The organism is Klebsiella sp. 10982, assembly GCF_048589245.1.
In the GTDB taxonomy this organism is placed as follows: domain Bacteria; phylum Pseudomonadota; class Gammaproteobacteria; order Enterobacterales; family Enterobacteriaceae; genus Klebsiella; species Klebsiella quasivariicola.
Window position 1 is genome coordinate 1 of record NZ_JBMAXV010000029.1, and the last position, 57,108, is coordinate 57,108.

At 55.8% G+C, this 57,108-nt stretch carries 55 protein-coding genes, 1 pseudogene and 1 other annotated feature (1 of these 57 only partly in view); of the genes and pseudogenes, 15 read left to right on the forward strand and 41 right to left on the reverse strand.

What is annotated here, in order from left to right; all coding sequences use genetic code 11:
• Positions 1 to 79: 79 nt before the first annotated feature.
• Complete coding sequence (gene dsdC, locus ACKLKD_RS19425; RefSeq protein WP_025711339.1) at positions 80 to 1,003, reverse strand: DNA-binding transcriptional regulator DsdC; 924 nt, start codon at positions 1,001 to 1,003, stop codon at positions 80 to 82.
• A 16-nt stretch (positions 1,004 to 1,019) separates the two neighbouring features.
• Positions 1,020 to 1,136: pseudogene (locus ACKLKD_RS19430) on the reverse strand (hypothetical protein); the annotation flags it as partial.
• Between the two features lie 91 nt (positions 1,137 to 1,227).
• Between ACKLKD_RS19430 and dsdX the strand changes: the two are divergent.
• Positions 1,228 to 2,565 (forward strand): D-serine transporter DsdX, encoded by a 1,338-nt coding sequence (dsdX, locus tag ACKLKD_RS19435; RefSeq protein WP_025711340.1) that lies wholly within the window; start codon positions 1,228 to 1,230, stop codon positions 2,563 to 2,565.
• A gap of 17 nt (positions 2,566 to 2,582) precedes the next feature.
• Positions 2,583 to 3,911, forward strand: a complete 1,329-nt coding sequence (dsdA, locus tag ACKLKD_RS19440; RefSeq protein ID WP_025711341.1) for a D-serine ammonia-lyase — start codon at positions 2,583 to 2,585, stop codon at positions 3,909 to 3,911.
• Between the two features lie 3 nt (positions 3,912 to 3,914).
• Here dsdA and ACKLKD_RS19445 read toward each other — a convergent pair whose 3' ends face one another.
• From ACKLKD_RS19445 to ACKLKD_RS19465, 5 genes are all read right to left on the reverse strand, one after another.
• Complete coding sequence (locus ACKLKD_RS19445; protein WP_042929089.1) at positions 3,915 to 4,337, reverse strand: hypothetical protein; 423 nt, start codon at positions 4,335 to 4,337, stop codon at positions 3,915 to 3,917.
• Positions 4,338 to 4,411: 74 nt separating this feature from the next.
• Positions 4,412 to 4,774 (reverse strand): DUF202 domain-containing protein, encoded by a 363-nt coding sequence (locus tag ACKLKD_RS19450; RefSeq protein WP_025711343.1) that lies wholly within the window; start codon positions 4,772 to 4,774, stop codon positions 4,412 to 4,414.
• Positions 4,764 to 5,111, reverse strand: coding sequence for a YidH family protein (locus ACKLKD_RS19455; protein WP_025711344.1), 348 nt, complete (start codon positions 5,109 to 5,111; stop codon positions 4,764 to 4,766). Before ACKLKD_RS19455 ends, ACKLKD_RS19450 begins: the two co-directional genes overlap by 11 nt.
• Positions 5,112 to 5,212: 101 nt before the next feature.
• Positions 5,213 to 6,535 (reverse strand): 6-phospho-alpha-glucosidase, encoded by a 1,323-nt coding sequence (locus tag ACKLKD_RS19460; RefSeq protein ID WP_025711345.1) that lies wholly within the window; start codon positions 6,533 to 6,535, stop codon positions 5,213 to 5,215.
• The gene (locus ACKLKD_RS19465) at positions 6,532 to 8,154 is read right to left on the reverse strand and encodes an alpha-glucoside-specific PTS transporter subunit IIBC (protein WP_008806753.1); all 1,623 of its coding nucleotides are present in this window, start codon (positions 8,152 to 8,154) and stop codon (positions 6,532 to 6,534) included. The genes ACKLKD_RS19460 and ACKLKD_RS19465 overlap by 4 nt, the downstream gene beginning before the upstream one ends.
• 297 nt (positions 8,155 to 8,451) lie before the next feature.
• Between ACKLKD_RS19465 and ACKLKD_RS19470 the strand changes: the two genes are divergently transcribed.
• The gene (locus ACKLKD_RS19470; RefSeq protein ID WP_025711346.1) at positions 8,452 to 9,198 is read left to right on the forward strand and encodes a GntR family transcriptional regulator; all 747 of its coding nucleotides are present in this window, start codon (positions 8,452 to 8,454) and stop codon (positions 9,196 to 9,198) included.
• Here the strand turns inward: ACKLKD_RS19470 and ACKLKD_RS19475 are convergent.
• The 4 genes from ACKLKD_RS19475 to ibpA form a co-directional block, all read right to left on the reverse strand.
• Positions 9,166 to 10,827: a putative transporter gene (locus tag ACKLKD_RS19475; RefSeq protein ID WP_025711347.1), complete on the reverse strand. Its 1,662-nt coding sequence runs from the start codon at positions 10,825 to 10,827 to the stop codon at positions 9,166 to 9,168. The genes ACKLKD_RS19470 and ACKLKD_RS19475 overlap by 33 nt on opposite strands.
• A gap of 101 nt (positions 10,828 to 10,928) precedes the next feature.
• Positions 10,929 to 11,753 (reverse strand): DNA damage-inducible protein D, encoded by an 825-nt coding sequence (gene dinD / locus ACKLKD_RS19480; RefSeq protein WP_080897968.1) that lies wholly within the window; start codon positions 11,751 to 11,753, stop codon positions 10,929 to 10,931.
• A 136-nt stretch (positions 11,754 to 11,889) separates the two neighbouring features.
• Positions 11,890 to 12,318 carry a small heat shock chaperone IbpB gene (ibpB, locus tag ACKLKD_RS19485; protein WP_004145074.1) on the reverse strand — a complete coding sequence of 143 codons (429 nt, stop codon included), beginning with the start codon at positions 12,316 to 12,318 and terminating at the stop codon, positions 11,890 to 11,892.
• A gap of 116 nt (positions 12,319 to 12,434) precedes the next feature.
• On the reverse strand, positions 12,435 to 12,848 hold the full coding sequence (ibpA, locus tag ACKLKD_RS19490) for a small heat shock chaperone IbpA (RefSeq protein ID WP_004151523.1): 414 nt from the start codon (positions 12,846 to 12,848) through the stop codon (positions 12,435 to 12,437).
• Positions 12,842 to 12,917: a sequence feature (ROSE (Repression Of Heat Shock gene Expression) occurs in the 5'-region of heat shock genes and acts as an RNA thermometer to modulate expression.), on the reverse strand. Its footprint overlaps the gene before it by 7 nt.
• A 245-nt stretch (positions 12,918 to 13,162) precedes the next feature.
• Between ibpA and ACKLKD_RS19495 the strand changes: the two genes are divergently transcribed.
• Complete coding sequence (locus ACKLKD_RS19495) at positions 13,163 to 13,495, forward strand: YceK/YidQ family lipoprotein (RefSeq protein WP_004151524.1); 333 nt, start codon at positions 13,163 to 13,165, stop codon at positions 13,493 to 13,495.
• Position 13,496: 1 nt separating this feature from the next.
• On the opposite strand, the gene ACKLKD_RS19500 is transcribed toward ACKLKD_RS19495, so the two are convergent.
• The 8 genes from ACKLKD_RS19500 to dnaA form a co-directional block, all read right to left on the reverse strand.
• On the reverse strand, positions 13,497 to 14,723 hold the full coding sequence (locus ACKLKD_RS19500; protein WP_025711349.1) for a DUF3748 domain-containing protein: 1,227 nt from the start codon (positions 14,721 to 14,723) through the stop codon (positions 13,497 to 13,499).
• A 77-nt stretch (positions 14,724 to 14,800) separates the two neighbouring features.
• Entirely contained in the window at positions 14,801 to 15,934 is a 1,134-nt protein-coding gene (locus ACKLKD_RS19505; protein WP_025711350.1) for a BamA/TamA family outer membrane protein, read from the reverse strand.
• Positions 15,931 to 17,013, reverse strand: coding sequence for a hypothetical protein (locus ACKLKD_RS19510; protein WP_025711351.1), 1,083 nt, complete (start codon positions 17,011 to 17,013; stop codon positions 15,931 to 15,933). Before ACKLKD_RS19510 ends, ACKLKD_RS19505 begins: the two co-directional genes overlap by 4 nt.
• 149 nt (positions 17,014 to 17,162) lie before the next feature.
• Positions 17,163 to 17,975, reverse strand: coding sequence for a sugar-phosphatase (yidA, locus tag ACKLKD_RS19515; RefSeq protein ID WP_023313767.1), 813 nt, complete (start codon positions 17,973 to 17,975; stop codon positions 17,163 to 17,165).
• A gap of 200 nt (positions 17,976 to 18,175) precedes the next feature.
• Positions 18,176 to 20,590 carry a DNA topoisomerase (ATP-hydrolyzing) subunit B gene (gene gyrB, locus ACKLKD_RS19520; protein ID WP_025711352.1) on the reverse strand — a complete coding sequence of 805 codons (2,415 nt, stop codon included), beginning with the start codon at positions 20,588 to 20,590 and terminating at the stop codon, positions 18,176 to 18,178.
• A 28-nt stretch (positions 20,591 to 20,618) separates the two neighbouring features.
• Positions 20,619 to 21,692, reverse strand: a complete 1,074-nt coding sequence (gene recF, locus ACKLKD_RS19525) for a DNA replication/repair protein RecF (protein ID WP_008806744.1) — start codon at positions 21,690 to 21,692, stop codon at positions 20,619 to 20,621.
• Between the two features lie 146 nt (positions 21,693 to 21,838).
• A complete protein-coding gene (gene dnaN / locus ACKLKD_RS19530) occupies positions 21,839 to 22,939 on the reverse strand; it encodes a DNA polymerase III subunit beta (protein ID WP_025711353.1) in 1,101 nt (366 codons plus the stop codon).
• A 4-nt stretch (positions 22,940 to 22,943) separates the two neighbouring features.
• Positions 22,944 to 24,347: a chromosomal replication initiator protein DnaA gene (dnaA, locus tag ACKLKD_RS19535; protein ID WP_025711354.1), complete on the reverse strand. Its 1,404-nt coding sequence runs from the start codon at positions 24,345 to 24,347 to the stop codon at positions 22,944 to 22,946.
• Positions 24,348 to 24,969: 622 nt separating this feature from the next.
• Between dnaA and rpmH the strand changes: the two genes are divergently transcribed.
• The 10 genes from rpmH (at position 24,970) to ACKLKD_RS19585 (ending at position 33,156) form a co-directional block, all read left to right on the forward strand.
• Positions 24,970 to 25,110 (forward strand): 50S ribosomal protein L34, encoded by a 141-nt coding sequence (rpmH, locus tag ACKLKD_RS19540; RefSeq protein ID WP_000831330.1) that lies wholly within the window; start codon positions 24,970 to 24,972, stop codon positions 25,108 to 25,110.
• A gap of 15 nt (positions 25,111 to 25,125) precedes the next feature.
• A complete protein-coding gene (gene rnpA / locus ACKLKD_RS19545; protein WP_004151535.1) occupies positions 25,126 to 25,485 on the forward strand; it encodes a ribonuclease P protein component in 360 nt (119 codons plus the stop codon).
• Complete coding sequence (gene yidD / locus ACKLKD_RS19550; protein ID WP_004151536.1) at positions 25,449 to 25,706, forward strand: membrane protein insertion efficiency factor YidD; 258 nt, start codon at positions 25,449 to 25,451, stop codon at positions 25,704 to 25,706. Before rnpA ends, yidD begins: the two co-directional genes overlap by 37 nt.
• Positions 25,707 to 25,708: 2 nt before the next feature.
• The gene (gene yidC / locus ACKLKD_RS19555; protein WP_012967005.1) at positions 25,709 to 27,355 is read left to right on the forward strand and encodes a membrane protein insertase YidC; all 1,647 of its coding nucleotides are present in this window, start codon (positions 25,709 to 25,711) and stop codon (positions 27,353 to 27,355) included.
• A gap of 195 nt (positions 27,356 to 27,550) precedes the next feature.
• A complete protein-coding gene (gene mnmE / locus ACKLKD_RS19560; RefSeq protein WP_080897971.1) occupies positions 27,551 to 28,915 on the forward strand; it encodes a tRNA uridine-5-carboxymethylaminomethyl(34) synthesis GTPase MnmE in 1,365 nt (454 codons plus the stop codon).
• 118 nt (positions 28,916 to 29,033) lie between these two features.
• On the forward strand, positions 29,034 to 29,453 hold the full coding sequence (locus ACKLKD_RS19565) for a GNAT family N-acetyltransferase (protein WP_012969248.1): 420 nt from the start codon (positions 29,034 to 29,036) through the stop codon (positions 29,451 to 29,453).
• A 99-nt stretch (positions 29,454 to 29,552) separates the two neighbouring features.
• Positions 29,553 to 30,731, forward strand: a complete 1,179-nt coding sequence (locus tag ACKLKD_RS19570) for an MFS transporter (protein WP_080897973.1) — start codon at positions 29,553 to 29,555, stop codon at positions 30,729 to 30,731.
• Complete coding sequence (gene yidZ, locus ACKLKD_RS19575) at positions 30,706 to 31,665, forward strand: HTH-type transcriptional regulator YidZ (protein ID WP_025711358.1); 960 nt, start codon at positions 30,706 to 30,708, stop codon at positions 31,663 to 31,665. Before ACKLKD_RS19570 ends, yidZ begins: the two co-directional genes overlap by 26 nt.
• 310 nt (positions 31,666 to 31,975) lie before the next feature.
• Positions 31,976 to 32,551, forward strand: coding sequence for a 4'-phosphopantetheinyl transferase family protein (locus ACKLKD_RS19580; RefSeq protein WP_165931894.1), 576 nt, complete (start codon positions 31,976 to 31,978; stop codon positions 32,549 to 32,551).
• Positions 32,552 to 32,589: 38 nt separating this feature from the next.
• Positions 32,590 to 33,156 (forward strand): NADPH-dependent FMN reductase, encoded by a 567-nt coding sequence (locus tag ACKLKD_RS19585; RefSeq protein WP_025711360.1) that lies wholly within the window; start codon positions 32,590 to 32,592, stop codon positions 33,154 to 33,156.
• A gap of 81 nt (positions 33,157 to 33,237) precedes the next feature.
• On the opposite strand, the gene ACKLKD_RS19590 is transcribed toward ACKLKD_RS19585, so the two are convergent.
• Complete coding sequence (locus ACKLKD_RS19590; protein ID WP_087805737.1) at positions 33,238 to 34,575, reverse strand: NCS2 family permease; 1,338 nt, start codon at positions 34,573 to 34,575, stop codon at positions 33,238 to 33,240.
• 169 nt (positions 34,576 to 34,744) lie between these two features.
• Here ACKLKD_RS19590 and yieH point away from each other — a divergent pair, with 169 nt between their 5' ends.
• Positions 34,745 to 35,410 (forward strand): 6-phosphogluconate phosphatase, encoded by a 666-nt coding sequence (gene yieH, locus ACKLKD_RS19595; protein WP_080897974.1) that lies wholly within the window; start codon positions 34,745 to 34,747, stop codon positions 35,408 to 35,410.
• A gap of 79 nt (positions 35,411 to 35,489) precedes the next feature.
• On the opposite strand, the gene ACKLKD_RS19600 is transcribed toward yieH, so the two are convergent.
• From ACKLKD_RS19600 to mnmG, 21 genes are all read right to left on the reverse strand, one after another.
• Positions 35,490 to 36,209 (reverse strand): glucosamine-6-phosphate deaminase, encoded by a 720-nt coding sequence (locus ACKLKD_RS19600; RefSeq protein WP_025711363.1) that lies wholly within the window; start codon positions 36,207 to 36,209, stop codon positions 35,490 to 35,492.
• A 49-nt stretch (positions 36,210 to 36,258) separates the two neighbouring features.
• Positions 36,259 to 37,425 carry an alpha/beta hydrolase-fold protein gene (locus ACKLKD_RS19605; RefSeq protein WP_025711364.1) on the reverse strand — a complete coding sequence of 389 codons (1,167 nt, stop codon included), beginning with the start codon at positions 37,423 to 37,425 and terminating at the stop codon, positions 36,259 to 36,261.
• Between the two features lie 38 nt (positions 37,426 to 37,463).
• Positions 37,464 to 39,098, reverse strand: a complete 1,635-nt coding sequence (locus ACKLKD_RS19610) for a carbohydrate porin (RefSeq protein ID WP_025711365.1) — start codon at positions 39,096 to 39,098, stop codon at positions 37,464 to 37,466.
• A gap of 483 nt (positions 39,099 to 39,581) precedes the next feature.
• Positions 39,582 to 40,307, reverse strand: coding sequence for a phosphate signaling complex protein PhoU (gene phoU, locus ACKLKD_RS19615; RefSeq protein ID WP_004145007.1), 726 nt, complete (start codon positions 40,305 to 40,307; stop codon positions 39,582 to 39,584).
• Positions 40,308 to 40,357: 50 nt separating this feature from the next.
• Positions 40,358 to 41,131 (reverse strand): phosphate ABC transporter ATP-binding protein PstB, encoded by a 774-nt coding sequence (gene pstB, locus ACKLKD_RS19620; protein WP_004145006.1) that lies wholly within the window; start codon positions 41,129 to 41,131, stop codon positions 40,358 to 40,360.
• A 46-nt stretch (positions 41,132 to 41,177) separates the two neighbouring features.
• On the reverse strand, positions 41,178 to 42,068 hold the full coding sequence (pstA, locus tag ACKLKD_RS19625; protein ID WP_025711366.1) for a phosphate ABC transporter permease PstA: 891 nt from the start codon (positions 42,066 to 42,068) through the stop codon (positions 41,178 to 41,180).
• Positions 42,068 to 43,027, reverse strand: a complete 960-nt coding sequence (gene pstC / locus ACKLKD_RS19630) for a phosphate ABC transporter permease PstC (RefSeq protein ID WP_004145004.1) — start codon at positions 43,025 to 43,027, stop codon at positions 42,068 to 42,070. Before pstC ends, pstA begins: the two co-directional genes overlap by 1 nt.
• A 128-nt stretch (positions 43,028 to 43,155) precedes the next feature.
• Entirely contained in the window at positions 43,156 to 44,196 is a 1,041-nt protein-coding gene (gene pstS, locus ACKLKD_RS19635) for a phosphate ABC transporter substrate-binding protein PstS (protein ID WP_025711367.1), read from the reverse strand.
• A gap of 337 nt (positions 44,197 to 44,533) precedes the next feature.
• Positions 44,534 to 46,363, reverse strand: a complete 1,830-nt coding sequence (gene glmS / locus ACKLKD_RS19640) for a glutamine--fructose-6-phosphate transaminase (isomerizing) (RefSeq protein ID WP_025711368.1) — start codon at positions 46,361 to 46,363, stop codon at positions 44,534 to 44,536.
• Between the two features lie 186 nt (positions 46,364 to 46,549).
• The gene (glmU, locus tag ACKLKD_RS19645; RefSeq protein ID WP_025711369.1) at positions 46,550 to 47,920 is read right to left on the reverse strand and encodes a bifunctional UDP-N-acetylglucosamine diphosphorylase/glucosamine-1-phosphate N-acetyltransferase GlmU; all 1,371 of its coding nucleotides are present in this window, start codon (positions 47,918 to 47,920) and stop codon (positions 46,550 to 46,552) included.
• Between the two features lie 700 nt (positions 47,921 to 48,620).
• Positions 48,621 to 49,040 (reverse strand): F0F1 ATP synthase subunit epsilon, encoded by a 420-nt coding sequence (locus ACKLKD_RS19650; RefSeq protein WP_001251971.1) that lies wholly within the window; start codon positions 49,038 to 49,040, stop codon positions 48,621 to 48,623.
• A 20-nt stretch (positions 49,041 to 49,060) separates the two neighbouring features.
• Positions 49,061 to 50,443 (reverse strand): F0F1 ATP synthase subunit beta, encoded by a 1,383-nt coding sequence (atpD, locus tag ACKLKD_RS19655; RefSeq protein WP_004144997.1) that lies wholly within the window; start codon positions 50,441 to 50,443, stop codon positions 49,061 to 49,063.
• 26 nt (positions 50,444 to 50,469) lie between these two features.
• Entirely contained in the window at positions 50,470 to 51,333 is an 864-nt protein-coding gene (gene atpG, locus ACKLKD_RS19660; RefSeq protein WP_004144996.1) for a F0F1 ATP synthase subunit gamma, read from the reverse strand.
• A 50-nt stretch (positions 51,334 to 51,383) separates the two neighbouring features.
• Positions 51,384 to 52,925 carry a F0F1 ATP synthase subunit alpha gene (gene atpA / locus ACKLKD_RS19665; protein WP_004144995.1) on the reverse strand — a complete coding sequence of 514 codons (1,542 nt, stop codon included), beginning with the start codon at positions 52,923 to 52,925 and terminating at the stop codon, positions 51,384 to 51,386.
• A 12-nt stretch (positions 52,926 to 52,937) separates the two neighbouring features.
• On the reverse strand, positions 52,938 to 53,471 hold the full coding sequence (atpH, locus tag ACKLKD_RS19670; RefSeq protein WP_025711371.1) for a F0F1 ATP synthase subunit delta: 534 nt from the start codon (positions 53,469 to 53,471) through the stop codon (positions 52,938 to 52,940).
• 14 nt (positions 53,472 to 53,485) lie between these two features.
• Positions 53,486 to 53,956, reverse strand: a complete 471-nt coding sequence (atpF, locus tag ACKLKD_RS19675) for a F0F1 ATP synthase subunit B (RefSeq protein ID WP_004107293.1) — start codon at positions 53,954 to 53,956, stop codon at positions 53,486 to 53,488.
• Between the two features lie 50 nt (positions 53,957 to 54,006).
• Positions 54,007 to 54,246 (reverse strand): F0F1 ATP synthase subunit C, encoded by a 240-nt coding sequence (atpE, locus tag ACKLKD_RS19680; RefSeq protein WP_000429386.1) that lies wholly within the window; start codon positions 54,244 to 54,246, stop codon positions 54,007 to 54,009.
• A gap of 48 nt (positions 54,247 to 54,294) precedes the next feature.
• On the reverse strand, positions 54,295 to 55,110 hold the full coding sequence (gene atpB / locus ACKLKD_RS19685; RefSeq protein ID WP_025711372.1) for a F0F1 ATP synthase subunit A: 816 nt from the start codon (positions 55,108 to 55,110) through the stop codon (positions 54,295 to 54,297).
• An 8-nt stretch (positions 55,111 to 55,118) separates the two neighbouring features.
• Positions 55,119 to 55,499 carry a F0F1 ATP synthase subunit I gene (gene atpI / locus ACKLKD_RS19690; RefSeq protein ID WP_025711373.1) on the reverse strand — a complete coding sequence of 127 codons (381 nt, stop codon included), beginning with the start codon at positions 55,497 to 55,499 and terminating at the stop codon, positions 55,119 to 55,121.
• Positions 55,500 to 56,115: 616 nt separating this feature from the next.
• Positions 56,116 to 56,739, reverse strand: coding sequence for a 16S rRNA (guanine(527)-N(7))-methyltransferase RsmG (gene rsmG, locus ACKLKD_RS19695; protein WP_025711374.1), 624 nt, complete (start codon positions 56,737 to 56,739; stop codon positions 56,116 to 56,118).
• A gap of 116 nt (positions 56,740 to 56,855) precedes the next feature.
• On the reverse strand, positions 56,856 to 57,108 hold the 3' end of the coding sequence (gene mnmG / locus ACKLKD_RS19700; protein ID WP_025711375.1) for a tRNA uridine-5-carboxymethylaminomethyl(34) synthesis enzyme MnmG. 1,637 nt of this gene lie beyond the right edge of the window; the window shows 253 of its 1,890 coding nt (coding positions 1,638-1,890); its start codon lies beyond the right edge, outside the window; its stop codon occupies positions 56,856 to 56,858.

Genomic DNA, 57,108 nt, shown 5'->3' on the forward strand with positions numbered 1-57,108 from the left:
CGGACGGGTCGTCTGTAGGCCCGCGCAAGCGCAGCGCCGCCGGGCGATTATCAGGCACTGAGCCGTTGCTCAGCTCTTTTCAGGTCAGGCTGTGCAGCCATTCGATAAAGGCGTCGATTTTCGGCCACTGACGGCCCGGCAAGGTCGTCACATAGTAGTGCTGGTGACACTTCAGCGTCATGTCGCCGAACGGCGCGATAAGCTCCCCGCTGTCTAACCGCTTCTGCACCAGCCGTTTGCGCCCCATCGCTACCCCCACATGATTCATTGCCGCAATCACCGCTAAATCAGAACGATCGAAGCCGATACCCGACGATTGCGGCAATTCAATCCCAAATTGCTGTGCCCAGCTGAACCATTCATCGGTGCCGGAATCGTTGCTCCATGCCTGGCGATCGTGAAGCAACGTACAGTGGCGCAGATTGCCTGGAGTGTGGTTTAAATGCTGCTGTTGCGCGTATTTTGGCGTACATACCGGCACGATCGCTTCATCCATCAGAAAATGGTGGCTCAGCTGCGACGACGGCGCATCATCGAAGTAGATTGCCAGATCGATACCTGTGCGCTGCAGGTTGACGTTATCGTTGCCGGTCAGCACGGTCAGCGAGATGGCCGGATAGCGGCGGCTAAAATCCCCCAGCGCGGGCACCAGCCAGCACTGGGCTATCGACGGGCGCGAATAAACCGTCAGGCTGCCGGAGAGTTCCTGGTTTTTGATGTCCAGAATCTCCTGATTGAGGCCATCCAGCGACGACTTCAGCGCCCAGTAAACGCGCTTCCCTTCACGCGTCAGCTCCACTTTGCGGTGCGAGCGGACAAAGAGCTGGATCCCCAGCTCTTCTTCCAGCTGATTAATCCGGTGACTGACGGCACTTGGGGTGAGCGCCAGCTCGTCTGCGGCCAGGGCGAACGACTCATGCCGCGCCGCCACTTCAAACGTCGACAGCCTGGAGAGCTGCCAGCCGTTGAGCAACCGGGTACCTAAGGTTTTTAGTGCATCCATAACGCGATCCTGGCGAGAAGAGGAGTCTGGATAATAAAAAAATAACGCCAGAACTTCCGCTAAAGGATGAATTAATTTGACTCACTGCAAGTTTAAAGGTCACTTTTAGAGCTAAATCACCTTCTTGATTCAATTTGGCTCATCTGAAAGGCCATTTATATCGTTTGTCAGCCCATGCCGGTTTTCTGTTCAATAACCACACGTTATTTACGGCGAGGTGGGGTATGGAATCGCAAATTTGGGTTGTGAGCACGCTGCTGATAAGCATCGTGTTAATCGTCTTAACGATCGTCAAACTGAAGTTTCATCCGTTTCTGGCGCTGCTGCTGGCGAGCTTTTTCGTCGGCGCGATGATGGGGATGGGCCCGCTGGAGATGGTCAACGCCATTGAGAGCGGCATCGGCGGCACGCTGGGCTTCCTCGCGGCGGTGATCGGTCTCGGCACCATTCTCGGTAAGATGATGGAGGTTTCCGGCGCGGCGGAGCGTATCGGCCTGACGCTGCAGCGCTGCCGCTGGCTGTCGGCGGACGTGATTATGGTGCTGGTCGGCCTGATCTGCGGCATTACGCTGTTTGTCGAAGTCGGCGTGGTGCTGCTGATCCCGCTGGCGTTCTCCATCGCTAAAAAAACCAATACCTCACTGCTGAAGCTGGCCATTCCGCTGTGTACGGCCCTGATGGCGGTGCATTGCGTGGTGCCGCCGCATCCGGCCGCGCTGTTCGTTGCCAACAAACTGGGCGCCGATATCGGGACGGTTATCGTCTATGGTCTGCTGGTCGGCCTGATCGCCTCGCTGGTCGGCGGCCCGCTGTTTCTCAGGCTGCTCGGCAACCGCCTGCCGTTTAAACCAGTGCCAGCGGAGTTTTCCAACCTCGAGGTTCGCGAAGAATCGACGCTGCCGTCGCTCGGCGCCACGCTGTTTACCGTGCTGTTACCGATTGGGCTGATGCTGGTGAAAACCGTCGCCGAACTGAATATGGCCAAAGGCGGCACGCTGTATACGGTGCTGGAATTTATCGGCAACCCGATCACCGCGATGTTTATTGCCGTTTTTGTCGCTTATTACATTCTCGGTATTCGTCGCCAGATGGGGATGGGCGTCCTGCTGACTCATACTGAAAACGGCTTCGGATCGATTGCTAATATTCTGCTGATTATTGGCGCGGGCGGCGCGTTCAACGCGATTTTGAAATCCAGCGGCCTGGCCGATAGCCTGGCGGTGATCCTCTCGAACCTTGATATGCACCCGATCCTGCTGGCCTGGCTGGTGGCGCTTATTCTGCATGCCGCCGTCGGCTCCGCTACCGTGGCGATGATGGGCGCCACCGCGATCGTTGCGCCGATGCTGCCGCTGTATCCTGGCGTAAGCCCGGAGATCATCGCCATTGCTATCGGTTCCGGCGCCATTGGCTGCACGATCGTCACCGATTCCCTGTTCTGGCTGGTGAAACAATACTGCGGCGCCAGCCTCAGCGAAACGTTCAAGTACTACACGACGGCGACATTTATCGCTTCACTACTTGCACTGGCCGCTACCTTCCTGCTTTCTTTCATTATCTGAGCGCAAAGAGACGTATGATGAAACACGCTGAATTGACCACCTTAACCGCGACCTTCCCGCTTGTGCAGGATCTGATCGCCCTGAAAGAAACCACCTGGTTTAACCCCGCCACCACCACCCTGGCGGAAGGGTTACCTTATGTCGGCCTGACCGCCGACGATGTGCAAGACGCCCATGCTCGCCTTCAGCGCTTTGCGCCTTATCTGGCGGAAGCCTTTCCGGAAACCGCCTCCACTGGCGGGATTATCGAATCGGACGTGGTTGCCATTCCGGCCATGAAGGCCTGCCTTGAGCAAAAATTCGGTCAGCCGATTAGCGGCGATTTGCTGCTGAAAAAAGACAGCCATCTGCCGATTTCGGGTTCCATTAAGGCGCGCGGCGGGATTTATGAAGTGCTGACCCATGCGGAAAAGCTGGCGCTGGAGGCCGGGCTGCTCACCACCGCGGATGATTATCGCAAATTGCTGACGCCGGAATTTAAACAGTTCTTCAGCCAGTACAGCATCGCCGTAGGCTCCACCGGCAACCTCGGGATGTCGATCGGCATCATGAGCGCGCGCATTGGTTTTAAGGTGACGGTGCATATGTCCGCCGATGCCAGGGCGTGGAAAAAAGCCAAACTGCGCAGCCACGGCGTAACGGTCGTTGAGTACGAAGAGGACTACGGCGTCGCCGTCGAACAGGGGCGTAAGGCGGCGGAGTCCGATCCAAACTGCTTTTTCATCGACGATGAAAACTCGCGCACGCTGTTCCTCGGCTATGCCGTGGCTGGCGAGCGCCTGAAGGCGCAGTTCGCGCAAGCCGGGCGCGTGGTCGATGCCGATCATCCGCTGTTCGTCTACCTGCCGTGCGGCGTGGGTGGCGGCCCCGGCGGGGTGGCATTTGGCCTGAAGCTGGCCTTCGGCGACCATGTTCACTGTCTGTTCGCCGAACCGACCCACTCGCCCTGCATGCTGCTCGGCGTCTATACCGGGCTCCACGACCAGATAGCGGTGCAGGATTTAGGCATTGATAACCTGACCGCCGCCGACGGCCTGGCGGTCGGCCGGGCGTCCGGGTTCGTTGGCCGGGCGATGGAGCGTCTGCTCGATGGCCTGTATACCCTTGATGATCAGACGATGTACGACATGCTGGGCTGGCTGGCGACAGCGGAAAACATTCGCCTTGAACCTTCCGCGCTGGCCGGAATGGCCGGGCCGCAGCGGGTATGCGCCAGCCAGGCGTATCATCAACGGCAGGGTCTGAATGAACAACAGCTGCAGCAGGCCACCCATCTGGTGTGGGCGACCGGCGGCGGCATGGTACCGGAAGAGGAGATGGCGCAGTATCTGGCGAAGGGGCGCTAACCTTCAGCGCAGCAGCGGCATCAGCGCCTCGGGCGGCCGCTGCTGTCGGCGTAAGTCCCGCATTACTCGCATATAAGGCCCGCTAAGATCGTAGAACTGCCGGTAACCCGCGCACAGCGGGTCTTCCTGTTCGCCGCAGCGGCACAGGCGCAGCCACGGGCAGCCGTAGCAGGTGCTGTTGGCCGCCGGCGCGCCCGGCGGCGCCATCTTCTCACCACACCAGGCGCTCAGCGTCTCGCTAAACAGCAAAATACTGATGCGTCCGATATCTTCCCGCACCCAGCGGTGAAAAACGGTGCAGAGAAACTCGCCCCAGAGCGCGGCATCGCCCGCCGTCAGCTGCGGAATAAAATGGATAGCCGTTAGCCCCTGTTGACGCAGTTGCTCGTAGAGCGCCTGCGGCTGGCGGCAATGAGCGGCCTCCACAACCACAGCCTGATAGGGAGTGTCATGTTGCTGGCCGGGGGCATGAGTGAGAGGCAAATTCGCCGGACATCCTGTCATGACATATCCCTGATGAAGAAAACGATCTGTTGAAGGTGGGTAACAGCAAACAGGAATGCCAGGGAAAGTACTGCGAGAGCGATCAAAAATTTGTCACGAACCGCCCGCGGCTGTAAAAAATCGCTGTCATCGACGTCCATCAAATGACGGCGGCGGGTATAGCGCCAGAGGATCACCGCCACCACGGCCAGCACGCCGACAGACAGCCAGAACGGCAGACCGGCGCGGTGCCAGCTGTGCTTAATCGCCAGCGCCATCAGCGCACCATAGCCCAGAAGGGTGCGAAACCAGGCCAGTGAGGTGCGCTCTGGCTGTAGTCCCGGGTCGCCTTTGCGCCGTGCCCGGCGTTTATCCGCCATACAGAACCAGCAGCATCACCGCCACCACCACCATCAGCAGCAGGATGCTAATCACCAGCAGCGTGCGGGTATAGGGAAGGTCCTGCTTGAGGCGCATCGCTTTCTCGTTGTTCAGCCAGCGCAAATAGCCATAGATAGCCATGCCGCCGGCAAAGAGACACAGCAGCAGGGCAAGCATTTCACGGATCAGCGGCGTGGCAAAGTCCGGCGCTAACTGGTCAAGGCCGACGCCGGCGGCCAGAAAGCCAAGCGCCGTGCGGATCCATGCCAGAAAGGTGCGTTCGTTAGCCAGCGAAAAGCGGTAGTCCGGCGCTTCGCCGAGGCGGGAAATTTTCATTACGGTTCCTTGTTCATCGCGCAGGCAGGCTTCAGCATAGCGTAAATCAGGAACCGGGGAGAAGCACCGGCACCCCACGGGGCGCCGGTTAACCGTGGGGATTAATGCAGCTCCGGCCAGTAATCTTTGTTGGCCGCTATCAGGTCGTCGAGAATAGCTTTCGCCACCGAAGCGCTCGGTACGGTTTTCGACAGGGTAATCGCCTGCCACAGTTTGTGGTAAGAGCGTTGTTCCCAGGCATCGACCACCAGTTTTTCCACTGCCACCTGCTGGCTCATCATCCCTTTCTGGAAGTGCGGGATGTCGCCGACCGTCAGCGGCTCCGGCCCGTTGTGGCCGACCAGGCACGGAATTTCCACCATCGCGTCGGCGTCAAAGTTATGGATCGCCCCATTGTTCGGCACAATCAGCAGCATCCTTTCCTGCGTGTTAAAGGCGATGGCCGTCGCCAGATCGACGATATACGACGCATGCTCGTCAATCTCCAGATCGCCGGCGGTAGATTTCCCGGCGGCAATAATTGCCCGGCAGGCGCTAAAGACGTTTTTCTCCCGATGATCCATCACCTCATTGGCGCGGGTGCGTTCCGGGTTGGAGTGGGCCACCACGTAGTCCGGGAACAGGTAATATTTCAGGTAAGTATTCGGCATGGTCTGCGGATCCAGCGCCTGCACATCTTTCGCTTTGGCGAAGGTATCGTTCCAGCTAGCTTCGGTGTGCGGATCGTTAGAGGGTGGCACATAGCCATATTTCGCCACATATTCGCGCAGTTTCGGCATCAAATCGTTGCCGTCGAGGTCCTCAATCGAGGTCCACCAGCCGAAGTGGTTAAGCCCGTAATAGCGCACGCGCATCTGTTTGCGATCTTTGAGGCCGACAATCTGCGCCATCCGCCCTTCAATGCCGATCGGCATATCGCAGATGTTGAGGATTTTGGCGTTCGGCCGCAGACGCCGGGTGGCTTCCGCCACAATCGCCGCCGGGTTGGAGTAGTTGAGCATCCAGGCGTTCGGCGAGTATTTTTCCATATAATCCACCAGCTCCAGCACGCCTCCGATAGAGCGCATACCGTAGGCGATCCCCCCCGGTCCACAGGTCTCCTGGCCCAGCACGCCGTGGCGCAGCGGGATTTTCTCATCCTGTTCACGCATCGGATATTTACCGACGCGGATATGCGCCATGACGAAATCAACATCGGTAAACGCCGCCTGCGGATCGGTGGTATAGCTGAATTGAATATCCGGCGCCTGCTCTTTGAGGATCACTTTGCACGCCTCGGCGATGGTCTCCTGCCGCGCGCCGTCGTTGTCGTAAAATTTCAGCGACCGCAGCGGAAAACGATCCTGGTTTGCCAGCAGCATCAGAACAATGCCCGGGGTGAAGGTGCTGCCGCCGCCTGCGATAACAACTGAGAATTTTTTCATGATACTGCCTCCGTCATGGTGGTATGTTCGGTCGAAAGAGAATCTTTCATCAGGTTTTCCAGCTGGTCGCGCACCTGGGGAACGTGCAGGCCGACGATGACCTGAATCCCGTTGCCGCGGCGTACTACCCCGTGGGCGCCCAGCGCTTTAAAGACGTCGTCACTTTGCGTTTTCGCCATATCGACCAGCGCGATGCGCAGTCGGGTGGCGCAGTTGTTAATGCTTTCAATGTTGTCGGCGCCGCCGAGGGCCTGCAGGAAGCCAGCGGCCTGACCCAGCCGGGTCTCTGGCGCGGCGGCGGCCGTGGTTTTACCTCGTGCCGCCTGGTAATCGGCCTTGCTGTAGAGCTTGATTTCGCTCTCTTCCCGACCAGGCGTCTTCAGGTTCAGACGCAGGATCAAGGTGCGGAAGACCACGAAGTACAGGGCGGTGAAACAGAGGCCGATGCCTATCTGAATGAACATCATCGAGGCGTGGTGATGGAACATCGGGATCCAGTTTTGCGGCAGGAACTGGTCGAGCAGACCGCCGCCGAAATTGCCTACCACCCCGCAGATGTACATCACCGTCGCCATGGTCGCCGCCAGCACCGCGTGAACGGCGAACAGCAGCGGCGAGATGAACAGGAAGGTGAACTCCAGCGGCTCGGTGATCCCGACCAGCATCGCGGTCAGCGTGGCGGGGATCAGCAGGCCGGCGACCTTGACGCGGTTTTCCGGCGCGGCAGTGAAGTAGAGCGCCAGCGCAATCCCCACCGAACCAAACACTTTCGAGTTACCGTGCAGGGCAAAGCCGCCCTCCGGGAACAACGTCTTCAGCGGTTCTGTACTCTGACTGAACGCCTGCAGATGCTCCGCCCAGTAGACCTGCAGACCGCCCTCCACCACCGCCGGGCCAAAGATGAACGGGCCATAGACAAAGTGGTGCAGGCCTGTGGGGATCAGGATGCGCTCAAGGAAGATGTAGACCCACACCCCAAGCGCCCCGGCTGAGCGCAGGAAGGCCTGCAGCGACTCAATCCCCAGCTGTACCTTCGGCCAGCCGAGCAGCGTCAGCCAGGCGCAGGGGATCATCGCGAGGAAGGCGACAATGACCACAAAGGATGAGCCCTGGAAGATGCCGAGGAATACCGGCAGGGGTTTATCGAAATAGCGATTGTGCAGAGCCGTCACCAGGCCGGAGATGACGATGGCCCCGATAATGCTGGTGTCGAGGGTTTTGATCCCGGCAATCATCGTCAGGCCGCTGCCGGCCGTGGGTTCAACGGAAAAGTCGACGCCAAAGAAGTGGCCCCAGGTCATCCCCATGGCATTGATAAAGTAGTTCCAGGTGAGGAAGCTCACCAGCACCGCCAGACAGGCCCGGCCCTGGGCCTGTTTCGCCAGGCCGATCGGCAGGCCGACGGCGAAAATCAGCGGCATATTACGAAAGACGGTCCAGCCGCCCTCTTCAATGATGTGAACGATCTGGGCAAACAGGCTGTCGGGTGCGGTCAGCGCTTCGCCGACGAACATCGGGTTGCGCAGCATGATGGCGATACCGACCACGATCCCGGCAAAAGGAAACAATAAAACCGGGGTAAACATGGCGCCGCCAAAGCGTTGTATTTGACTGAGCATTTGAAAATCCTCATGTAACAACTCGTAGGGTGAGTGGCCTTCTTTTTCTTGTTACCGGCCTCACTCGAGAATAGGAATTTGCCCGTCCGACAACATGCCGCGCCGTTGCGATTCGTGATCGCTTTCATGGTTTTAATTTGGTCAAAGTTGTCTACTTCTTTAATAAAAATTAGACATCGATAAGTCAGTCAGTGGAATTAACTAAATAAATGAGTACTAATCATTTGTAATAAAACTATTTTTTTAACAAATCATGAAGAAAACAGCGTTTCCCTTTCCTGCGTAAGAGGACTACTGGTGATCTACAAATCTATTGCTGACCGTCTGCGGCTGCGGCTGAATTCCGCCGACTTCGCCATCGGCAGCCCGCTGCCGGGAGAGAAAAAACTGGCCGAGGAATTCGGGGTGGCGCGCATGACCATCCGCAAAGCCATCAATCTGCTGGTGGACTGGGGACTGGTGGTTCGTCGCCACGGCGCCGGGACCTACGTGGCGCGCAAAGATGTCCACCACGAAACCAGTAATCTCACCGGCCTGGCGGAAGTGTTGCGCAAGCAGGGTAAAGAGGTGGTGAGTCAGGTGCTGGCCTTTGAGGTGATGCCCGCCCCGCCGGCCATCGCCAGCCTGCTGCGGATTAAAATTGATGAACGGATCTACTTCTCACGGCGGGTGCGCTACGTCGATGGCAAGCCGCTGATGCTGGAGGATAGCTATATGCCAGTGAAGCTGTTCCGCAACCTGTCGCTGAGCCATCTGGAGGGGTCGAAATTTGATTATATTGAGAAGGAGTGCGGGATCATCATCAGCGGGAACTATGAAACGCTGACGCCGGTACTGGCGGACAGGCAGCTGGCGCGCTCAATGAACGTCCCTGAACAGACGCCGCTGCTGCGTATTACCTCCCTTTCCTACAGCGACAGCGGCGAGTTTCTTAATTATTCCGTCATGTTCCGCAACGCCAGCGAGTATCAGGTGGATTACCACCTGCGCCGCGTCCAGGCGCAAAGCCCGCTAGCTCAGCCCCCAGAACAGCACGGCGAGTAGCTGCGGGGTGATAATCCGCAGGAACATCACCAGCGGATAGACGGTGGCGTAAGAGAGCGCCGCCGCGCCGCTGGTGGCGTGCAGATTGTTGGCGAAGGCCAGCGCCGGCGGGTCAGTCATGGAGCCGGCCAGCATGCCGCACAGCGTCAGATAGTTCATCTTCGCCAGCACGCGCGCGAGAATGCCTACCGTCAGCAGCGGGATGGCGGTGATAAAGATGCCGTAAGCAATCCAGCTCAGGCCGTCGCCTTCGGTCAGGGTGGCGACAAAGTCGCCCCCCGATTTTAGCCCGACCACCGCCAGAAACAGCACGATCCCCAGCTCGCGCAGCGCCAGGTTAGCGCTCGGCGGCATAAACCAGTACAGCTTGCCGATGCTGCCGATGCGCCCGAGGATCAGCGCCATAATCAGTGGCCCACCAGCCAGCCCCAGCTTCAACGCGGCGGGGAAGCCGGGAATAAATAACGGAATAGAGCCCAGCAGTACTCCGAGGCCGATGCCGATAAACACCGGCAGCATCTGGACCTGCTGCAGCTTCTGCTGGGCGTTACCCAGCTCGGCGGCCACAGCGTCAATCGCCTCCTGGCGGCCGACCAGGTTAAGGATGTCACCAAACTGCAGGCTGGCGCTGCTGCTGGCCACCAGCTCGACGCCAGCGCGATTAAGCCGGGAGATCACCACGTCATAGCGCTGTTTGACGTGCAGATCGCGTATTTTCTTCCCCAGCACTTTCTCGTTAGTCACCACCACCCGCTCGACTTTCAGATCGGTGCCGCGCGTCGACAGCGAGGTCGCCACCTCCTGGCCAATCACCAGCTGCGCATTGTGCAGATCCTCAGGTCGCCCCACCAGGTGCAGCAGGTCGCCAGCCTGGATAAGGGTGCCCGGCGCAGGCACCATCAACAGCTCACCGCGCTTCAGCCGCGAACAGACGATGTTGTCGCTGTTGAGCATCGGCACATCCTGAATCGCCATCTGATTGAGATTGGGGTTCTCCACCCGCACGTTGATGGTGTGCAAATGAGCGTGGCCGTTGCCGCTGCTCTCCTCAAACCGCTGGGCCTCTTTCTCCACATTGATGCGGAAGAACAGGCGCACCAGCCACATGGTCAGCAGAATGCCGCAGATGCCGAACGGATAGGCCATCGCGTAGCTCATCCCCATCTGATCGACCACATCGAAGGGCACCCCAAGATCGCGCAGAATTTGCTGCCCGGCCCCCAGCGCCGGCGTGTTGGTCACCGCGCCGGAAAAGATGCCGAGCACCACCGGGAGAGGAATATTGAACAGTTTATGTAGCACCGCGGTCACCAGACCGCCGAGGATAACGATAAGGATAGCGAACAGATTGAGCCGCAGGCCTGAGACCCGCAGCGAGGCGAAAAAGCCCGGTCCCACCTGGATACCGATGGTGTAGACAAACAGGATCAAACCGAATTCCTGAATAAAATGCAGCATCGGGCTGCTAAGGGCGACGCCCGCCTGATCGACAAAGTGGCCGACAATAATCCCGCCAAACAGGACACCGCCAATGCCAAAGCCGACGCCGCGGATTTTGACATTGCCGATCCACAGCCCAACCACCGCCACCAGCGCCAGCACGCTGACCGTCAATGCTATCTCACTCATGGTACCGTCCCTGTGAATAACATTATTAACTACAGGGATTATGACCACTGCCAGACGGGTTGTATGCCGCCTGGCGCACAATAATCATGGAGTAAGATACGCTACTCAGGCGCGTTCTTATTTTTCGCTGCGATAGTGAGTTGCTGAATACTTTTCTCCGGGGAAGGAAGCGCTTCAGGCATAGTGCCACCCAGATCTTTAATAGTCTGGCGTACTTTTTGCCCTACGTCATAATGCGTTTTGTTGGCGAGTTGCTTCGAATCAACCGCGTCCCGACGTAGTTTTTCTTCCGTTTGGGTAGCACGAAACAGGTTGGCCGCGAGCTCAGTCGATCCCATATAGTCGAGTATTTTTTGGCTTTTCTTTAGGCCCTTACGCTCATGGATTGCTTTTTGGTCAAGACCACCATAGAGATCTTTATAGCCATGGTTTTGAAAGACAGCAAAATCAAGAGTCGTCTCAACACCGGCACGTTGGGCCGTTTCAACCAGATGTTTATTATGCTCTTTGAGTTCATTGCGCAGGAACAGTCGCTTTTCATCCTCTTGTAGAGACTTAAATATTTGATCATCTTGCAATTCCTGGCGCCGGGTTTGCAAGGCAAAGTACGTTTGCCCCGCAGCAATCACCGGTTTCGACGGATCGCCATTTTGCACTACCAGATAGCAGGCGTAGCGTGAGAGGTGGAAATCTTCAAGATTCCTGCTGGCGCCAGAACCTAATTCGACCATTTTGTTGGTTTCAACAAAATGGTCTGCCGAGGGATGACCACTCGCCTCACATGAAATTATCGCTTTTGCAATGACCTTATAAAAATTCCGCCACTCTTTATAGTCAAGCAGGGGACCAAGGTTGCGGGCAGACCAATACTCCCGCCCCGCCTCATCGCTCTTTCTAATCGCTTCAAATGGCTGCTGTTCGTTCATAACGTATCCTTGTTTGAGTGAGTCCCAAAGTATGATTGTTTTTTAAACTGAAACACCCGTTGCAGCAAGTAAGTTTATTGCGCTCTCGCGCACAAAAAAGCCCCGAAAATCGGGGCCTTATAAGTTATTCGCTTAATTAACTATTTAACGCTGGTCGTTCGCTGATGGCGATACGCTGCGGGGCAATCTGCTCAGGCTCATTGCGGGTCAGATCGATATGCAGCAGGCCGTTGGTGAAGGTCGCGCCAGAGACCTCCATGTTGTCGGCAAGGGTAAAGCTCAGGCTGAAGGCCTGGCTCACCAGCCCCTGGTGCAGCCATGTGGTCTCTTTTTCCGGCTGCTGCGGCGTGCCTTTCACCACCAGGCGGGTACCTTCCAGCTGAATATCCAGATCTTCCTGACGGAAACCGGCCAGCGCAAGGGTAATGCGGTAGTGGTTATCGTCGCTTTTTTCGATGTTATAAGGCGGGAAGCTCTGGCTTTCACCGGCGGTTTGCAGGGCGCTGGCCAGTTTGTCAAAACCGATCCATTGACGCAGCAGGGGGGATAAATCGTAGTTACGCATAGTGTTTTCTCCTTCTATGAAGCGAGTGAATATCTGCGAATAGCGTGGATTCGCATCTGCTCCCTGACGGCGAGCAAGTTTTTACATCAGGCCGCGTGGCGGCCTGAAACGGATAATTAGTTAATTTCGATACGGCGCGGCTTGTTCGCTTCCGGGATGACACGTTCCAGATCGATGTACAGCAGGCCGTTCACCAGGTTGGCGCCGCGGACGTGAATATTTTCCGCCAGCTGGAATTTGCGCTCGAAGTTGCGCTCGGCGATCCCCTGATACAGGTAGGTCCGCTCTTTCTGCTCGGCGGCGTGGGCGCCTTTGACGATCAGCAGATTGTCCTGGGCCGTGATCTCCAGCTCGCTTTCAGCAAAGCCGGCCACCGCGATGGCGATGCGATAGTGGTTTTCGTCTACCAGCTCGACGTTATACGGAGGGTAGCCACCGTTGCTCTGGCTTTGATTGTTTTCCAGCAGGTTGAACAGACGGTCGAAACCAATGGCTGAACGATAAAGCGGGGAGAGATCGAAGTTACGCATAATAAATAGCTCCTGAAAATCAGCGAGAATCAAATGACCTTCCATCGTGGACAGGCCGCGGTAATCCGGAATACCCCTCAGGCGTATTCTCAGTGGGTTACACCTATAAAATGGGTTTCTCCCTCTGATTTTCAAGGGATTGAGGGCGAATTTTTTTGCAGTTTGCCAATGATTGCTTAGACTGGGGGGAGGAGCACAAAAAGCAAAGTGCGATGCCCGCCACAATGCGGCGCAATAACGCTATGCATTCACGGGATGGCCCGATATAACCGCTGAAAGGTTATCTCAACGCCCGAAACGACGATGGAAAAATAATGAAAAGCAGACGACTGTTAAAGCTGGTCCTGTTCAGCGGGATAATAAGCCTGAGCGGTTGCTCCAGCGTAATGTCACATACCGGTGGCAAAGAGGGAACCTATCCGGGTACACGTTCCAGCGCGCAAACGCTGGGAGACAGCGACACCAACTGGGGTGTCAAATCGCTGGTGGCGCTGGATATGCCATTCACCGCCGTCATGGATACCCTGCTGCTGCCGTGGGATATGTTCCGCACCGACAGCTCTATCAAATCGCGGGTCGAAAAGAGCGAGAAAGCCACGCTGGCGACCAACTCGGTGATCCCACCAGCGCCGATGCCTGCCCAGTAAGTTATCGTCCGGTCTGCGTGACCCATAGCTGGCGATAACCATCTACCTCTTCCATCCAGGCAATCTGTTTACCGTCTGGCGAAAAGACGATCGCGTCTGCCGAAGGCGCATGGGCATGCGCGTCGGTTAAAAAGGTGATATCCCCCGTGCCGGCATGGCAGCAGGCAATCCGATCCTCCAGCACAAAGCCCAGCCACTCTCCCGACGGATGCCAGTTAAACGCCGACTGGATACCCGACGCGTGATACGTCAACTGCCGCGGTTCGCCCCCCTGCGGTGAAATCAGCCACAGCTGCACCACCCCGGCGTCGTCGCGCATCAGAAAGGCTATCGCCGTCGCCTGCGGATTGGCGCGCACCCAGTGGCGCGGGACGTTCACCAGCCCCGGGTAGCGGCGACGGTGGGTGAAGGTCAAACGACGCTGACAGACGCCCGCCGGCGGCGCCGGCATCGTGGTTGCCGTGCCCGCAAGCGGCTCCCCGCCGGGCTGCTTCCAGCCGGCTTCATCCTGCGGCAGCTCGACCATAAACAGCTCCGGGACTTTGTCGCCGTTTTCCGCCAGGGTATCGCCAATAAACGCCAGCGCATGGTTCCCGACCCAGCCCTCTTCATAGGCGCGATTAATCTCGTCGCTCCCCGGAACAGGCGTCGGCGTCGTGCGGCTCACCAGCACGCACCAGTGGCTGCCGCCGTATTCGCGCGGATGGTGGCCTGGCGGCGTCACCGGCCCATAGGGCGCCGCCACGCCGACGTTGCGCAGATCCAGCGCCGGATCGCGCGCGTGCAGCACGTGGTCGTTATAGGTAAAACTGACGAACTGACCGTTGGGACTATAGACGTGAACGTGGCTGCCGCCGCGCAGCGCGCCGGGGGTGTAAGGGGCGGTAATGTCCATGGCGTCCAGATTCTCGACGCCCCCCTGAAAGGCCACCACTCCGCGGCGATGATGAAAATCATACTGCCACTGCGCATCCGGCCGCTCGGGGCCGTGAATGAACACATAGCGCTCCTCGGTCGGATGCACGGTCACCACGCCAACGCTGGCCCCTTCAGTGGCGCGATAGACGATCTCCACCGCACCGCTGTGGACGTTCACCCGTTCGATAGTCTCGCCGGTGAACGACGCGCCGGACGGGCGGACATCGAACACCAGCCACTGGCTGTCGGGGGTCCAGGTACGGGTATTGGTGAGCTGGTGGTTGCGGGGAGCAAAGGTAACTTGTTTCATGGCGTGCTGACCGGGCCGATATAAGAGTGGCGTTAGCATACCGCAATCCGCGCAAGGTTGAATGCCCGGCAAGGTGCTTAAAATGCCTCCCCGACCTGAAAGTAAAAGCCGCTGCTGCCCTTACCGATGCCATAGTCGAGGCGAATATTCACCCGAGGTTTGAACTCGAAACGGTAGCCAACGCCGCCGGTGGGCAGCCAGCGGCCATTGTTCAACGACGACAGCGACGGCCCCATGGTTCCCGCCCCTGCCCAGGCCACAATCCCATGCCGCCAGGTGAGCTGCCGACGATATTCCAGCTGGCCGCTGACGACGTTTTTATCGCGATAGCGCCCCTCATAGTAACCGCGCATCCGCTCATCGCTGCCCAACAGGGGCATCATGCTCCACGGCACCTCGCCCTGGGTGAAGGCGCCATCGGCCTCCCAGGCGAGCACGCTTTTCTCGCTCAGGGCATGATAATGACTATAGTGCAGCTGAAATTCGTCAAAGCGGGTATCGCTGCCTAATCCGGGCGCATAATGGGTGTAGCGGACGTTAGCATACTGACCCCGACGCGGGTTGGGGACAAAGTCGCGATCGTCCCAGTTCAGGGCAACGCTGGCGCCCGAACTGAATACCGACGGCCCCTGTGAGGTGCTTTCTATTTTCGGTAAATCGTCGTGGTCCATCTCATCGGCGTTCTGCGCCGCCAGCGACCATCCCGCGCCCAGATAGACATTGTCGAACAGTTGCCGGTAGATTGTCGGGCGCAGAGTCAGCACCTGGGCGGTATACTTCTCTTTTTCATTGTCTTTATCCCCGGCGTGAAAACCCTGCCCCCAGTAATAAGTGGGCGTATTGGCCATCGACCCTTCGACAAAAACGCGCCACAGGTCGTTGTCGAAAAAGGCGTAGTTTTTCACGCTGAGGCCGAAGGCGCCGGTGGAGCTGGCGTAGCCGCTCAGCGTCAGGGTCGAGTTCTGGCTGGTGGTATCTTGCGGATCGGGGCGATACATGCCGACGACAGCGGTGCCGATGCCCAGCCCCAGCTCCGGCGTATAGAACGGACCGGGCATCACGCCCCAGTCGATCCCTTTGCTGGCGTCGAACTTATCGCTGGCGCCGAGATGCTGCAGCCAACCGTCGATTTTCTCGCGGCTGAGCATTTCGGCCTGGCTGCAGATCGGGCTGGTCATCAGCAGCAGAAAAGTGATAAACAGTCGGCTCAAAAGCGATACTCACCGGCGATAAAGAAGCTGTTACGTTCGGCAAAGCCAAACTCGGTAGTAATATTGAAGTTCTGCGTCATCTCATACTGCGCGCCCACCAGCACGTTCCACGGCGACTGGAGATGCTGTTTCACATCAAAGCGACCGTTATTATCCTGGTTGGCCAGATTGACCATATTCTGCAGCATCGGCGACGGCATCGAGAGATCGTTAAGGCTGCCCTTAAACTCCTGCTGCACATCCTGATACATGCTGCCGACCCACAGGTTCAGCTTTCCGGCGGGGAGATGCAGCGCATCGACCGATGGCGTAGTGAAACGATAGCCTACGCGCGGCGAAAAGGTAAACGCGTCGATGCTACCGTCGAGGATATCAAAACGCGTCTGGGTGTAGTTGGCGTCGAACACCGTAAACCAGTTGCCGACGCCACCCACCAGGGTGGTGCCCATCCCGTAGGTGGTACCCTTAAAATCGAGGCGAAAGTCGAGATCCTGCATCCCCGGCAGAGGGACCACTTTACCATTCGGCCCCTTCAGGCCGACGGCAATCTGCGAAATTGAATGTCCTTCGGTGTGCCCGACCAGACCATAAACGTTCATAAACGGCAGCAGCCAGGCATCCAGCTTGAGCGTTTCGGTTTTACTGCTTTCCCGCGTATTACCGACGCCAATCTGGAAAGCGTTATCCAGCGAGACGGGCCCATTAGCGAAAATATTATTCACCGCACGTTTACAGGCGAAGCTCTTACCGCAATCGATATTGCGACCATCCAGCGACAGCCCGGTGAAGTTAATGCTGTCGACATTAATATTCTGCCGCATATCCATATAGTTAATACTAACGCCAAACGGCAGCGGCAGTACGTAGCCGCGCTTTCTGGCCTCATCGCCTAGCAAAGGGAGTAGCGAGGACGATTCTGTCGCCGCAGGCTGGCGACTTTCTGGCGCCGGCAGATCCGCAGGCTCTGCGCCGTGATAGGCATACGCCGGTTCGAGCGGCGCCGTTGGTTCCGCGGCCGCGCAAATCTGAACAGAGGCGAATGGCAGCGTAACCAACATCAAACGGTGGTATATATTCATGAAAAGTATGATGTTAGTTCTGAGTTGCTAAAAAGAGGGCGGGTAGCTTATAGAATCCCCTGCGAGGATTGAGGGATTTAAATGCGGATTAACATCTGTTCATGAAAAAAGAGAAGACAGACCCGGCGAACGCCGGGCCTGAAGGAAGCTTACGCTAAAACGTATTTTTCAATGGCGAAGGCGACGCCATCTTCAAGGTTAGATTTGGTGATGAAGTTCGCCGCTTCTTTGACCGCAGGAATGGCGTTATCCATTGCCACGCCGACGCCGGCAAATTCAATCATCGCGATATCATTTTCCTGATCGCCAATCGCCATAATCTCTTCTGGCTTGATGCCGAGCGCATCGGCCAGCGATTTCACGCCAGTGCCTTTATTGACGCGTTTATCCAGAATTTCGAGGAAGTAAGGCGCACTTTTCAGCACGGTGTACTTCTCTTTCACTTCCGCCGGAATACGGGCGATGGCCTGGTCAAGGATTGCCGGCTCATCGATCATCATCACTTTCAACAGCTGGATCTCAGGGTCCATTTTCTCCGCTTCGCAGAACACCAGCGGAATGGTTGCCACGTAGGATTCGTGGACGGTGTAGTAGCTGATATCGCGGTTCGCGGTATACAGCGTATTGCGATCCAGCGCGTGGAAATGGGAGCCGACCTCGCGGGAGAGCTGCTCAAGGAAGCGATAGTCGTCATAGCTCAGCGCGGTTTGCGCGACGGTGCTACCGTCCCCGGCTTTCTGCACCAACGCGCCATTGTAGGTAATGCAGTAGTCCCCCGGCTGCTCCATATGCAGTTCTTTCAGATAGCTATGGACGCCCGCGTAAGGGCGACCGGTGGTCAGCACCACATTGACGCCGCGCTCGCGCGCCGCAGCGATGGCGGCTTTCACCGCCGGAGAAATGGTATGGTCTGGCAGCAGCAGCGTGCCGTCCATATCGATTGCAATCAGTTTAATAGTCATAGGATCCCCGGGTAAGATGAGTCTCCCCTCATGCTAACGCGATTCCGCTCAAAAAACAGTAAAAGTGTCGGCCCGAAAGGGGGATGGAACCGCGGCAGAGGATTCCCCTTTTAGCGGCAAAAAAAAGCCCGATCGCGCGATGCGACCGGGCTTACTCATCCTGTTGTCCCGGTAAAACTCGTTACCGGGAAACATGCGGCTTAAATATCGATATTCGCCGCTTTCAGGGCGTTCTCTTCGATAAAGGCGCGACGCGGCTCAACGGCATCGCCCATCAGGGTGGTGAACAGCTGGTCAGCGGCAATGGCATCCTTAACGGTCACGCGCAGCATGCGGCGGCTGTCCGGATCCATGGTGGTTTCCCAGAGCTGATCCGGGTTCATCTCGCCCAGACCTTTATAACGCTGGATGGAGAGACCGCGACGGGACTCTTTCACCAGCCAGTCGAGGGCTTGCTCGAAGCTGGCTACCGGCTGACGGCGTTCGCCGCGCTCGATGTAGGCATCTTCTTCCATCAGACCGCGCAGTTTCTCACCCAGGGTGCAGATACGGCGATATTCCGGCCCTACGATGAACTCATTATCCAGCGGATAGTCGGTATCCACCCCGTGGGTACGGACGCGAATAACCGGTTCAAAATGCTGCAGCTCTTTGTTCTCGTGGAGATCAAATTTCCACTGGCTGCCGTGCTGTTCTTTCTCGTTCAGCTCGGAGACCAGGGTGTTCACCCAGCGGGTCACCTTCTGCTCGTCCGCCAGATCGGCCTCGGTCAGGGTCGGCTGATAGATAAGCTCTTTCAGCAGCGCTTTCGGGAAGCGGCGCTCCATACGGCCAATCATTTTCTGGGTGGCATTGAACTCGGCAACCAGTTTTTCCAGCGGTTCGCCCGCCAGCGCTGGCGCACTGGCGTTGGTGTGCAGGGTCGCACCGTCGAGCGCGATGGAGATCTGATACTGATCCATCGCTTCATCGTCTTTAATGTACTGTTCCTGCTTGCCTTTCTTCACTTTGTACAGCGGCGGCTGGGCAATATAGACGTGCCCGCGCTCGACGATTTCCGGCATCTGGCGGTAGAAGAAGGTCAACAGCAGGGTACGAATGTGCGAGCCGTCGACGTCCGCATCGGTCATGATGATGATGCTGTGATAGCGCAGCTTGTCCGGGTTGTATTCATCGCGACCAATGCCGCAGCCCAGGGCGGTGATCAGCGTCGCCACTTCCTGGGAAGAGAGCATTTTATCGAAGCGGGCTTTCTCAACGTTGAGGATTTTACCCTTCAGCGGCAGGATCGCCTGGTTCTTACGGTTACGACCCTGCTTCGCAGAGCCGCCCGCGGAGTCCCCTTCCACGAGGTACAGTTCAGACAGCGCCGGATCGCGTTCCTGGCAATCCGCCAGTTTGCCCGGCAGGCCTGCCAGATCCAGCGCGCCTTTACGGCGAGTCATCTCACGGGCGCGACGTGCGGCCTCACGGGCGCGCGCGGCGTCAATAATTTTGCCGACCACGATTTTGGCATCGGACGGGTTTTCCAGCAGGTATTCGCTCAGCAGTTCGTTCATCTGCTGCTCCACCGCCGATTTCACCTCGGAGGAGACCAACTTGTCTTTGGTCTGTGAGGAGAATTTCGGATCCGGCACTTTCACCGATACCACAGCGATCAGGCCTTCACGGGCATCGTCGCCGGTGGCGCTGACTTTCGCTTTTTTGCTGTAACCCTCTTTATCCATGTAGGCGTTGAGGGTACGAGTCATCGCCGCGCGGAAGCCAGCGAGGTGAGTACCACCGTCACGCTGCGGGATGTTGTTGGTAAAGCAGTAGATGTTTTCCTGGAAGCCGTCGTTCCACTGCAGCGCCACTTCCACGCCGATACCGTCTTTTTCGGTGGAGAAATAGAAAATATTCGGGTGGATCGGCGTTTTGTTCTTGTTGAGATACTCAACGAACGCCTTGATGCCGCCTTCGTAGTGGAAATGGTCCTCTTTACCGTCGCGCTTATCGCGCAGGCGGATAGAGACCCCGGAGTTCAGGAACGACAGCTCGCGCAGGCGTTTCGCCAGAATGTCATACTCGAATTCGGTGACGTTGGTGAAGGTTTCCAGGCTTGGCCAGAAACGCACCATGGTGCCGGTTTTGTCGGTCTCGCCGGTCACCGCCAGCGGCGCCTGCGGTACACCGTGTTCGTACATCTGCTTGTGCACTTTGTTATCGCGCTGGATAACCAGCTCCAGCTTCTGCGACAGGGCGTTAACCACCGAGACGCCTACGCCGTGCAGACCGCCGGACACTTTATAGGAGTTATCATCGAATTTACCGCCGGCGTGCAGGACGGTCATGATAACTTCCGCTGCGGAGACGCCCTCTTCCGGGTGAATGCCGGTTGGGATGCCGCGGCCGTCATCCTGTACGGAGACGGAGTTATCGCTGTGGATGGTGACAACGATATCTTTGCAGTAACCCGCGAGCGCTTCGTCGATAGCGTTATCCACAACCTCGAATACCATGTGGTGCAGACCGGTGCCGTCATCCGTGTCGCCGATATACATACCCGGGCGCTTACGCACCGCATCCAGCCCTTTCAGGACTTTGATACTGGAGGAGTCATAAGAATTCGACATCAACGTTTCTCGCTCATTTAATCTTGGGTTAATCCGTTATTTTACCTTTTTCCACGCGGAACATCTTCGAATTTTTGTCCGACATGTCCATAACGTGTTCAGCGCTGATGGCGCTGACGAAAACCTGTGACTGCGTCGCTTTCAGGCGGCTGGATAACAGACCGCGGCGGGCATCATCAAGTTCCGAGGCAAAATCATCTATCAGGTACAGGCAGCGCCGCCCGCTGACGCGGGTGAGGAACTCTCCCTGCGCCAGACGCAGGGCGCACATCAGCAGCTTAAGCTGCCCGCGCGACAAGGTATCTTCCACCGGCGCCCCGTCAGCGCGAATGCGGAAATCCGCTTTATGCGGGCCGTGGGCGGTGTAGGTTAACATTCTGTCGCGTTCGAAATTCCGCTCCAGCACCTCGGCGTAGTCCGTTTCTTTTTCCCAGCCGCGCTGGAAAGAGAAGGTGAGGGTGAATTCCGGTAAAAATTGCTGACAGGTATCCGCCATGTCTTCGACAATAGCGGCGCTGTATTCGGCACGCCAGCGGCTGATCTGCTCCGCCAGCGGGATTAATTCCAGATCCCACGGCCGCAGCTGGGCATAGCGGCTCACCTGGCGTAGCGCGGCGTTGCGCTGCTTGACCAGGCGCTTCAGGTTGCTCCAGGCGGTGAAGAATCCGGCTTCGTTGTGAAAACATCCCCAATCGAGGAATGCTCTTCTGTATTTGGGGCCGCCGTTGAGTAAAGTAAACCCCTCCGGCGTAATCAGCTGCATCGGCATCAGGTGCGCCAGCTCCGCCACTTTGTGGCCGTCGGTGCCGTCGATGCGCACCTTGCTGTCGCCCTGTTTGTCTTTGGTCAGGCCGATGGCGGTTTCCCGCTCTTCGCCCTGCAGGCGGCCGTGCAGGACAAAAGCCTCCTGCTCGTGGCGGATCACCCGGCCAATTTGCAAACTACGAAACGCCCGGCCGTGACCGAGCGTATAGATAGCTTCCAGCACGCTGGTTTTGCCGCTGCCGTTCGCGCCAACCAGGAAGTTAAAGCCGGGAGATAAAGCGAGATCCGCGCTTTCAATATTGCGGAAGTCTTTGATGAGCAAGCGCGTCAGTGACATATCAGCGTTCTTTGGGCCAGGGCGTTATCGGCGCAGCCAGTTTCAACGCGGACTGCGCGCAGACCCTGGAGCGTACACGAAGTACGTGACAGGGGCGAGCACAGCCCAGGTTGAAAATGGCAAGTAAGATAGCCCGATATTTTCCACTACAATCTCATAGGCATGACGACATAGGCTGCGGATTGCGAAGCCGCATCCTCAATCTGCACGCTCGACACCGAATCCGTCAGCAGAATACGTACATTCTCGCACTTCAGCGCATTCAGCACATCCAGCACATAGCTAACGTTGAAGCCAATCTCCATCTCCGTTCCGGCGTAGGTCACATCCAGAATCTCTTCCGCCTCTTCCTGTTCCGGGTTATTGGCGGTGATTTTCAGCTGGTTTTCACTGACATACAGCCGCACGCCGCGGAATTTCTCGTTGGAAAGAATCGCCGCGCGGGCAAAAGCCTGCTTGAGAATATCGCAGCCCGCCTCGAGGTGTTTATCCGGGTTTTTCGGCAATACGCGGCGATAATCCGGGAAACGGCCATCAACCAGCTTAGAGGTGAAGATAAAATCGCCAACGTGGGCGCGGATATTGTTGCTGCCGATCTGCACGCGCAGCGGGGTATCGCCGCCGTCGAGCATCCGCATCAGCTCAATCACCCCTTTACGCGGCACGATCACCGAATGGTTCGGCAGCGATGCTTCCAGCGGCATCGCGCAGACCGCCAGGCGGTGGCCGTCGGTGGCGACGGTGCGCAGTTCGCTGCCTTCGGTTTCGAACAGCATACCGTTTAAGTAGTAACGAACATCCTGGTGCGCCATCGAGAACTGGGTCGCTTCGATCAGGCGCTTCATCGTCGCCTGCGGCAGGGTAAATTCCACCTCGCTCTGCCAGTCGTCAAGATTCGGGAAATCGGCAGCGGGCAGGGTCGACAGCGAGAAGCGGCTGCGGCCGGAACGCACCAGCATCCGATCGCCTTCCAGCTGAACCGCGATCTCCGCCCCTTCCGGCAGTCCGCGGCAGATATCAAAGAATTTCCGTGCCGGAACGGTCGTGGCACCCGCTTCGTGCGGCTGAACCAGCGCCACGCGCGCCACCATCTCCATTTCAAGATCGGTACCGGTCAGCGACAGTGTGCCGTCCGCGACCTGAAGCAGCAGGTTACCGAGAATGGGCAGCGTCGGACGACCACCTAACGGACCGCTCACCTGTTGCAGCGGTTTTAATAAATGTTCACGTTCTACGGTAAATTTCATAGCGTCACGAGGATAATGTTCTGATTAAATTGGAAAAATCTTCTTTAATGTCGTGGCTTTCTTCACGCAACTGCTCAATCTTGCGGCAGGCGTGCAGCACGGTGGTATGGTCGCGGCCGCCAAACGCATCGCCGATTTCCGGCAGGCTGTGGTTGGTCAGCTCTTTGGCCAGCGCCATCGCCATCTGGCGAGGACGCGCCACCGAACGGGAGCGGCGCTTGGACAGCAGATCCGCTACCTTAATCTTGTAGTACTCCGCCACCGTCTTTTGAATATTGTCGATGGTGACCAGTTTTTCCTGCAGCGCCAGCAGATCGCGCAGCGCTTCGCGCACGAAATCAATCGTGATCGCCCGGCCGGTAAAGTTGGCGTTAGCGATAACACGGTTCAGCGCCCCCTCCAGTTCACGCACGTTCGAACGCAGACGCTTGGCGATAAAGAACGCCACTTCGCCCGGCAGGCGAATGTCGTTTTCATCGGCTTTTTTCATCAGGATCGCAACGCGGGTTTCCAGCTCCGGCGGCTCGATCGCCACCGTCAGCCCCCAGCCGAAGCGGGATTTTAGACGATCCTCAACGCCGTTGATCTCTTTTGGATAACGATCCGACGTCAGGATGATCTGCTGATTACCTTCCAGCAAGGCATTGAAGGTGTGGAAAAACTCCTCCTGGGATCGTTCTTTATTAGCGAAGAACTGAATGTCATCGATCAACAGGGCGTCAACAGAGCGGTAGTAGCGTTTAAACTCTTCTATGGCGTTGTTCTGCAGCGCTTTGACCATGTCCTGGACGAAACGCTCGGAGTGCATATAGACCACTTTGGCGTTCGGCTTACGCGCCACAATGCCGTTACCCACGGCGTGCAACAGGTGGGTTTTCCCCAGACCGGTGCCGCCATAAAGGAACAGCGGGTTGTAGGCGCCGCCCGGGTTATCCGCCACCTGACGCGCCGCCGCGCGGGCCAGCTGGTTAGATTTACCTTCGACGAAGTTATCAAACGTGTGTTTCACGTTAACGTTAGAGCGGTAGGTCGGCTCCGCTGGCGCCGGGACATTATCCCAGCCTGGGCGCACGATCGTCGGCGCCGTGCGCGCGGTCTGTACCTGCGCCGCCGGGATGGTCGCCGCAGCCGGGCTTACCGCCCCTTTCTGCAGCGAGCTGGCAGGCTTAGCGCCCACCTCAAAACGCAGCTGCGGGGCATCAGCACCGCAAAAATCATTGAGGAGTCCATTGATATTATTGAGGTATTTGTCCCTTACCCAGTCGAGCACAAAACGGTTTGGCGCATACAGTGCCAGCGTGTTATCGCTCAGTTCCGCCTGCAATGGGCGGATCCACATGCTGAATTCTGTGGCTGGTAACTCATCCTGCAATCGGGCAAGACACTGCTGCCAAAGCGAAAGTGACACGGCGGACTCCACTCGAACATAAAATCGATATCAAAGAAAAACTGAAACAATCGTGATTGTTGGCACACGTCGACAAGACCCTGCATTAGCCGAAAAAGCCCCTGCACAAAAGGGGTGACGTGCGAACCGCTATCTGCGGTTATAACCCGCTGCGGATCCGGGGATCGCGATCGGGACCGGGGATCATAGCCTAAACTGAGAAAGAGATCTTGTGTTTCTCAACAGATTCTTCCCGATTTATCCACAGGAAGGATCGAAACCGGGTAAGTGTAATCGATCCTGGAAGGAGTGAAGCACGATTTCCGCCGCATATTGGAAAAATTAATGAGCTATGCCGCTTTTGGGCGGAAACGATCTAATAAAGATCCTTGCGGATCCTTGCGCTTTACTGGCCAGGCCGTATAATCCCCCACCCGGCGCGTAATGCCCGTTTTCGTCACGCGTCTCAGCTTATTTTTTGTGCGACGAGGTGCGAGAAATAAGGAAAGAGAATTGACTCCGGAGTGTACAATTATTACAATCCGGCCTCTTTAATCACCCACGCTGAGGCGTAAGTCGTTCGAAGTTCGTTCGGGTCTACGCAAAAGTCAGTGAATTTATTCAAGTTTAGGTAGAAATCGCCATGAAACGCACTTTTCAACCGTCTGTACTGAAGCGCAACCGTTCTCACGGCTTCCGTGCTCGTATGGCTACTAAAAATGGTCGTCAGGTTCTGGCACGTCGTCGTGCTAAAGGCCGCGCTCGTCTGACCGTTTCCAAGTAATAAAGCTAACCCTGCGTGGTTAAGCTCGCATTTCCCAGGGAGTTACGCTTGTTAACTCCCAGTCATTTCACTTTCGTCTTCCAGCAGCCACAACGGGCTGGCACGCCGCAAATCACCATCCTCGGCCGCCTGAATTCGCTGGGGCATCCCCGCATCGGTCTCACCGTCGCCAAGAAAAACGTGAAACGCGCACATGAACGCAATCGGATTAAACGTCTGACGCGTGAAAGTTTTCGTTTGCGTCAGCATGAACTCCCGCCAATGGATTTCGTGGTGGTGGCGAAAAGAGGGGTTGCCGACCTCGATAACCGTGCTCTCTCGGAAGCGTTGGAAAAATTATGGCGCCGCCATTGTCGCCTGGCTCGCGGGTCCTGATCGGCCTGATTCGAGTTTATCAGCGCCTGATTAGTCCGCTACTCGGGCCGCACTGTCGTTTCACCCCAACCTGTTCTCAATACGGAATTGAGGCCTTACGCAGGTTTGGAGTGATAAAAGGCAGTTGGTTGACGATGAAACGCGTATTAAAATGCCACCCTTTACACCCTGGTGGTGACGATCCCGTCCCGCCTGGACCATTTGATACCAGAGAACACTAACGATGGATTCGCAACGCAATCTTCTTATCATCGCTTTGTTGTTCGTGTCTTTCATGATCTGGCAAGCCTGGGAGCAGGACAAAAATCCGCAGCCCCAGCAGCAGACCACGCAGACTACGACCACAGCAGCGGGTAGCGCCGCCGACCAGGGCGTACCGGCCAGTGGCCAGGGGAAACTGATTACGGTTAAAACCGATGTGCTTGAGCTGACTATCAACACCAACGGTGGCGATATTGAGCAGGCGCTGCTTCTGGCGTATCCAAAAACGCTGAAATCGACCGAACCGTTCCAGTTACTGGAAACCACACCGCAGTTTGTCTACCAGGCACAGAGCGGCTTAACCGGCCGTGACGGTCCTGATAACCCGGCAAATGGCCCGCGTCCGCTGTACAACGTCGATAAAGAGGCGTTTGTGCTGGCCGATGGCCAGGATGAAATCGTCATTCCGCTGACCTACACCGACAAAGCCGGCAACGTCTTCACCAAAACCTTCACCCTAAAACGCGGTGGCTATGCGGTGAACGTGGGTTATAGCGTACAGAACGCCAGCGAGAAGCCTCTGGAAGTTTCGACCTTTGGTCAGCTGAAGCAGACCGCTGCGCTGCCGACCAGTCGCGATACCCAGACCGGCGGCCTGTCCACGATGCATACTTTCCGTGGCGCAGCGTTCTCGACTTCAGATACGAAATACGAAAAATATAAATTCGATACCATTCTGGACAACGAAAACCTGAACGTCAGCACCAAGAACGGTTGGGTTGCCATGCTGCAGCAGTACTTCACCACCGCGTGGGTGCCGCAGAATAATGGAACGAATAACTTCTACACCGCTAACCTCGGCAACGGCATTGTGGCTATTGGCTACAAATCGCAGCCGGTACTGGTGCAGCCTGGTCAAACCGACAAACTGCAGAGCGTGCTGTGGGTCGGCCCGGCTATTCAGGACAAAATGGCTGCCGTTGCGCCGCACCTGGATCTGACCGTCGACTACGGCTGGCTGTGGTTCATCTCCCAACCGCTGTTTAAGCTGCTGAAATTCATCCACAGCTTCCTCGGCAACTGGGGCTTCTCGATCATCGTTATCACCTTTATCGTTCGTGGCATCATGTACCCGCTGACCAAAGCGCAGTACACCTCCATGGCGAAGATGCGTATGCTGCAGCCGAAGATTCAGGCCATGCGTGAGCGTCTGGGCGACGATAAACAACGTCAAAGCCAGGAAATGATGGCGCTGTATAAAGCGGAAAAAGTGAACCCACTGGGTGGCTGCTTCCCGCTGATTATTCAGATGCCGATCTTCCTTGCGCTGTACTACATGCTGAGCGCCTCGGTTGAACTGCGTCATGCGCCGTTTATCCTGTGGATCCACGACCTGTCTGCGCAAGACCCGTACTACATCCTGCCGATCATCATGGGCGCGACCATGTTCTTCATCCAGAAGATGTCGCCGACCACCGTGACCGACCCGATGCAGCAGAAGATCATGACCTTTATGCCGGTCATCTTCACGGTGTTCTTCCTGTGGTTCCCGTCTGGCCTGGTGGTGTACTACATCGTCAGCAACCTGGTAACCATTATTCAGCAGCAGCTGATTTACCGTGGTCTGGAGAAGCGTGGCCTGCATAGCCGCGAGAAGAAAAAATCCTGATACTCTTCATTCTTCAAGCCGCAGATGCGTTGGCTTCATTAGTTCGCCCCAGTCACTTACTACAGTAAGCTCCTGGGGCCTCACTAACTTGCCGCCTTTCTGCAACTTGAATTATTTCGAGTATCTACGGTAGCGTTAATGCCAGAGAAGGCGGTCAATGGACCGCCTTTTTTTACATCTACATAGAGAGTCACCATGAGCCATAACGACACTATCGTCGCCCAGGCCACCCCTCCGGGACGCGGGGGTGTGGGTATCCTGCGTATCTCCGGCCTCAAAGCGCGCGACGTCGCGCAGGCGGTACTCGGCAAGCTGCCGAAGCCGCGCTATGCCGACTACCTGCCGTTCAACGACGTTGACGGTACCCCTCTGGATCAGGGGATTGCGCTGTGGTTCCCCGGGCCGAACTCCTTTACCGGGGAAGATGTCCTTGAACTGCAGGGCCACGGCGGTCCGGTCATTCTCGATCTGCTGCTCAAACGTATTCTGACCCTGCCGGGCCTGCGCATCGCCAGACCGGGTGAGTTCTCCGAGCGCGCGTTCCTCAACGACAAGCTCGACCTGGCGCAGGCCGAAGCCATCGCCGACCTTATCGACGCCAGCTCAGAGCAGGCGGCGCGCTCGGCGCTGAACTCGCTGCAGGGGGCGTTCTCCGCGCGGGTGAACCATCTTGTGGAAGCGCTCACTCACCTGCGCATCTACGTGGAAGCGGCCATTGACTTCCCGGATGAAGAAATTGATTTCCTCTCCGACGGCAAAATTGAAGCCCAGCTGAACGAGGTGATGGCCGATCTCGACGCCGTCCGCGCGGAAGCTCGTCAGGGCAGTCTGCTGCGCGAAGGGATGAAGGTGGTGATCGCCGGGCGGCCGAATGCCGGTAAATCGAGCCTGCTGAACGCCCTGGCGGGCCGCGAAGCGGCGATCGTTACCGATATCGCCGGCACCACCCGCGACGTGCTGCGCGAGCATATTCATATTGACGGTATGCCGCTGCATATCATCGATACCGCGGGCCTGCGCGATGCTAATGACGAAGTGGAGCGTATCGGCATTGAACGCGCCTGGCAGGAGATCGAGCAGGCTGACCGGGTGCTGTTTATGGTCGACGGCACCACCACCAGCGCCGTTGACCCGGCGGAGATCTGGCCGGACTTTATTGAGCGCCTGCCCGCTAAACTGCCGATTACCGTGGTGCGCAATAAAGCCGACGTCACTGGCGAAGCGCTGGGTATCAGCGAAGTCAATGGCCACTCACTGATCCGCCTGTCGGCACGTACCGGTGAAGGGGTCGAGGTGCTGCGTAACCATCTCAAGCAGAGCATGGGCTTCGATACCAATATGGAAGGCGGCTTCCTCGCCCGTCGTCGCCATCTGCAGGCGCTGGAAGAGGCGGCGAATCATCTGCAGCAGGGCAAAGCCCAGCTGCTGGGCGCCTGGGCCGGAGAGCTGCTGGCGGAAGAGCTGCGCCTTGCGCAGCAGGCGCTGAGCGAGATCACCGGAGAGTTCACCTCCGATGACCTGCTGGGCCGCATCTTCTCCAGCTTCTGTATCGGCAAGTAACCGTCAGTCCGTAAACGTTCACTCACCCGCATTAACGCCGCGTTAATGCGGGTTTTTTCTTGCCCTTTGCGGCGCAACGTTCTCTACTTTTATCTTCCCCCAGCCGCGAGACTAAAACATGACCGTTGAATATACCGTGATCGAGAAGGTGCCCTCCGCCGAAGCGTTTTGCCACCTGCGAGTGGCCGCCGGCATGTCACCGCGCCCTCTGGAAGGCGCCAGAGCCGGACTGCCGCACAGCTGTTACGGCGTACATATCCTCTGGCAGGAGACGCCGATCGCCATGGGGCGTATCGTCGGCGATGGCGCTATCAACTTCGACATTGTCGATGTCGCCGTCGATCCGGCTCACCAGGGAAAAGGCCTTGGCCGGCTGGTGATGGAGAAACTGATCGCCTGGCTGGACGCTAACGCCTTTGACGGGGCCTACGTCACACTGGTGGCGGATGTTCCCGAGCTATACGCGAAATTCGGCTTTGAAAGCGTTCGGCCGGAAAGCGAAGGGATGGCCCGCGTCTGGCGAACCCGGAGTCGTTAACTCGCGTTTCCTGCCAGGAAAAGAGCGTTGTCCAAATGGCAACTCGTCTTGCGGGGCGTTCCTCACTATGCTGAACGCCATTCACATCGCGAGGATCCCATGACACGCTTTCTTCTTTGCAGCTTTGCCCTGGTTCTGCTCTATCCCTCTGGCATCGATATGTATCTGGTCGGCCTGCCGCGTATTGCGCAGGACCTGGGAGCCAGCGAGGCGCAATTGCATATCGCCTTTTCGGTCTATCTGGCTGGCATGGCCTCCGCGATGCTGTTTGCTGGCCGCATCGCCGACCGCTCCGGACGCAAGCCTGTCGCCATTGTGGGCGCGGCGATCTTTATTATCGCCTCCCTGCTCTGCGCGCAGGCGCACACCAGCAGCCACTTCCTCACCGGACGCTTTATCCAGGGGATCGGCGCCGGCAGCTGCTACGTGGTGGCTTTCGCTATCCTGCGCGATACGCTGGACGATCGTCGCCGCGCCAAGGTGCTGTCGTTGCTCAACGGCATTACCTGCATTATCCCCGTCCTGGCGCCGGTGCTTGGTCACCTGATTATGCTGAAATATCCGTGGCAGAGTCTGTTCTACACCATGACCGGCATGGGCATCATGGTCGGTTTGCTGTCGGTCTTTATCCTGCGCGAGACGCGCCCGACGGCGCATCCGCAGACGGTCATGCAGCAGCATGGCGTCAGTGAGTCGCTGCTGAACCGCTTTTTTCTCAGCCGCATTCTTATCACCACCCTCAGCGTGACAGCGATCCTGACCTACGTGAACGTCTCTCCGGTACTGATGATGGAAGAGATGGGGTTCGACCGGGGAACTTACTCAATGGCGATGGCCCTGATGGCGATGATCAGCATGGCAGTCTCCTTCTCGACGCCGTTCGCCCTGTCGCTGTTTAACCCCCGCACCTTAATGCTGACCTCGCAGGTGCTGTTCCTGGCGGCCGGCGTGACGCTGAGCCTCGCCACTCGCCAGGCTGTTACCCTGGCCGGGCTGGGAATGATTTGCGCCGGCTTTTCCGTCGGCTTCGGCGTCGCGATGAGCCAGGCGCTGGGGCCCTTCACGCTGCGCGCGGGCGTCGCCAGCTCGGTTCTCGGCATCGCGCAGGTGTGCGGTTCATCGCTGTGGATTTGGCTCGCCGCCATCATCGGACTCAGCGCGATGAATATGCTGATCGGGATACTCATTGCCTGTAGCATAGTGAGCCTTGTTTTATTACTGGTCGTCACCCCGCCGCGGGTAGCGCAATACAATGAAGAAGCCGCTGTCGAGTCTTGATCTTAATTTACTCCTCTGCCTGCAACTCCTGACCCAGGAGCTCAGCGTTACCCGTACGGCGAAGCGGATGAACGTTTCGCCGTCAGCGGTGAGCAAGTCGCTGGCCAAACTGCGCGCCTGGTTCGACGATCCGCTGTTTGTGAAAACCCCGCGGGGTCTGGCGCCTACGCCGCTGGTCAGCAGCATGGAGCAGGATCTGGCGGACTGGATGCAGATGGGCAACCAGATCCTCGATAAACCACACCACACCATGCCCAGCGGCCTCAAATTCGAGCTGGCGGCGGAAACGCCGCTGCTGATGATCCTGTTTAACACCCTCTCCCAGCGCATCTATCAGCGTTATCCTCAGGCATTGATTCGTTTGCGCAACTGGGACTACGACTCCCTGGACGCCATCATTCGCGGCGAGGTGGATATCGGCTTCTGCGGGCGTGAAAGCCATCCGCAGTCGCGGGAGCTGCTGAGCCTGCTGCCGTGGTATATCGATTTTGATGTGCTGTTCACCGATCTGCCGCAGGTCTGGCTGCGCGCCGATCATCCGGCGCTCAAAGAGGAGTGGGATCTGGCGGCATTCTTACGCTATCCGCATATCACCATCTGCTGGGAACAGCGCGATACCTGGGCGCTGGACGATGTCCTGCAGGAGCTGGGGCATAAGCGTAACGTAGCGCTGACCGTGCCGGGGTTTGAGCAATCGCTCTTTATGGCCGCTCAGCCGCAACACACCATGCTGGCCACCGCGCCGCGCTACTGCCAGCACTATAATCAGCAGCACCAGCTGCCGCTGGTTTCCCGGCCGCTCCCCCTGGAGACGCAGCATCTGGAAAAGCTGCGCGTTCCCTTCACCCTGCTATGGCATAAGCGCAACAGCTACAACCCGAAACTCGTCTGGCTGAGAGATACGCTAAAAGTACTCTATTCCGGTACGCTGTAAGCCTTGATTTAGGCCGATTCCCCCCTATTGCGCAAGAATTTGTAAAATTCAAACAAATTCCCTTTTCAAGGGGGGATTTCGGCATTAAAACCTGTTAATACCAGGCGATAATAGCGCCCACTTTCTTTACCCATGTCCATTACTCACGGAGCGACGTATGGCAACGCATTTTGCAAGAGGGATTCTCAGTACCGGAGAGCCGCTATCGACACGTTTGTCAGCGGCCTGTCATCAATCCGCACGTCTTCTCCCGACATATCGCCAGGCTCGCTTTCGCGCTTCGCGCTCGCTGCTCGCCGAGCTGCTGTTTATGCTATATGGCATCAGTGAGCTGCCTGAAATCATCAGTGAAGCGAATGGCCGACCGGTTTTTAGCGATCGCCATCTTCCCCGCTTCTCTATCTCTTATACTGGTAATATCGTTGGCGTCGCGCTGACCACCGAGGGAGATTGCGGCCTCGACATGGAACTACAGCGCACTGTCCGCAGCCACGACGCCGACAGACAAAATTTCAGTAACAACGAGAATCTGTGGATTAACATTCAACACGATCCGGACGAAGCGCGCACCCAGCTGGTTGCGCTACGCCGCAGCGTGCTGAAACTGACAGGAGAAGCACCGGCGCAACTACAACTGCTGCCGGGCTCTGGCCGCCTGCGTACCGCCGGCAGCCAGCCGATAGAAGCCATCTGTGATGCTGAATCACTTCTCGTCTGGTCGATTGCCGCTACCCCGAATATTGGCCCGCTGAAGGTCTGGGAATATGACGGTAAGGGGGGCGACTGGTGCAGCCTGCCGGATGCCCAGCGGCGCGCGCGCGAGCCCTCGGCGCGCCTGATGCGCTTTACCAGTTTACCCACGGAAAAAACCCTATCCCTCAATTGACCGGTCTCACCGGCATATCATGATAAAAAGGAGCAATCATGTCAGATACTTTGAAAGTGGTTACGTTACTCGGCAGCCTGCGTAAAGGGTCGTTTAATGGAATGGTCGCGCGTACCCTGCCAGGCATCGCGCCTGCGGGTATGGAAATCGCGGCGCTGCCGTCGATCGGTGATATTCCGCTTTACGATGCCGATATGCAGGAGGAAGAAGGATTCCCACAGCGCGTACAGGAGATTGCGCAACAGATCCGTGAGGCGGATGGCGTGGTAATTGTGACTCCCGAATATAACTATTCCGTGCCTGGCGGCCTGAAAAACGCCATCGACTGGCTGTCACGCCTGCCCGAGCAGCCGCTGGCCGGCAAACCGGTTCTGATTCAAACCAGCTCAATGGGCGCCATTGGCGGCGCACGCTGCCAGTATCATCTGCGCCAGATCCTGGTGTTCATGGATGCGATGGTGATGAATAAACCGGAATTTATGGGCGGCGTGATCCAGAACAAAGTGGATCCGCAGTTGGGTGAAGTGGTCGATCAGAGTACTGTCGACCATCTGCGCGGCCAGCTGACCGCCTTTGGAGACTATATTCAGCGCGTGAAAGCGTAAAGATCAAAACTGGCTGGTTCCCTCTCCCACAGGAAGAGGAAACCAGAACTAAAGCCCTTTTCTCAGAAAAGGGCCTGCTGCTTATTTCGCATCAATAAAGACAATTTTCAGCACAAACAGCAGCGAGACGATAATCACGCACGGACTGAGCTCGCGCAGACGGCCGGTGCCGATCTTCATCACGCAGTAGGAAATAAAGCCCAGGGCGATACCTTCGGTGATCGAGAAGCTAAACGGCATCATCACCGCGGTGATGAACGCTGGTACCGCCTCGGTCAGATCGTTCCACTTCACCCGCGCGAGGCTGGAAGTCATCAGCACGCCGACGTAAATCAGCGCACCCGCGGCGGCATAACCAGGAACCATCCCCGCCAGCGGCGACAGGAAGATTACCAGCAGGAACAGGATACCGACGACAACGGCAGTCAGGCCGGTACGCCCGCCCACGGAAACGCCGGAGGAGGATTCGATATAGGCCGTTACCGAAGAGGTACCAATAAAGGAACCAGCAACGGACGACACGCTATCGACGAACAGCGCCTGCTTCATGCGCGGGAACTTACCCTGCGCATCCGCCAGCCCGGCTTTATCGGTGACGCCAATCAGGGTGCCGGAAGAGTCAAACAGGTTAACCAGCATGAACGAGAAGATCACGCCCGCCAGGCCAAGATTCAGCGAACCGGCCAGATCGACCTGACCCACAACCGAGGTCACGCTCGGCGGCGCGGAGACGATGCCGGTGTAGTGCACATCGCCCAGCATCCAGCCCAGCAGGGTAGTCACTACGATAGAAACCAGGACCGCGGCGTGAATGTTACGCGATGCCAGAATCGCGATGATAAAGAAGCCCAGCACGCCCAGCAGTACGCTGTGGGAGGTTAAATGACCAATGCTGACCAGCGTTTCCGGATTAGCGACGATAACCCCGGCGTTTTTCAGGCCCATCATGCCGATAAACAGACCGATCCCACTGGTGATCCCGACGCGCAGGCTAAGCGGAATATTGGCGATCATCCAGTAACGTACGCGGAAGATGGTCAGCAGCAGCAGACCCACGGCGCCCCAGAAGATGGCGCCCATACCGACCTGCCATCGCAAACCCATCGCCTGCACCACTACAAAGGCGAAAAAGGCGTTCAGCCCCATCGCTGGCGCGAGGGCGACCGGCAGGTTCGCAAACAGCCCCATCAGGATACTGCCGAAAGCGGCAATCAGACAGGTGGTCACAAACACGGCGCTGGTATCCATACCCGCCACGCCAAGAATTTGTGGGTTCACGAAGACAATGTACACCATCGTCAGGAACGTGGTGAAACCGGCGATCGCTTCAGTGCGCACCGTGGTGCCATGCTCGCGCAGTTTAAATACGCGCTCCAGCAGACCCTGGCCAGAAGACTGGCTGGTTTGTTGTTGACTCATTATCGGTTTCCGAACGTAAGGAGGGAAAATTCGAGGCTATCCTATACCAAATTACAGCACCAGGCGCGGTTGTATGGTAATTTTTTTCATTTATTTTGCTTATACGGCAACGATTGCGTCGCGGCATTGGGCATTACGAAAACGTTAAACTTGTTAATATGGAAAGGCTATGACTCAACCAGAAGCAGTATTTTTTGACTGTGACGGCACGCTGGTCGACAGTGAGGTGATTTGCTCCCGCGCCTACGTTCACATGTTCCAGGAATTCGGCATTACGCTGGACCTGGCGGAGATTTTTAAGCGCTTCAAAGGGGTAAAACTGTACGAGATTATCGACACCATCAACGCTGAGCATGGGGTTAACCTGCAAAAGGCCACTCTTGAGCCGATTTATCGGGCGGAGGTGGCCCGTCTGTTCGATAGCGAGCTGGAGGTGATTGCCGGAGCCCAGGCGCTGCTGGATGCGGTAAGCGTCCCGATGTGCGTGGTTTCCAATGGTCCGGTCAGTAAGATGCAGCACTCGCTCGGTCGCACCGGCCTGCTGCATCATTTCGCTGACCGCTTGTACAGCGGCTACGATATTCAGCGCTGGAAACCCGATCCGGCGCTGATGTTCCATGCGGCAAACGCCATGCAGGTGAAAGCCGAAAACTGTATCCTGGTGGATGACTCCAGCGCCGGTGCTCAGTCGGGGATTGCCGCCGGCATGGAGGTGTTTTATTTCTGCGCCGATCCGCATAACCAGCCGATCGATCATCCCAAAGTGACGACCTTTACCGATCTGGCAGAGCTGCCGGCATTGTGGAGAGCGCGTGGCTGGGATATCACGCGTTAAGGGCCTGGTGAGCGACACGTTGGCATCGATGTAGCCCCGCTAAGCGTCTGCGCAAGCGGGGAATAGAACCAGCGACTGGTTATGGCTGCAATTCAGTGACTGCCGCCTTATCGGCAATAATCACCAGCGAAGGGTGCAATTTGAGCACTGAAGCCGGCACCTGCTCGCTGACCGGGCCTTCCACCACCTGCTTTAACGCGTGCGCTTTTGCGGCACCGCTGACAATCAGCAATAGATTTTTCGCCGCCATCACGCTTCTCGGCCCCATGGTGACATAGCTGTCCGGTACTGCCGAGATATCCCCGCCCATCTCGCTGTTAGCGACGAGAGCAATCATATTCCCGCGAATCGGCACTTCGACCGTCTGATCATGAAAGCGGGTGGTATTCGGCAGGTTGCCGCAAAAATGGCCGTCGGCACCCAGCCCCAACACCATCAGATCAAGGCCGCCTGCCTCTTCCAGCTGGCGATCGTGCTGCGCAGCGTTCTCCAGCGTCAGCTTGTGAATATTCTCTTCTTTGATCTGTGCCGGGGTAAAAAACAGCTGACGCAGGTTGGAAATGGTTACGCCTTCTCGCGACTGGCCGCGAAAGGGGATCTCATCGAAATTGTAATAGTGCACCCGATCATAGAAGGCTTTGCCTTTCACGGCTGCGGTTAGATGCGCATACATCCGCTTTGGTGTGCTGCCGGCCGTCATCGCCAGATTCACCCGCCGCGGCGCCGTGATATAGCCCAGAACATGATGGCTGGCGACCAGGCTCATCTCTTCATAATCTTCGGTCACAATCATTTTCATCTTGTCGTCCTTCACAAGCACAAAACGGGGGCTGAAGGCCCCCTAACGGTTATTTAAACAGTTTCTGCACAAACTCGGCGTAGGCCGGGCGCCAGACGTCCATTTCATGGTTCAGGCCTGGATACGAGTGATAGTCGAAGTTAATCTTCTGTTTTTCCAGCTCGCTTTTCAGACCAGCAATGTCTTTGCCGGTAACGGAATCTTTTTCTCCGACGACCACGGTAAAGTTGCGCAGTTGCTTATTGATCGCGTCAGGCTGCTTCAGCTGCGCTTCCACGCCGGCATTCGGCACCGTGGTGGTCGTGACACCGCTAAAGGTCGCGAGCCAGCCAAAGCTCTCCAGATGATTCATTCCGGAAACCAGCGCCTGATAACCGCCCTGGGAGAGGCCCGCCAGCGCCCGGCCGTCGGCATCTTTACGCACATTAAACCGGGTATCGATCAGCGGAATAATATCCTGCATCAACTCGTTATCCGCCGCCTGCGCATTAAGTGGATAGAAGGTTTTGCGCCGCTCCTGCGGTGGGAAGTTTTCCGCTATCGCTTCCGGAGTATCGGTTTCGGTATCCGGGACCACCACCAGCATCGGCTTGATTTTGCCCTCCGCCAGCAGGTTATCCATGATTTGCGGGATCCGCCCTTGATCGATGGCCGACAGGCCGCTGTCGCCAAAGCCATGATAGAAATAGAGCACCGGCAGCGGGTCACCGCTTCCGCTATAACCCGGCGGCGTCCAGACATACAGACGACGTTCGGCGTTCAGTGCCTTCGAGTGATAGGTGAGGGTGCGCAGATCGCCGTGCGCGACCGCCCGATCGTCGAGAATACTGCCAGGAACCAGAATCAAACTGGTATTCACCTGGCGCTGCGGCTTTTGATAGCGGCTGCCGGTATCCACCGAGCGGAAGCCATCCACATCGAAATAGTATTCATAGAGATTGGGTTTCATCGGCTCACTTTTCCATGTCCACACCCCCTGAGCCTCTTTGGTCATGTCGTGTGAGACAAAGGAGTCCGGCGTGGCGCCGGTCACTACCGACACCCGCCGGGCATCGGGAGCAAACAGGCGATAAGTGATACTCTTATCCGCGTTAACCTGGGTAATAAAGTGGCTCACCGGCAGGGTGGGATCCGGCATCGCGGGTAATGGCGCCGCCTGGAGGGTAAACGCCGCGCCCGCCAGCGCCAGTGCGAAATAAATTGCATGTCGTTTCATCGTTATTCCTCTTCCGTTGTGTCCGTTCTGTTATCGTCTTACCACCAGATTTCCGCCTGCGCCCCCACGGCAAACTGATCGTTTTTACCGTCTTCAAAAATGCTGGTGGTATTATTCGCGGCCTTATCCAGGTCGATATCCTTCGCTTTAATATAGGTGGCATAGAAGCGAATTTCCGGGCGCGAGGTCAGCATACTGGTATTGACTTTGAAGGTATGGAACAGCGTGGTCTTGTAGCCGGACTCGTTATATTTCTTGCCGGAAACATCTTTGTTTTGCTGTTTGAAGTATCCCAGCTCGACGCCAGTCTGGTTGTATTTATCCCAGATATAAGCCGGCCGCAGGACCGTGCGAATGGATTCAAAATCGGAGTGGGCTCCGGTCTCGTAGCTATAGACGTCGTTACCAAAGGAGTAGACGATGGCATTCGCCATAATGACGTCATCGCGTAAATAGGTTTCCCCCTGCGAGGTTAAGCGCACAGCGGTGCCATTGGTATGGTCGCCATAATAGCGGCCGTTAAAGGTGGTATAGGGGCTGGATCCGGCATAGCGCGAGAAGCTGCTGGCAATAGAGTTATTGGCCAGTAAGAAAGAGAATTCGTTAAAGCCGCCGTTAGCCCATTTCTGCGTTAACGAGGTACCCGCCATCCAGGTATCTTTCCATGGATAATAGCCTTCATTGCCCTCTTTATATTTCTCTGATGAACTTTCATTGGCGGCAACATAGCGTCCGCTAACCATCAGGCTGGCTTTATCCCACAGCGGGATCTCTTTGTAACGGATATCCAGAGTATTGGTGTTAATTTGCTGCTTATTGCTCAAAGAACGGTCGTAATCATCGACATCTTCGCGAATCAACGCGATATCGAATTTCCCGGCGCCTACCTGCCAGTTTTCCAGCCCCACGCCGGCCGCCGCATCGGTTCTCTGCGTTTTCCAGTCCAGCATCTGAATTTCGATTTTTGGCGCGCCGTGTTTACCGACCCAGAAATCAGCTTCCGGCGCAAACGGCAGGAACCCTTTGGTGTTAACGTACATATCCGAGAACTGAATGTAGTTTTCGCCGCCGGCGTTGTCCCCAAACCAGCCAGTGGAGTACTGCTGGCCAACGTTCCCGTCGAGCATCACGATGGCATCGACGCGTTTATCGCCTTCCTGAAATACCCGCTGCTTCAGCTGCAGATCGAACCAGCCGGAATATTCGTTGCCCAGACGGCCAAGCGAGCCAATCGCCCATGATTTTGGCGATCCGTGCGAAGCGGTGCCCCAGCCCGAACGAAAGTAGCCGTTATAGCTAAAGCCAATTTCATCTTTCACGAACTTGCTAAAATCTTTCAGCGTCATCGCGCTATAGGCTGGCGCGCCGTCGGTGGCAGGTTGTTGATTTTTAACCAGCACCGCATCCGGTTTAACCGCCGTTTTCAGCCCGGTGGCCGCCACCCCGGTCTTACGCTTCTGACCTTCCTCTGGCGGAGACCATGAGGCCCAGATCTGCTCTCTTTTTTTCTCCTGGTCCTGATATTTTTTGAGTTCCTTTTGCGTATCTTTGAGCGCTTTTTCCAGCAGTTCAAGCCGTTGTTCCACCGTCAACGGGCTTGCCAGCAGGTGGGTTGAATAACAAAGCGGTGCCAGCAATATCATCGCCGAAGCGATCCTGTTTTTTCTCATCATAATATTCCCTTATATAATCATTGGCGTAAATAAAACACGACAGCAACCCCTATTCCGCGCCAGTGCTAATAGCCGTATCCATACCGTTTGATGTCGCAATAGCTGTTATTTTTGCAGTTAGACAAAAGCAAAAAAAAACCTGAAGAAGACGATCTGTCTTAACAGATAATCCTCTTCAGGTTTTGCCCGCACATCGCGGTAGCAACCCTCATTCAGCCATTATTGGCCCGCATAAAACAAAAAAACCTGATACCGCCGCCGTGGGGGCAATATCAGGTTTTGCCTGCTGTCGCAGTCACAATCCGTTTAAACCATCCTGAGCGTTAGCGCTCAGTCAGTGGAAGCTGATTGTTACGCGATAAAATGAAGAACTCAAATGGCCAGCCTGTTAATTGTGACGATACTCTCAGCAATCTCGTGGCTTCTGGCTAAATCATATTTAATCCTGATAAATTTATTTACCAGGATTAAACAGAATGATTATTACTCTTTCGGATCTTTACCGGCAAGCAGTTTATCCAGCTCATCGCCGCCAACGTGACGGAAATCCTGACCTTTAACGAAGTAGAAAATATATTCGCAGATATTCTGGCAGCGATCGCCGATACGCTCGATAGAACGTGCGCAGAACAGCGCCGTCAGGACGCTGGGGATAGTGCGCGAGTCTTCCATCATGTAGGTCATCAGCTGACGCACGATGCCTTCATACTCCTGGTCGACTTTCTTATCTTCGCGGTAGATACGTACCGCTTCGTCGAGATCCATACGCGCAAACGCATCCAGCACGTCATGCAGCATCTGCACCGTGTGGCGGCCCAGCGATTCAAGGCTCACCAGCAGCGGCTGGTGCTGCTGGGAAAACTTCTCCAGCGCGGTGCGGCAGATTTTATCCGCCACGTCGCCAATGCGTTCCAGCTCAGCGATAGTCTTGATGATCGCCATCACCAGGCGCAGGTCGCTGGCGGTCGGCTGGCGCTTGGCGATGATGCGCACGCACGCTTCATCGATCGCCACTTCCATCATGTTGACCTGTTTGTCGCCGTCAATCACGCGTTTCGCCAGATCGCTGTCCTGGTTATGCATGGCGGTGATCGCATCAGAAAGCTGCTGCTCCACCAGCCCCCCCATGGTCATCACCTGGGTGCGGATATACTCCAGTTCAGCGTTGAACTGGCCGGAAATATGTTTGTTAAGATTTAGGTTGTCCATGGTGTCTCCTGATTGCCCAACTGGTGAGAGCCTGAAAGCACAAGGGCAAATCAACCGTAGCGGCCAGTAATATAATCTTCAGTTTGTTTCTTCGCGGGCTTGGTGAACAGGTCATCCGTGTTGCTGAACTCAATCAGCTCGCCAAGATACATAAATGCCGTATGGTCGGAACAACGCGCAGCCTGCTGCATGTTATGAGTTACGATAACGACGGTGTAATCCTGCTTCAGCTCGGTGATCAGCTCTTCGATACGCCCGGTGGAGATCGGGTCCAGCGCGGAGCACGGCTCATCAAGCAGCAAAACTTCCGGGCGGATCGCGATACCGCGGGCAATACACAGGCGCTGCTGCTGACCACCGGAGAGAGAATACCCGCTCTGGTGCAGTTTATCTTTGGTTTCGTTCCATAGTGCGGCTTTGGTCAGCGCCCACTGCACGCGCTCATCCATATCGGCACGGGACAGTTTTTCAAACAGGCGCACGCCGAAGGCGATATTGTCGTAAATAGACATCGGGAACGGCGTCGGCTTCTGGAATACCATGCCAACCTTAGCGCGCAACAGGGCGATATCCTGGGTGTTGGTCAGAATGTTATCGCCATCCAGCAGGATCTCACCTTCCGCGCGCTGCTCCGGATACAGTTCAAACATCTTGTTGAACGTGCGCAGCAGGGTGGATTTACCACAGCCTGACGGACCGATAAACGCCGTTACCTGGTTTTTAGTGATATCCAGGTTGATGTTCTTCAGGGCATGGAATTTGCCGTAGTAGAAGTTCAGGTTACGAACTGAAATCTTACCCGGAGCTGTATTCACCATACTCATCTCAATCTCTTCCTCATTCAGCGCAGCAGTTGCTGCGCCGCAAAAATTAACCGTGTTTCTTCTTGGCGAAGATAACGCGCGCCAGGATGTTCAGCAGCAAGACGCACAGGGTGATAATCAATACCCCGGCCCATGCCAGTTGCTGCCATTCCGCAAACGGACTCATGGCAAATTTGAAAATGGTCACCGGCAGGTTGGCAATCGGCTGCATCATGTCGGTGCTCCAGAACTGGTTGGACAGCGCGGTGAACAGCAGGGGTGCCGTTTCCCCGGCGATACGGGCGATAGCCAGCAGGATCCCGGTCATAATCCCCGAGACGGACGCTTTCAGGGTGATCGCCGAGATCATTTTCCACTTCGGCGTCCCCAGCGCATAGGCCGCTTCACGCAGGCTATCCGGCACCAGCTTCAGCATGTTTTCGGTGGTACGAATCACGATAGGTACCTGCAGCAGCGCCAGCGCGATAACGCCCGCCCAGCCCGAGAAGTGCTGCATCTGCGCCACCACGATGGTGTAGACGAACAGACCGACCACGATAGACGGCGCGGATAGCAGAATATCGTTAATAAAACGGATGATTTCCGCCAGTACCGACTTACGGCCGTACTCTGCCAGATAGATACCTGCCATGATCCCCAGCGGCGTACCAAAGACGGTTGCCCACAGGATCAGCAGGCCGCTGCCTGCGAGGGCGTTGGCCAAGCCACCGCCCGCCGTATTCGGCGGTGGCGTCATTTCGGTGAACAGCGCCAGACTCATGCCATCGAAACCGCGGGTTATCGTCGCCATCAGGATCCAGATAAGCCAGAACAAACCAAACGCCATAGTGGCTATCGAGAGCGCCAGAGCGATACGGTTTTTCATGCGGCGTTTGGCCTGCATCTTGCGGCGGGATTCCGCCAGCTCGGCGGTGGTTTGCAATTCAATGGTCGCCATTAGCGTGCCCCCTCATTCTTCGCGAGGCGCATAATCATAAACTTCGACGCCGCCAGAACGATAAAGGTGATAACGAACAGGATCAGACCCAGTTCCATGAGCGCCGCCACGTGCAGGCCGGTTTCCGCTTCGGCGAACTCATTAGCCAGCGCGGAGGTAATACTGTTCCCCGGCATATACAACGAGATGCTGTCGAGCTGGTAGGTGTTGCCGATGATAAAGGTGACCGCCATGGTTTCACCCAGCGCGCGGCCCAGACCGAGCATCACCCCGCCGATCACCCCGTTTTTAGTGAACGGTAAAACGATGCGCCAGATCACCTCCCAGGTGGTGCAGCCGATGCCATAGGCCGACTCTTTCATCATCACCGGGGTCTGCTCGAAAACATCGCGCATGACCGCGGCGATGTAAGGGATGATCATGATGGCCAGAATGACGCCAGCGGCGAGAATACCGATACCAAAAGCCGGGCCGGCAAACAGCGCGCCGACGAACGGGATGGTCGACAGGACGTTGCCGACCGGCTCCTGGAAGTAAGTCGCAAACAATGGGGCGAAAATAAACAGGCCCCACATGCCGTACACAATACTCGGGATCGCCGCCAGCAGCTCAATCGCAATCCCCAGCGGGCGCTTGAGCCAGGCGGGGGACAGTTCGGTCAAAAACAGCGCAATGCCGAAACTCACCGGAACGGCGATCAGCAGGGCGATAAAAGAGGTGACCAGGGTTCCGTAAATCGGGACCAGCGCGCCGAAGATCTCGTTAGGCGCATCCCACTCTTTGGTCCACAAAAAGGCAAAGCCAAACTTTTGAATGCTCGGCCAGGAAGAGATGATCAGGGAAACGATGATGCCGCCCAGCATCAATAGCACAATCAGCGCAGCCAGTTTTACCAGCGCACTGAATATCATGTCACCCTTTTTCCCCGGAGGGGTAAATGCAGGCTTGGTTGCAGCCATAGATTACTCTTTACGTATTAAAACTTGTTCGAATAAATGCCCGGTGGCGTTGGCTCCCGGGCCTACAGTCTGAACCGTAGGGCGGGCAGCGCCTGAACGCCCCCGCCATCTTCGTCAAAAATCTACTGTTAGTACAGCGCTTTACCGCTGCTGTCTTTGACGTTGGTTTTCCATGCCGCGCGAACCTGCTCTACCACGCTTTCCGGAAGTGTCGCGTAATCCAGCGCATTCGCTTCTTTCCCGCCGTTTTTATACGCCCAGTCGAAGAACTTCAGCACTTCAGCGGTCTGTTCCGGCTTGTTCGTCGCCTTATGTACCAGGATGAAGGTGGTTGAGGTGATCGGCCATGCATTTTCGCCTTTCTGGTTGGTCAGGTCCTGAGCGAAAGATTTGCTCCAGTCAACGCCTTTTGCGGCGTTAGCGAAGTTGTCTTCAGTCGGGCTAACCGGCTTGCCATCGGCAGAAACCAGCCTGGTGTAGGCCAGGTTGTTTTGCTTGGCGTAAGCGTATTCGACGTAACCAATCGAGCCCGGCAGACGCTGAACAAAGGCGGCGATACCGTCGTTGCCTTTACCGCCCAGACCGGTTGGCCAGTTAACGGTAGAGCCGGCGCCGATTTTCGATTTCCACTCTTCATTCACTTTGGACAGGTAGCTGGTGAAGACGAAGGAGGTACCGGAACCATCGGCGCGGCGGACCACAGCGATGTTCTGCGACGGCAGCTTCAGGCCCGGGTTGAGTTTAGCGATCGCTTCGTCATCCCATTTTTTAATTTTACCCAGGTAGATATCGCCCAGGGTTTTGCCATCCAGCACCAGTTCGCCGGATTTCACGCCAGGCAGGTTAACCGCCAGTACCACGCCGCCAATCACGGTCGGGAACTGGAACAGGCCTTCCTGGGTCAGTTTGTCATCAGCCAGCGGAGCATCAGAAGCACCGAAATCAACGGTGTTGGCAATAATCTGCTTAACGCCACCAGAGGAACCAATACCCTGGTAGTTCACTTTATTGCCCGTTTCTTTCTGATAGGTGTCAGCCCATTTGGCATACACCGGCGCAGGGAAAGTTGCGCCTGCGCCAGTCAGGCTTGCTGCTGCGAAGGCAGAGAAAGCGCTCATCGATAAGGTCGCGGCGACAACTGTTGCGACGGTGGTACGCATAACGTTCATAATGTCTCCTGCTGGGATTCGTAAATCATTGTTTCGAGGCTATGGTGAGCAAAATAGGTCAAAGAGGTGACAGTAAAATGTACGAATTATGACAGTTTTATGACAGGTCGAAAGAAGGGATTTTACAGCAAATAATACGCTTATAACTCAGAAGGTTATCAGCAAGCATGACCGTGCAATGACAGAATAATTTTCTTTTTATGACAGCAAAATCGAACCGCAAAACGATCGTTTGTCATCTACCGCCAGTCAAAATATTGCGCACAAAATCGATGACAAACAGCAGGTGAAAATAAAAAAGGGCCGCCGTCGGCAGCCCTTTGCAAGACAGGATGCTTTACTCAACCGTGACCGATTTCGCCAGGTTACGCGGCTGGTCAACGTCAGTGCCTTTGATCAGCGCGACGTGATAAGCCAACAGCTGCAGCGGTACCGTATAGAAGATTGGGGCAATCGTCTCTTCGACATGCGGCATCTCAATGATGTGCATATTGTCGCTACCGTTGAAGCCAGCCTCACCGTCGGCAAAGACATACAGCTCACCGCCGCGGGCACGAACCTCTTCGATGTTGGATTTCAGTTTTTCCAGCAGCTCGTTGTTCGGCGCCACCACGATCACCGGCATTTCCGCATCAATCAGCGCCAGCGGGCCATGTTTCAGCTCACCTGCCGCATAGGCTTCCGCGTGAATGTAAGAGATCTCTTTCAGCTTCAGCGCCCCTTCCATGGCGATCGGGTACTGATCGCCACGGCCGAGGAATAGCGCATGGTGCTTATCTGAGAAACGCTCTGCCAGCTGCTCAATACGCTTGTCCTGGGAGAGCATCTGCTCAATACGGTTCGGCAGGGCCTGCAGGCCGTGTACGATATCATGCTCGATAGACGCATCCTGACCTTTCAGTCGCGCCAGTTTCGCCACCAACATCAACAGCACGGTTAGCTGAGTGGTAAAGGCTTTGGTCGAGGCCACGCCGATTTCCGTTCCGGCTTTGGTCATCAGCGCCAGGTCAGACTCACGTACCAGCGACGAACCCGCCACGTTGCAGATGGCCAGTGAACCAAGATAGCCAAGCTCTTTAGAGAGGCGCAGCGCCGCCAGGGTATCGGCGGTTTCACCGGACTGGGAGAGGGTGATCATCAGGCTATTGCGACGCACCGCGGACTTGCGATAGCGGAACTCGGAGGCGATTTCCACATCGCACGGTACGCCGGCTAACGCTTCAAACCAGTAGCGGGAGACCATTCCGGAGTTATAGGAGGTCCCGCAGGCAACTATCTGAATATGTTCAACCTGAGCCAGCATTTCATTGGCGTTCGGCCCCAGCTCGCTGAGATCCACTTCGCCATGGCTGATGCGCCCGGTCAGGGTGTTCTTAATCGCATTCGGCTGCTCGAAAATCTCTTTCTGCATATAGTGACGGTAGATACCTTTATCGCCAGCGTCATACTGCAGATTGGATTCGATCTCCTGGCGCTTCACTTGTGCACCGGACTTATCAAAGATCACCACCGAACGACGAGTCACTTCGGCAATATCGCCTTCTTCCAGGAAGATGAAGCGGCGGGTAACCGGCAGCAATGCCAGCTGGTCGGAGGCGATAAAGTTTTCGCCCATGCCCAGGCCAATCACCAGCGGGCTACCGGAGCGGGCCGCCAGCAGGGTTCCCGGGTCACGGGTATCCATGATCACCGTACCGTAGGCGCCGCGCAGCTGCGGAATCGTGCGCAGGACAGCTTCTCGCAAGGTACCGCCTTGTTCCAGCTCCCAGTGCACCAGATGGGCGATAACTTCGGTATCGGTCTCGGTGACAAAGACATAGCCGCGAGACTGCAGCAGGGCGCGCAGCGGCTCGTGGTTTTCGATGATCCCGTTATGAACCACTACAATGTGTTCAGAAACATGCGGATGCGCATTGCCCTCAGACGGTTCGCCGTGCGTCGCCCAGCGAGTATGGGCGATCCCGGTACCACCGTGTAACGGTTGCTCTTCTACCGCCTGAGCCAGCATCTGGACTTTACCCAGGCGACGCACGCGGGTCATATGACCTTCGCTGTCGACCACCGCCAGACCGGCAGAGTCATAGCCACGGTATTCCAGACGACGTAAACCTTCGAGAAGGATTTCAGCAATATCACGCTGCGCGACTGCGCCAACAATTCCACACATAGTTAAATTTCCTGATAATGGCGATATGCCATGCGTTGTCGCTGACCTGTATTTGCCCGTTTTCCGGGCGCCCCGAGCCTTGTAGAGAGTGGGGTTATTGTTATGGTACTGCCTGCGGACGGGGATCTATGTTGACCCTCTCATCCTAGTTCGCCGGGTGTTGTTCACCCCCGGCGACAATCCTGCTTACTTCTTTTTCACCGGACGCTGCCAGCCCTGCTTATGGACCTGCGGCACGCGGCTTAATACCAGTTCGTTATCGGCAATGTTGCGGGTAACGGTGGTGCCGGCGGCGATAGTGACGCCATTGCCCACAGTGACCGGGGCCACCAGCTGGGTATCTGAGCCGACAAAAACATCATCGCCAATAATCGTTTTATGCTTGTTCGCACCATCGTAGTTGCAGGTGATGGTGCCCGCGCCGATATTGACGTTATCACCGATCTCCGCATCGCCCAGGTAGGTCAGATGACCCGCCTTGGAACCTTTGCCGAGACGCGCTTTTTTCATTTCCACGAAGTTGCCAACGTGAGCGCCTTCCAGCAGTTCGGCACCCGGACGCAGACGGGCAAATGGGCCGATGGTACAGGCAGCCTGCAGCTGGGCATCTTCCACCACGCTGTAGGGACTGATTTCGCAGTCATCGCCGATGGTGCTGTTTTTGATCACGCAGCCAGCGCCGATTTTCACACGGTCGCCCAGTACCACGTTGCCTTCCAGAATAACGTTAGTATCGATCTCCACATCGCGCCCGTGCTGCAGCGTACCGCGCAGATCGAAACGCGCCGGATCGCGCAACATTACGCCCGCCAGCAGCAGTTTTTCCGCCTGCTCAGCCTGGTAGACGCGCTCCAGACGCGCAAGCTGCAGGCGATTGTTGACGCCTTCGACCTCGCTCAGGCGCTGCGGATGCACCGCAACGATCTCATGGCCTTCCTGATGTGCCATGGCAATGATATCGGTGATGTAGTATTCGCCCTGGGCATTGTTATTGGTAAGCTTCGCCAGCCAGCGCTTCAGATCGGCTCCGCCGGCGATCAAGATGCCGGTGTTAATTTCCTGAATCTGGCGCTGCGCTTCGCTGGCATCTTTGTGCTCAACGATACCCGTCACCTGGCCATTTTCACGGGTAATGCGGCCGTAGCCCGTTGGGTCATCCAGCTTCACCGTTAGCAAACCAATCCCACCCTGTGGTTTCGCAGCGCGCAGGCGCTGTAGCGTCTCAACGGAGATCAGCGGCACGTCACCATAGAGCATCAGGATGTCTTCATCATCATTGAAGAACGGCGCCGCCTGCTGCATGGCGTGCCCGGTACCGAGCTGCTCGGCCTGCAGCACCCAGTTCAGGTTGTCTTCATGCAGCGTCTGACGCAGCAAATCGCCACCGTGGCCATACACCAGATGTACCGCACTGGCGCCTAAATCGTTAGCAGCATCAATGACATGCTGCACCATTGGCTTCCCGGCCAGGGTATGCAGCACCTTAGGAAGATCGGAATACATGCGGGTCCCTTTGCCTGCGGCAAGGATAACCACGCTCATCGCACTATTTGACATACTCATCCTGACGGTAGTTAGAACGAAAAGTAAAAGCCTTTCACGTTGAAATTTCTACATATTTTTCATCATAAAACGAGACGTGGAGAAAACGTCCAGGCTCACAGCTATCCACCATTTTATGACGCTAATTTTGACCACTGCAAATCAGTTTAACGCTGAAAAAGGAGGGTAGGGAGGGTAATCATTGACTATCTCACTGCTTTTGCTGTTTTTTCGCCACCTGAATAAAGCAGCGGCGGCAGGCAGGTTCAGGCATCCACAGCGGGAAGAACCATGATAAATAGTCGCCAGTCTCTGGCAGGGGAGGGCGGTAAAGTGATTGATGGTATCTATAAAAAACGAAAGGCCACCGTCAGGTGACCTTATTTTCCCGGTTGCACATTGCCTGTGTTGTCGTTTTGATGGGCGATACGTCGTGTAAGCGGGTGGAGATAGCGCGGAACTTAGAAGCTCAGTACGCTAAATTTGGCGATGATTTTATGAAACAGTTTCATGATGATTTCCTGACGCAGGTGCAGTTTAATAACGTTCTTTTTTTGTGATGTACATCACATAAAAAAGAGTCTACGCCTCCTCATTTAACTAATCAATAACAATTAAGCGGGAATTTTGTTTTCGCTTCATCCGCGGATCTGCGGCGGGCCATAAAAAAAGCCAGTCTGGAAAACCAGACTGGCTTTTTACGTTCAAGCCGGTGTTACATCGCTTTTTTGGTCAACTCGATAACGCGCAGTTTAGCGATCGCTTTGGCCAGTTCCGCAGACGCCTGAGCGTAATCCACATCGCCGTGAGAGCTCTTAATATGCTCTTCCGCTTTGCGTTTCGCTTCCAGCGCTCGCGCTTCGTCGAGGTCCTGACCGCGAATTGCGGTATCCGCCAGAACGGTCACGCTGCCAGGCTGCACTTCAAGAATGCCGCCGGACAGATAGATAAACTCTTCATGACCGTGCTGTTTAACGATGCGAATCATACCAGGCTTAATGGCGGTGAGCAGCGGTGCGTGGCCCGGGTAAATACCCAGTTCACCTTCGCTACCCGTTACCTGGATTTTTTCGACCAGACCAGAGAACATTTGTTGCTCTGCGCTGACGACGTCCAGGTGGTAAGTCATTGCCATATCACCCTCCGATTAAGGCGTTAAAGTTTTTTGGCTTTTTCCACGGCTTCGTCGATGGAACCGACCATGTAGAACGCCTGCTCTGGCAGGTGATCGTATTCGCCTTCCATGATGCCTTTAAAGCCACGGATGGTGTCTTTCAGCGCCACGTATTTGCCCGGAGAACCAGTAAAGACTTCTGCCACGAAGAACGGCTGGGACAGGAAGCGCTGGATCTTACGTGCGCGAGCTACCACCAGTTTGTCTTCTTCAGACAGTTCGTCCATACCGAGGATGGCGATGATGTCTTTCAGTTCCTGATAACGCTGCAGGATGGACTGAACGCCACGCGCGGTGTCGTAGTGTTCCTGACCAACAACCAGCGGATCCAGCTGACGGCTGGTGGAGTCCAGCGGGTCAACGGCCGGGTAAATACCCAGGGATGCGATCTGACGACTCAGTACTACGGTTGCATCTAAGTGAGCAAAGGTAGTTGCTGGGGATGGGTCAGTTAAGTCATCCGCCGGTACGTATACCGCCTGTACGGAGGTGATAGAACCGGTTTTGGTGGAGGTGATACGTTCTTGCAGAACACCCATCTCTTCCGCCAGGGTCGGCTGATAACCTACCGCTGAAGGCATACGACCCAGCAGCGCGGATACTTCAGTACCGGCCAGGGTGTAACGATAGATGTTATCGACGAACAGCAGTACGTCACGACCTTCGTCACGGAATTTCTCAGCCATGGTCAGGCCGGTCAGCGCAACGCGCAGACGGTTTCCCGGCGGCTCGTTCATCTGGCCGTACACCAGGGATACTTTATCGATAACGTTGGAGTCGGTCATTTCGTGGTAGAAGTCGTTACCCTCACGAGTACGTTCACCTACGCCCGCAAACACAGAGTAACCGGAGTGCTCGATCGCGATGTTACGGATCAGCTCCATCATGTTTACGGTTTTACCTACACCCGCACCACCGAACAGACCAACTTTACCGCCCTTCGCGAACGGACACATCAGGTCGATAACTTTGATGCCGGTTTCAAGCAGTTCCTGAGAGCTGGACAGCTCTTCATAGGACGGTGCTGCGCGGTGGATAGCCCAACGCTCTTCTTCGCCGATGTCGCCTTTCATGTCAACCGGTTGACCCAGTACGTTCATGATACGACCCAGCGTTGCTTTACCTACCGGGACTTCGATCGGGTGCTCGAGGTCTTTTACATCCAGACCGCGGCGCAGACCGTCGGAAGAACCCATGGCGATGGTACGTACGATACCGCCGCCCAGCTGCTGCTGAACTTCCAGCACCAGAACTTCATTACCATTCTGTACCTCAAGGGCTTCGTACACGCGTGGTACGGCATCCTGAGGGAACTCGACGTCGACCACGGCGCCGATTACCTGGACAATCTTTCCAGTAGCCATCTTAAATCCTCTACGAAATAACCTGGTTAAACCGCGGCGGCCCCCGAGACGATCTCGGTGAGTTCCTGAGTAATGCTGGCCTGACGAGCTTTGTTGTATACCAACTGCAGCTCTTTAATCAGGCTGCCGCCATTATCGGTCGCGGCTTTCATCGCCACCATACGGGCGGCCTGCTCGCTGGCCAGGTTTTCAACCACGCCCTGATAAACCTGAGACTCGACGTAGCGGCGCAGGAGGGTATCCAGCAGCGCTTTCGGATCGGGCTCATACAGGTAATCCCAGGATTTACGTTTCAGATCAGCGTCTTCTGATGCCGGTAACGGCAGCAGCTGAGTGATCGTCGGAACCTGAGACATGGTGTTAATAAATTTGTTGCTGACAACGTACAGCTTGTCCAGACGGCCTTCATCGTAGGCCTGCAACATCACTTTTACCGGGCCGATCAGTTCGGACAGGGATGGGTTATCCCCCATACCGGTCACCTGTGCAACCACGTTGCCGCCTACGGAGTTAAAGAAAGAGACGCCTTTAGAGCCGATCATTGCGAGGTCGCACTGAACGCCTTTATCGGACCATGCTTTCATTTCCGCCAGCAGTTTCTTGAACAGGTTAATGTTCAAGCCGCCGCACAGACCACGGTCGGTCGACACCACCAGGTAGCCCACGCGCTTAACGTCGCGTTCTTCCAGGTAAGGGTGCTTATATTCCAGATTACCGTTCGCAAGGTGACCAATCACTTTGCGCATAGTATCTGCGTAAGGACGGCTGGCCGCCATGCGCTCCTGCGATTTACGCATTTTGGAAGCGGCGACCATCTCCATCGCTTTAGTGATCTTTTGCGTGTTCTGGACGCTTGCGATCTTACTACGTATCTCTTTTGCGCCGGCCATGAGCTTCTCCTCAATGCCTTGCGGCCTGCCCTAAGACAGACCGCCAGACGTTACCAGGATTGGGTTGCTTTGAAGGAATCGAGGATGCCTTTCAGCTTGCCTTCGATTTCGTCGTTATAGCCACCGGACTGGTTAATCTCTTGCATCAGCGGAGCGTGATCACGGTCGACGTAAGCCAGCAGAGCGGCTTCGAAGCTACCGATTTTCGCCAGTTCTACATCAGCCAGGTAACCACGTTCTGCTGCGAACAGAACCAGCGACTGCTGCGCGACAGACATCGGCGCATACTGTTTCTGTTTCAGCAGCTCGGTCACTTTCTGACCGTGGTCCAGCTGTTTGCGGGTTGCATCGTCAAGGTCGGATGCAAACTGGGAGAACGCCGCCAGTTCACGATACTGCGCCAACGCGGTACGGATACCACCGGACAGTTTCTTCATGATCTTGGTCTGCGCTGCACCACCAACACGGGATACGGAGATACCCGGGTTAACCGCAGGACGAATACCGGCGTTAAACAGGTTGGTTTCCAGGAAGATCTGACCATCGGTAATGGAAATTACGTTGGTCGGAACGAACGCGGAAACGTCACCCGCCTGCGTTTCGATAATCGGCAGTGCGGTCAGAGAGCCAGTTTTCCCTTTCACTTCACCTTTGGTGAAGGCTTCAACGTATTCAGCGTTAACACGCGCAGCACGCTCCAGCAGACGAGAGTGGAGGTAGAATACGTCGCCCGGGAACGCTTCACGTCCTGGCGGACGACGGAGCAGCAGGGAAATCTGACGGTAAGCAACAGCCTGTTTAGACAGGTCATCGTAAACGATCAGCGCATCTTCACCGCGATCGCGGAAGTATTCGCCCATTGCGCAACCGGCATATGGCGCCAGGTATTGCAGAGCAGCAGATTCGGATGCCGTTGCTACCACTACGATGGTGTTAGCCAGCGCGCCATGCTCTTCCAGTTTGCGCACCACGTTAGAAATGGTGGATGCTTTCTGACCGATAGCGACATAGACGCATTTGATGCCGGAATCACGCTGGTTGATGATGGCATCGATAGCCAGCGCCGTTTTACCGGTCTGACGGTCGCCGATGATCAGCTCACGCTGACCACGACCGATTGGGATCATGGCGTCAACGGATTTATAACCGGTCTGTACCGGCTGATCGACGGACTGACGTTCGATTACGCCCGGCGCGATCGCTTCAACGGCGGAGAAACCGTCGTTTTCCAGCGGACCTTTACCATCAATTGGCGCGCCCAGGGTGTTAACCACGCGGCCCAGCAGGCCACGGCCAACCGGAACTTCCAGGATACGGCCAGTACATTTAACCTTCATGCCTTCGGCAAGGTCAGCGTACGGCCCCATAACGACCGCACCGACGGAGTCGCGCTCCAGGTTCAGTGCGATAGCGTAACGGTTACCCGGCAGGGAGATCATCTCGCCCTGCATACATTCGGCAAGGCCGTGGATGCGGATAACACCGTCACTTACAGAAACAATAGTACCTTCGTTATGAGCTTCGCTCACAACATTGAACTGAGCAATGCGCTGCTTGATCAGTTCGCTGATTTCGGTGGAATTCAGTTGCATGCTCCAGTCCCCTTAAGACTGCAAGACGTCTGCAAGGCGCTCAAGACGGCCGCGTACGCTGCCATCAATGACCATATCACCCGCACGGATGATAATACCTGCCATTACAGACTTATCGATTTTGCAATTCAGCTTAACTTTGCGAGACAGACGTTTTTCCATCGCGCTGACGATCCTGGCAAGCTGTTCATCACTCAGTTGGTTGGCAGATATTACGTCTACCTCTGCGATGGCCTCGCTGGCCGCGCGCAGGTGAATGAATTGCTCAAGAACGTCCGGGAGCACCTTCAGACGATTATTTTCCGCCATCACCTTAATCAGGTTCTGGCCGTTTTCGTCGAGCTGCTCGCCGCAGATAGCGATAAACGCTTCTGAGAGCGTTTCCGGCGCCAAAGCACCGGAGAGAAGTTCTGCCATTTGGTCGTTTTTGGTCACTTCGGCGGCAAACGCCAGCATATCCTGCCAGCGTTCAACACTGTTGTGTTCGACGGCAAAGTCAAAAGCTGCTTTGGCGTAGGGGCGAGCTACCGTTACAAATTCAGACATCAGCCCCTCCCTCCTTACAGTTCAGCGACAAGTTTATCCACGATGTCGCTGTTAGCAGCTTCATCCACGGAACGTTCGATGATCTTCTCGGCGCCAGCAACAGCCAGGATAGCGACCTGCTTACGCAGCTCCTCGCGAGCACGTTTACGCTCAGCATCAATTTCAGCCTGCGCTTGTGCAACGATTTTGGTGCGTTCCTGTTCTGCTTCAGCTTTAGCTTCGTCCAGGATCTGAGAGCGGCGCTTGTTCGCCTGCTCAATGATAACCTGGGCTTCCGCTTTCGCTTTTTTCAGCTGGTCGGTCGCGTTGGCCTGTGCAAGGTCCAAATCTTTCTTAGCGCGTTCTGCAGAAGCTAAACCGTCAGAAATCTCTTTCTGGCGTTTTTCGATGGCAGCCATTAAAGGCGGCCATACATACTTCATGCAGAACCATACGAAGATAACAAACGCGATGGCCTGGCCGAGGATTGTTGCGTTCATGTTCACAGCACAATACCTCTTTAATTAACTCTGTGGCTTAGGTTTCTAACAACTTACTACGCGACGGCGAACATCACGTACAGACCCAGACCTACAGCGATCATCGGGATAGCATCCACCAGACCCATAACGATAAAGAACTGAGTACGCAGCAGAGGAATCAGATCCGGCTGACGCGCTGCGCCTTCCAGGAATTTACCCCCGAGGATGCCGATACCGATCGCAGCACCGATTGCCGCCAGACCCATCATCACAGCGGCAGCCATGTACAGCAGATCCATATTCAGGTTTTCCATGACAGTCTCCAGTTTGTTTCAGTTAAAACGTAGTAGTGTTGGTAAAAATCAATGCTCTTCAGATGCCATCGACAGATAGACAATCGTCAGAACCATGAAGATGAAGGCTTGCAGCGTAATAATCAGGATGTGGAAAATGGCCCAAGGCACATTCAGAACCCACTGTGACCACCACGGCAACAGACCAGCAATCAGAATGAAAATCAGCTCACCGGCATACATGTTGCCGAACAGTCGCAGACCGAGAGAAACCGGTTTGGACAGCAGGCTTACCCCTTCAAGGATTAAGTTGACAGGAATGAACGCCCAGTGATTGAACGGCTGCATGGTCAGTTCTTTAACGAACCCACCTACGCCTTTCATTTTGATGCTGTAGAAAATAATCAGGATGAACACGCCAAGCGCCATCGACAGGGTGATGTTCACGTCAGCAGACGGAACCACGCGCAGTGCAGGCAGGCCGAAAATGTGTTCGCCGATGTAAGGAATCAGGTCGATTGGCAGCAGGTCCATCAGGTTCATCAGGAAGACCCAGACGAACACAGTAAGCGCCAGCGGCGCGATGACCTTGCTCTTGCCATGGTACATGTCTTTGACGCTGCCATGGACGAAGCCGATGATCATCTCAATGAAGGTTTGGAATTTCCCTGGTACACCGCTGGTTGCTTTTTTGGCAACGCTACGGAACATGGCCAGGAACAGCAGACCGAGAACCACCGAGAAAAACATGGAGTCAATGTTGAGCGTCCAGAAGGTGGCCGGGGGGTTGTGCGGATCCACCAGCGAGAAAGTACGCAGGTCAATCTGAAGGTTGTTCAGATGATGACCTATGTATTCCTGCGGCGTCATATTTTCTGAAGCCATGATGCCTTTTACCCTTTGTTGTTGATTACAGCTGGCGCCAGAACTTGTACCACCAGCACCAAAACCCACGTCACGATCAGCGGCAAAAATACCACTTTTAAAACGGCCAGCGCCATCGCCAGAAGGGCGAAGGTTAGCAACACCTTGAAGGCTTCACCGAAGGCGAAGGTCCAGGCCACACGGCCTTTTGCTGGTGTATGCGCCTGATGACGCCAGGCAAAAATCATAAACATCAGGTTTGGCAAAACCACTGCCAAACCGCCGCATATTGCGGAAATGCCCCAGAAGGGGTCTTTGAGGCTGAACAGCAGTCCACTTGCTATTACGGCCAGTAACTGAATAAACAGAAGCTTGCGAGCAACGTTTCGACTCAAGAGCGACACTGACATCACGTTTTTACTCCTGCTCCCTTTGAGGTATGTCGCGTGTCGTATAAAACGTCCTTTAAGACGAAGAGTCAAGCATCAAAAAGCGGACAAATTATACGGTGACGCCCCGTGATTTCAAACAATAAGTAGCAAAATAGTGAATAAATGTTTAATTATTTTCCAACGGCCAACTTTCCGCGCATTTCAGCGTTCTGTGAGCGGTCATACAAAACTGCAAATAACGTGGAAACACGGCAATTAAAGCGTGCATTAGATCACATAATAAACATTTCAAGCGCCCTTTAATGAATCAAGGACATAAAACACTATTTTTCATGTTTTTGATATTCAAGATAAAAAGTGAGGACATTATCTAAAACAACCCCACATACAATAAAAACCTTTTATTGACATTTATAATAATAATTTAACATCACTATGCTGCTCATCATTGTCGATTTTTAGCACCCTGATATTTTCAAAGTTGACTATTTTGTCAGTGAATCACTTAGCTAAAGTTAACCGCAAGAAAAGCCATAGTAAAAACAAGGTTAAATGCAGCCCGATAATATCAGGGAGTGACTTTTATTTTTGTAACATGCTTGGGCCACATTTTTTCCACATTTTTTGATAAAAATTAACGCGATTTTGGCGTAATCACCACCAGGTGTCGCTCCCCTTCCAGCTGAGGAACATGCAGCGCGATCACCTCGGCAATGGCATACCCTTCCGGCAGATTTTCCATCTCTTCTTTTTGCGCTAACCCTTTGAGCGCATAAAAATGACCGTTCTCTGCCGGCAGATGGTGGCACCAGCTCACCATATCATTGAGCGACGCGAAAGCGCGGCTTATCACACCGTCAAACGGCGGCTCGGCGGGGAAGGCTTCCACGCGGCTCTGCACCGGGGTGACGTTAGCCAGCTTAAGCTCATGCTGTACCTGGCGCAGGAAGCGCACACGCTTGCCGAGACTGTCCAGCAGGGTGAAATGCGACTCCGGGCGCACGATGGCCAGCGGAATGCCAGGAAGCCCCGGTCCGGTCCCAACATCGATAAAGCGCGAGCCCTGCAGGTAAGGCGCCACGATGATGCTGTCGAGGATGTGACGCACTAACATCTCATTCGGATCGCGAACGGAAGTCAGGTTATAGGCCTTGTTCCACTTATCGAGCAGCCCGACGTAAGCCACCAGCTGATTTTTCTGGTGATCGGTGAGCGAAATACCCGCTTCATCCAGCAGACGAGAAAGTTTGTTGAGCACGGTAAATCCCTTCAAAAAATAATGAGCCCGGAGGCGCTAACGCTTACCGGGCTATGAATGATAAAGGCGAACGCCGATTATGCAACTGGGAAATCAGCGCTGGCAGGCTACCGCAATCAGGCGCTGCGGCGCAGCATGCCCTGCTTTTTCAGCCAAACCAGCAAAATAGAGATCGCTGCCGGGGTGATCCCGGAAATACGTGACGCCTGCCCTATCGACGACGGTTTATGGTCGTTCAGTTTGGCGATCACCTCGTTTGACAACCCGGTAACCTGGCGATAGTCGAGCGTAGCCGGCAGTAAAGTGTTCTCGTTGCGCTGCTGTTTCTCGATCTCATCCTGCTGGCGCGCGATATAACCTTCATATTTC

Bases quoted from the DNA above. Each gene is read 5' to 3' on its own strand.
- dsdC (WP_025711339.1), bottom strand. From the start codon at position 1,003: ATGGATGCACTAAAAACCTTAGGTACCCGGTTGCTCAACGGCTGGCAG.
- dsdX (WP_025711340.1), top strand. From the start codon at position 1,228: ATGGAATCGCAAATTTGGGTTGTGAGCACGCTGCTGATAAGCATCGTG.
- dsdA (WP_025711341.1), top strand. From the start codon at position 2,583: ATGAAACACGCTGAATTGACCACCTTAACCGCGACCTTCCCGCTTGTG.
- ACKLKD_RS19450 (WP_025711343.1), bottom strand. From the start codon at position 4,774: ATGGCGGATAAACGCCGGGCACGGCGCAAAGGCGACCCGGGACTACAG.
- ACKLKD_RS19455 (WP_025711344.1), bottom strand. From the start codon at position 5,111: ATGAAAATTTCCCGCCTCGGCGAAGCGCCGGACTACCGCTTTTCGCTG.
- ACKLKD_RS19460 (WP_025711345.1), bottom strand. From the start codon at position 6,535: ATGAAAAAATTCTCAGTTGTTATCGCAGGCGGCGGCAGCACCTTCACC.
- ACKLKD_RS19465 (WP_008806753.1), bottom strand. From the start codon at position 8,154: ATGCTCAGTCAAATACAACGCTTTGGCGGCGCCATGTTTACCCCGGTT.
- ACKLKD_RS19475 (WP_025711347.1), bottom strand. From the start codon at position 10,827: ATGAGTGAGATAGCATTGACGGTCAGCGTGCTGGCGCTGGTGGCGGTG.
- dinD (WP_080897968.1), bottom strand. From the start codon at position 11,753: ATGAACGAACAGCAGCCATTTGAAGCGATTAGAAAGAGCGATGAGGCG.
- ibpB (WP_004145074.1), bottom strand. From the start codon at position 12,318: ATGCGTAACTACGATTTATCCCCCCTGCTGCGTCAATGGATCGGTTTT.
- ibpA (WP_004151523.1), bottom strand. From the start codon at position 12,848: ATGCGTAACTTCGATCTCTCCCCGCTTTATCGTTCAGCCATTGGTTTC.
- ACKLKD_RS19495 (WP_004151524.1), top strand. From the start codon at position 13,163: ATGAAAAGCAGACGACTGTTAAAGCTGGTCCTGTTCAGCGGGATAATA.
- ACKLKD_RS19500 (WP_025711349.1), bottom strand. From the start codon at position 14,723: ATGAAACAAGTTACCTTTGCTCCCCGCAACCACCAGCTCACCAATACC.
- ACKLKD_RS19510 (WP_025711351.1), bottom strand. From the start codon at position 17,013: ATGAATATATACCACCGTTTGATGTTGGTTACGCTGCCATTCGCCTCT.
- yidA (WP_023313767.1), bottom strand. From the start codon at position 17,975: ATGACTATTAAACTGATTGCAATCGATATGGACGGCACGCTGCTGCTG.
- gyrB (WP_025711352.1), bottom strand. From the start codon at position 20,590: ATGTCGAATTCTTATGACTCCTCCAGTATCAAAGTCCTGAAAGGGCTG.
- recF (WP_008806744.1), bottom strand. From the start codon at position 21,692: ATGTCACTGACGCGCTTGCTCATCAAAGACTTCCGCAATATTGAAAGC.
- dnaN (WP_025711353.1), bottom strand. From the start codon at position 22,939: ATGAAATTTACCGTAGAACGTGAACATTTATTAAAACCGCTGCAACAG.
- rpmH (WP_000831330.1), top strand. From the start codon at position 24,970: ATGAAACGCACTTTTCAACCGTCTGTACTGAAGCGCAACCGTTCTCAC.
- yidD (WP_004151536.1), top strand. From the start codon at position 25,449: ATGGCGCCGCCATTGTCGCCTGGCTCGCGGGTCCTGATCGGCCTGATT.
- yidC (WP_012967005.1), top strand. From the start codon at position 25,709: ATGGATTCGCAACGCAATCTTCTTATCATCGCTTTGTTGTTCGTGTCT.
- mnmE (WP_080897971.1), top strand. From the start codon at position 27,551: ATGAGCCATAACGACACTATCGTCGCCCAGGCCACCCCTCCGGGACGC.
- ACKLKD_RS19565 (WP_012969248.1), top strand. From the start codon at position 29,034: ATGACCGTTGAATATACCGTGATCGAGAAGGTGCCCTCCGCCGAAGCG.
- ACKLKD_RS19570 (WP_080897973.1), top strand. From the start codon at position 29,553: ATGACACGCTTTCTTCTTTGCAGCTTTGCCCTGGTTCTGCTCTATCCC.
- yidZ (WP_025711358.1), top strand. From the start codon at position 30,706: ATGAAGAAGCCGCTGTCGAGTCTTGATCTTAATTTACTCCTCTGCCTG.
- ACKLKD_RS19580 (WP_165931894.1), top strand. From the start codon at position 31,976: ATGCTATATGGCATCAGTGAGCTGCCTGAAATCATCAGTGAAGCGAAT.
- ACKLKD_RS19585 (WP_025711360.1), top strand. From the start codon at position 32,590: ATGTCAGATACTTTGAAAGTGGTTACGTTACTCGGCAGCCTGCGTAAA.
- ACKLKD_RS19590 (WP_087805737.1), bottom strand. From the start codon at position 34,575: ATGAGTCAACAACAAACCAGCCAGTCTTCTGGCCAGGGTCTGCTGGAG.
- yieH (WP_080897974.1), top strand. From the start codon at position 34,745: ATGACTCAACCAGAAGCAGTATTTTTTGACTGTGACGGCACGCTGGTC.
- ACKLKD_RS19600 (WP_025711363.1), bottom strand. From the start codon at position 36,209: ATGAAAATGATTGTGACCGAAGATTATGAAGAGATGAGCCTGGTCGCC.
- ACKLKD_RS19605 (WP_025711364.1), bottom strand. From the start codon at position 37,425: ATGAAACGACATGCAATTTATTTCGCACTGGCGCTGGCGGGCGCGGCG.
- ACKLKD_RS19610 (WP_025711365.1), bottom strand. From the start codon at position 39,098: ATGATGAGAAAAAACAGGATCGCTTCGGCGATGATATTGCTGGCACCG.
- phoU (WP_004145007.1), bottom strand. From the start codon at position 40,307: ATGGACAACCTAAATCTTAACAAACATATTTCCGGCCAGTTCAACGCT.
- pstB (WP_004145006.1), bottom strand. From the start codon at position 41,131: ATGAGTATGGTGAATACAGCTCCGGGTAAGATTTCAGTTCGTAACCTG.
- pstA (WP_025711366.1), bottom strand. From the start codon at position 42,068: ATGGCGACCATTGAATTGCAAACCACCGCCGAGCTGGCGGAATCCCGC.
- pstC (WP_004145004.1), bottom strand. From the start codon at position 43,027: ATGGCTGCAACCAAGCCTGCATTTACCCCTCCGGGGAAAAAGGGTGAC.
- pstS (WP_025711367.1), bottom strand. From the start codon at position 44,196: ATGAACGTTATGCGTACCACCGTCGCAACAGTTGTCGCCGCGACCTTA.
- glmS (WP_025711368.1), bottom strand. From the start codon at position 46,363: ATGTGTGGAATTGTTGGCGCAGTCGCGCAGCGTGATATTGCTGAAATC.
- glmU (WP_025711369.1), bottom strand. From the start codon at position 47,920: ATGTCAAATAGTGCGATGAGCGTGGTTATCCTTGCCGCAGGCAAAGGG.
- ACKLKD_RS19650 (WP_001251971.1), bottom strand. From the start codon at position 49,040: ATGGCAATGACTTACCACCTGGACGTCGTCAGCGCAGAGCAACAAATG.
- atpD (WP_004144997.1), bottom strand. From the start codon at position 50,443: ATGGCTACTGGAAAGATTGTCCAGGTAATCGGCGCCGTGGTCGACGTC.
- atpG (WP_004144996.1), bottom strand. From the start codon at position 51,333: ATGGCCGGCGCAAAAGAGATACGTAGTAAGATCGCAAGCGTCCAGAAC.
- atpA (WP_004144995.1), bottom strand. From the start codon at position 52,925: ATGCAACTGAATTCCACCGAAATCAGCGAACTGATCAAGCAGCGCATT.
- atpH (WP_025711371.1), bottom strand. From the start codon at position 53,471: ATGTCTGAATTTGTAACGGTAGCTCGCCCCTACGCCAAAGCAGCTTTT.
- atpE (WP_000429386.1), bottom strand. From the start codon at position 54,246: ATGGAAAACCTGAATATGGATCTGCTGTACATGGCTGCCGCTGTGATG.
- atpB (WP_025711372.1), bottom strand. From the start codon at position 55,110: ATGGCTTCAGAAAATATGACGCCGCAGGAATACATAGGTCATCATCTG.
- atpI (WP_025711373.1), bottom strand. From the start codon at position 55,499: ATGTCAGTGTCGCTCTTGAGTCGAAACGTTGCTCGCAAGCTTCTGTTT.